Annotated in this window: 50 protein-coding genes (2 of these 50 running past the window's edge); 25 read left to right on the top strand and 25 right to left on the bottom strand. The window is 44.4% G+C overall.

Going from position 1 to position 57,671, the window contains the following annotated elements; translation table 11 throughout:
• Both B7360_RS07370 and B7360_RS07375 read right to left on the bottom strand, forming a co-directional pair.
• A protein-coding gene (locus B7360_RS07370) for a vancomycin high temperature exclusion protein (protein WP_031780501.1) crosses the window boundary here: on the bottom strand, window positions 1–238 show its beginning. Its footprint begins 497 nt before the window's first position; the window shows 238 of its 735 coding nt (coding positions 1–238); it begins with the start codon at window positions 236–238; its stop codon lies beyond the left edge, outside the window.
• 154 nt (window positions 239–392) lie between these two features.
• Window positions 393–2,081: an NAD-dependent malic enzyme gene (locus tag B7360_RS07375; RefSeq protein WP_005395857.1), complete on the bottom strand. Its 1,689-nt coding sequence runs from the start codon at window positions 2,079–2,081 to the stop codon at window positions 393–395.
• Window positions 2,082–2,294: 213 nt separating this feature from the next.
• Between B7360_RS07375 and B7360_RS07380 the strand changes: the two genes are divergently transcribed.
• The 3 genes from B7360_RS07380 to B7360_RS07390 all read left to right on the top strand — a co-directional run bounded on the left by B7360_RS07380 (window position 2,295) and on the right by B7360_RS07390 (window position 7,318).
• Window positions 2,295–4,649: a helicase-related protein gene (locus tag B7360_RS07380; protein ID WP_085343221.1), complete on the top strand. Its 2,355-nt coding sequence runs from the start codon at window positions 2,295–2,297 to the stop codon at window positions 4,647–4,649.
• Between the two features lie 288 nt (window positions 4,650–4,937).
• Entirely contained in the window at window positions 4,938–5,315 is a 378-nt protein-coding gene (locus B7360_RS07385; RefSeq protein WP_005377965.1) for a hypothetical protein, read from the top strand.
• A 329-nt stretch (window positions 5,316–5,644) separates the two neighbouring features.
• Window positions 5,645–7,318 (top strand): alkaline phosphatase, encoded by a 1,674-nt coding sequence (locus tag B7360_RS07390; protein ID WP_085343149.1) that lies wholly within the window; start codon window positions 5,645–5,647, stop codon window positions 7,316–7,318.
• 79 nt (window positions 7,319–7,397) lie between these two features.
• Here B7360_RS07390 and B7360_RS07395 read toward each other — a convergent pair whose 3' ends face one another.
• The 7 genes from B7360_RS07395 to B7360_RS07425 form a co-directional block, all read right to left on the bottom strand.
• Window positions 7,398–8,501: a phosphoribosylaminoimidazolesuccinocarboxamide synthase gene (locus B7360_RS07395; RefSeq protein WP_085343152.1), complete on the bottom strand. Its 1,104-nt coding sequence runs from the start codon at window positions 8,499–8,501 to the stop codon at window positions 7,398–7,400.
• A 203-nt stretch (window positions 8,502–8,704) separates the two neighbouring features.
• Complete coding sequence (locus B7360_RS07400) at window positions 8,705–9,097, bottom strand: SulA-like leucine-rich domain-containing protein (protein WP_012841914.1); 393 nt, start codon at window positions 9,095–9,097, stop codon at window positions 8,705–8,707.
• A gap of 413 nt (window positions 9,098–9,510) precedes the next feature.
• Complete coding sequence (locus tag B7360_RS07405) at window positions 9,511–9,693, bottom strand: hypothetical protein (protein WP_005377960.1); 183 nt, start codon at window positions 9,691–9,693, stop codon at window positions 9,511–9,513.
• 177 nt (window positions 9,694–9,870) lie between these two features.
• On the bottom strand, window positions 9,871–10,845 hold the full coding sequence (locus B7360_RS07410; RefSeq protein ID WP_085343154.1) for a J domain-containing protein: 975 nt from the start codon (window positions 10,843–10,845) through the stop codon (window positions 9,871–9,873).
• A 76-nt stretch (window positions 10,846–10,921) separates the two neighbouring features.
• Window positions 10,922–11,581, bottom strand: coding sequence for an OmpA family protein (locus tag B7360_RS07415; protein ID WP_005377956.1), 660 nt, complete (start codon window positions 11,579–11,581; stop codon window positions 10,922–10,924).
• Between the two features lie 217 nt (window positions 11,582–11,798).
• Window positions 11,799–12,494, bottom strand: a complete 696-nt coding sequence (locus tag B7360_RS07420; protein ID WP_005395879.1) for a DUF2786 domain-containing protein — start codon at window positions 12,492–12,494, stop codon at window positions 11,799–11,801.
• A gap of 209 nt (window positions 12,495–12,703) precedes the next feature.
• On the bottom strand, window positions 12,704–13,384 hold the full coding sequence (locus tag B7360_RS07425; RefSeq protein WP_006742601.1) for a DUF3334 family protein: 681 nt from the start codon (window positions 13,382–13,384) through the stop codon (window positions 12,704–12,706).
• 264 nt (window positions 13,385–13,648) lie between these two features.
• Between B7360_RS07425 and B7360_RS07430 the strand changes: the two genes are divergently transcribed.
• Together B7360_RS07430 and B7360_RS07435 are read left to right on the top strand one after the other, a co-directional pair.
• Entirely contained in the window at window positions 13,649–16,684 is a 3,036-nt protein-coding gene (locus B7360_RS07430; RefSeq protein ID WP_085343155.1) for an FAD-binding and (Fe-S)-binding domain-containing protein, read from the top strand.
• A gap of 73 nt (window positions 16,685–16,757) precedes the next feature.
• Complete coding sequence (locus B7360_RS07435; protein WP_085343157.1) at window positions 16,758–17,219, top strand: isoprenylcysteine carboxylmethyltransferase family protein; 462 nt, start codon at window positions 16,758–16,760, stop codon at window positions 17,217–17,219.
• A 110-nt stretch (window positions 17,220–17,329) separates the two neighbouring features.
• Here the strand turns inward: B7360_RS07435 and B7360_RS07440 are convergent, their stop codons facing one another.
• From B7360_RS07440 to hutC, 6 genes are all read right to left on the bottom strand, one after another.
• Window positions 17,330–18,055: a DUF3581 domain-containing protein gene (locus B7360_RS07440; protein WP_005395883.1), complete on the bottom strand. Its 726-nt coding sequence runs from the start codon at window positions 18,053–18,055 to the stop codon at window positions 17,330–17,332.
• Between the two features lie 337 nt (window positions 18,056–18,392).
• The gene (gene hutH / locus B7360_RS07445) at window positions 18,393–19,928 is read right to left on the bottom strand and encodes a histidine ammonia-lyase (protein ID WP_012841910.1); all 1,536 of its coding nucleotides are present in this window, start codon (window positions 19,926–19,928) and stop codon (window positions 18,393–18,395) included.
• An 11-nt stretch (window positions 19,929–19,939) separates the two neighbouring features.
• Window positions 19,940–21,637 carry a urocanate hydratase gene (gene hutU / locus B7360_RS07450; RefSeq protein WP_005395885.1) on the bottom strand — a complete coding sequence of 566 codons (1,698 nt, stop codon included), beginning with the start codon at window positions 21,635–21,637 and terminating at the stop codon, window positions 19,940–19,942.
• Window positions 21,638–21,710: 73 nt separating this feature from the next.
• A complete protein-coding gene (hutG, locus tag B7360_RS07455) occupies window positions 21,711–22,721 on the bottom strand; it encodes a formimidoylglutamase (RefSeq protein WP_085343159.1) in 1,011 nt (336 codons plus the stop codon).
• Between the two features lies 1 nt (window position 22,722).
• Window positions 22,723–23,973 (bottom strand): imidazolonepropionase, encoded by a 1,251-nt coding sequence (gene hutI / locus B7360_RS07460; protein WP_085343161.1) that lies wholly within the window; start codon window positions 23,971–23,973, stop codon window positions 22,723–22,725.
• Between the two features lie 129 nt (window positions 23,974–24,102).
• Window positions 24,103–24,810 carry a histidine utilization repressor gene (hutC, locus tag B7360_RS07465; RefSeq protein ID WP_085343163.1) on the bottom strand — a complete coding sequence of 236 codons (708 nt, stop codon included), beginning with the start codon at window positions 24,808–24,810 and terminating at the stop codon, window positions 24,103–24,105.
• A 247-nt stretch (window positions 24,811–25,057) separates the two neighbouring features.
• On the opposite strand from hutC, the gene B7360_RS07470 reads away from it, so the two are divergent.
• Entirely contained in the window at window positions 25,058–25,801 is a 744-nt protein-coding gene (locus tag B7360_RS07470; protein ID WP_005385491.1) for a sporulation protein, read from the top strand.
• Window positions 25,802–25,807: 6 nt separating this feature from the next.
• Here the strand turns inward: B7360_RS07470 and B7360_RS07475 are convergent, their stop codons facing one another.
• Complete coding sequence (locus B7360_RS07475) at window positions 25,808–26,785, bottom strand: DUF3187 family protein (protein WP_085343165.1); 978 nt, start codon at window positions 26,783–26,785, stop codon at window positions 25,808–25,810.
• A gap of 410 nt (window positions 26,786–27,195) precedes the next feature.
• On the opposite strand from B7360_RS07475, the gene thrS reads away from it, so the two are divergent.
• The 12 genes from thrS (at window position 27,196) to pheT (ending at window position 41,586) form a co-directional block, all read left to right on the top strand.
• Window positions 27,196–29,124, top strand: coding sequence for a threonine--tRNA ligase (gene thrS, locus B7360_RS07480; RefSeq protein ID WP_005395892.1), 1,929 nt, complete (start codon window positions 27,196–27,198; stop codon window positions 29,122–29,124).
• 3 nt (window positions 29,125–29,127) lie between these two features.
• Entirely contained in the window at window positions 29,128–29,679 is a 552-nt protein-coding gene (infC, locus tag B7360_RS07485) for a translation initiation factor IF-3 (protein ID WP_074191168.1), read from the top strand.
• A 121-nt stretch (window positions 29,680–29,800) separates the two neighbouring features.
• Window positions 29,801–29,995, top strand: a complete 195-nt coding sequence (gene rpmI, locus B7360_RS07490) for a 50S ribosomal protein L35 (protein WP_005377932.1) — start codon at window positions 29,801–29,803, stop codon at window positions 29,993–29,995.
• A 40-nt stretch (window positions 29,996–30,035) separates the two neighbouring features.
• Window positions 30,036–30,389: a 50S ribosomal protein L20 gene (rplT, locus tag B7360_RS07495; protein ID WP_004727974.1), complete on the top strand. Its 354-nt coding sequence runs from the start codon at window positions 30,036–30,038 to the stop codon at window positions 30,387–30,389.
• Window positions 30,390–30,579: 190 nt separating this feature from the next.
• Entirely contained in the window at window positions 30,580–30,897 is a 318-nt protein-coding gene (locus tag B7360_RS07500; protein ID WP_005377919.1) for a heavy metal-binding domain-containing protein, read from the top strand.
• Window positions 30,898–31,263: 366 nt separating this feature from the next.
• Window positions 31,264–32,073 carry a helix-turn-helix domain-containing protein gene (locus B7360_RS07505; RefSeq protein ID WP_046874836.1) on the top strand — a complete coding sequence of 270 codons (810 nt, stop codon included), beginning with the start codon at window positions 31,264–31,266 and terminating at the stop codon, window positions 32,071–32,073.
• A gap of 488 nt (window positions 32,074–32,561) precedes the next feature.
• Window positions 32,562–33,350 (top strand): TetR/AcrR family transcriptional regulator, encoded by a 789-nt coding sequence (locus tag B7360_RS07510; RefSeq protein ID WP_005395898.1) that lies wholly within the window; start codon window positions 32,562–32,564, stop codon window positions 33,348–33,350.
• Between the two features lie 246 nt (window positions 33,351–33,596).
• The gene (locus tag B7360_RS07515; protein WP_085343166.1) at window positions 33,597–35,975 is read left to right on the top strand and encodes an RND family transporter; all 2,379 of its coding nucleotides are present in this window, start codon (window positions 33,597–33,599) and stop codon (window positions 35,973–35,975) included.
• 18 nt (window positions 35,976–35,993) lie between these two features.
• Window positions 35,994–36,785 (top strand): outer membrane lipoprotein-sorting protein, encoded by a 792-nt coding sequence (locus tag B7360_RS07520; RefSeq protein WP_048626274.1) that lies wholly within the window; start codon window positions 35,994–35,996, stop codon window positions 36,783–36,785.
• A gap of 10 nt (window positions 36,786–36,795) precedes the next feature.
• Window positions 36,796–37,971 (top strand): hypothetical protein, encoded by a 1,176-nt coding sequence (locus tag B7360_RS07525; protein WP_085343168.1) that lies wholly within the window; start codon window positions 36,796–36,798, stop codon window positions 37,969–37,971.
• 192 nt (window positions 37,972–38,163) lie between these two features.
• Window positions 38,164–39,147 (top strand): phenylalanine--tRNA ligase subunit alpha, encoded by a 984-nt coding sequence (gene pheS / locus B7360_RS07530; RefSeq protein WP_005385470.1) that lies wholly within the window; start codon window positions 38,164–38,166, stop codon window positions 39,145–39,147.
• 18 nt (window positions 39,148–39,165) lie between these two features.
• On the top strand, window positions 39,166–41,586 hold the full coding sequence (gene pheT, locus B7360_RS07535; RefSeq protein ID WP_085343170.1) for a phenylalanine--tRNA ligase subunit beta: 2,421 nt from the start codon (window positions 39,166–39,168) through the stop codon (window positions 41,584–41,586).
• Between the two features lie 213 nt (window positions 41,587–41,799).
• On the opposite strand, the gene B7360_RS07540 is transcribed toward pheT, so the two are convergent.
• Complete coding sequence (locus tag B7360_RS07540; protein WP_085343172.1) at window positions 41,800–42,681, bottom strand: AEC family transporter; 882 nt, start codon at window positions 42,679–42,681, stop codon at window positions 41,800–41,802.
• A gap of 533 nt (window positions 42,682–43,214) precedes the next feature.
• On the opposite strand from B7360_RS07540, the gene ihfA reads away from it, so the two are divergent.
• Window positions 43,215–43,511, top strand: a complete 297-nt coding sequence (gene ihfA, locus B7360_RS07545; RefSeq protein ID WP_005377899.1) for an integration host factor subunit alpha — start codon at window positions 43,215–43,217, stop codon at window positions 43,509–43,511.
• A gap of 123 nt (window positions 43,512–43,634) precedes the next feature.
• On the opposite strand, the gene B7360_RS07550 is transcribed toward ihfA, so the two are convergent.
• Window positions 43,635–44,414: a RelA/SpoT domain-containing protein gene (locus B7360_RS07550; protein ID WP_085343174.1), complete on the bottom strand. Its 780-nt coding sequence runs from the start codon at window positions 44,412–44,414 to the stop codon at window positions 43,635–43,637.
• Between the two features lie 316 nt (window positions 44,415–44,730).
• Between B7360_RS07550 and B7360_RS07555 the strand changes: the two genes are divergently transcribed.
• Complete coding sequence (locus B7360_RS07555) at window positions 44,731–45,381, top strand: thiopurine S-methyltransferase (RefSeq protein WP_085343222.1); 651 nt, start codon at window positions 44,731–44,733, stop codon at window positions 45,379–45,381.
• A 71-nt stretch (window positions 45,382–45,452) separates the two neighbouring features.
• On the opposite strand, the gene purT is transcribed toward B7360_RS07555, so the two are convergent.
• The 7 genes from purT to B7360_RS07590 all read right to left on the bottom strand — a co-directional run bounded on the left by purT (window position 45,453) and on the right by B7360_RS07590 (window position 53,055).
• Complete coding sequence (purT, locus tag B7360_RS07560) at window positions 45,453–46,628, bottom strand: formate-dependent phosphoribosylglycinamide formyltransferase (protein ID WP_006741653.1); 1,176 nt, start codon at window positions 46,626–46,628, stop codon at window positions 45,453–45,455.
• A gap of 145 nt (window positions 46,629–46,773) precedes the next feature.
• Window positions 46,774–47,661 (bottom strand): cytidine deaminase, encoded by an 888-nt coding sequence (gene cdd / locus B7360_RS07565; protein WP_085343176.1) that lies wholly within the window; start codon window positions 47,659–47,661, stop codon window positions 46,774–46,776.
• 443 nt (window positions 47,662–48,104) lie between these two features.
• On the bottom strand, window positions 48,105–48,782 hold the full coding sequence (locus tag B7360_RS07570) for an LrgB family protein (RefSeq protein WP_005377888.1): 678 nt from the start codon (window positions 48,780–48,782) through the stop codon (window positions 48,105–48,107).
• 1 nt (window position 48,783) lies between these two features.
• On the bottom strand, window positions 48,784–49,158 hold the full coding sequence (locus tag B7360_RS07575; protein WP_005397786.1) for a CidA/LrgA family protein: 375 nt from the start codon (window positions 49,156–49,158) through the stop codon (window positions 48,784–48,786).
• 55 nt (window positions 49,159–49,213) lie between these two features.
• Window positions 49,214–50,635 carry an exodeoxyribonuclease I gene (gene sbcB, locus B7360_RS07580; protein ID WP_085343178.1) on the bottom strand — a complete coding sequence of 474 codons (1,422 nt, stop codon included), beginning with the start codon at window positions 50,633–50,635 and terminating at the stop codon, window positions 49,214–49,216.
• A gap of 156 nt (window positions 50,636–50,791) precedes the next feature.
• Window positions 50,792–52,165, bottom strand: coding sequence for an L-cystine transporter (locus B7360_RS07585; RefSeq protein ID WP_085343180.1), 1,374 nt, complete (start codon window positions 52,163–52,165; stop codon window positions 50,792–50,794).
• A 200-nt stretch (window positions 52,166–52,365) separates the two neighbouring features.
• Window positions 52,366–53,055 carry an NAD(P)H-binding protein gene (locus B7360_RS07590; protein ID WP_005397784.1) on the bottom strand — a complete coding sequence of 230 codons (690 nt, stop codon included), beginning with the start codon at window positions 53,053–53,055 and terminating at the stop codon, window positions 52,366–52,368.
• Window positions 53,056–53,302: 247 nt separating this feature from the next.
• Between B7360_RS07590 and cobT the strand changes: the two genes are divergently transcribed.
• The 5 genes from cobT to B7360_RS07615 form a co-directional block, all read left to right on the top strand.
• Window positions 53,303–54,346, top strand: a complete 1,044-nt coding sequence (cobT, locus tag B7360_RS07595; protein WP_085343182.1) for a nicotinate-nucleotide--dimethylbenzimidazole phosphoribosyltransferase — start codon at window positions 53,303–53,305, stop codon at window positions 54,344–54,346.
• Window positions 54,346–55,152, top strand: a complete 807-nt coding sequence (locus B7360_RS07600; protein WP_085343183.1) for an adenosylcobinamide-GDP ribazoletransferase — start codon at window positions 54,346–54,348, stop codon at window positions 55,150–55,152. The genes cobT and B7360_RS07600 overlap by 1 nt, the downstream gene beginning before the upstream one ends.
• Window positions 55,149–55,682 (top strand): bifunctional adenosylcobinamide kinase/adenosylcobinamide-phosphate guanylyltransferase, encoded by a 534-nt coding sequence (gene cobU / locus B7360_RS07605; protein WP_085343185.1) that lies wholly within the window; start codon window positions 55,149–55,151, stop codon window positions 55,680–55,682. Before B7360_RS07600 ends, cobU begins: the two co-directional genes overlap by 4 nt.
• A gap of 11 nt (window positions 55,683–55,693) precedes the next feature.
• Window positions 55,694–56,308 (top strand): alpha-ribazole phosphatase, encoded by a 615-nt coding sequence (gene cobC / locus B7360_RS07610; protein WP_085343187.1) that lies wholly within the window; start codon window positions 55,694–55,696, stop codon window positions 56,306–56,308.
• A 128-nt stretch (window positions 56,309–56,436) separates the two neighbouring features.
• Window positions 56,437–57,671 carry the 5' portion of a M3 family oligoendopeptidase gene (locus tag B7360_RS07615; protein ID WP_085343188.1) on the top strand. 562 nt of this gene lie beyond the right edge of the window, so the window shows 1,235 of its 1,797 coding nt (coding positions 1–1,235); its start codon is at window positions 56,437–56,439; its stop codon lies off the right edge, out of view.

The raw sequence follows: 57,671 nt of genomic DNA on the forward strand, positions 1-57,671 counted from the left end.
TGTAGTAAGTGTTGAGGATCTTACCGATGTATTTACTGGTACCGAGAACCACAGCAACCTCATGTTGAGGTATTTGTTCGTATTCAGTGAAAATGCTTTCTTTGGCTTGTAAAACCACCCACCGGTCGATGGCAATAACAGAAACAAGCAGACTAAGTACAGAGATCGACAAAATCAAAGCAAGTCGCTTCCAGGAAAATTTCAGCTTCCACTTTGATCTTATGCGAGAAAACAACAAAACGTTTTATATCCTTAACTAAAAATGTAGTTCTCATCATATCTGATAGAAACAAAAAGAGAGAAGCCCATTTATGCCAAAATCTGGTTAGGATGATAAAAAAATAAAAGCCCCTACATGGTAGGGGCTAATTATTAAACGAAATGTCTCAAGCTTAAAACGCAGTGCGTTTGTAGCGACGGTAAACCGGCTGCCAGAACGATTGTTCAATCGCCACGTTCAATGCTTCATCAGTAATTTCTAATGCCACACCTTGTTCGATTGCCTTCTTACCAACAGCAAACGCGATCTTTTTCGATACCGAGTGGATCTCTTCCAACGGTGGAAGTAGCGCACCACGACCGTTGATTGCTAGAGGAGAGCATGTTGCGAGCGCACGGCTTGATTCCATTAGCATCTCGTCGGTGACACGTTTTGCGTTTACAGCAAGTACACCAAGGCCAATGCCAGGGAAGATGTAGCTGTTGTTACATTGGGCAATAGGGTAAGTGCGACCTTCATGAACCACAGGCTCAAATGGGCTACCTGTTGCAACCAGTGCTTCACCATTTGTCCAACGAATGATGTCGTTCGGTGTTGCTTCTACGCGGCTTGTTGGGTTCGACAGTGGGAAGACAATCGGACGCTTACAGTGTTTATGCATTTCTTCGATGACTTCTTGGCTAAATAGGCCAGGAGCACCAGAAACACCAATTAGTACCGTTGGCTTGGCGTTACGCATAACATCGAGTAGTGAGAAGCCATTTCCTTCATTTTCCCACTCTTTCGTATTGGTATGTTTCTGCACCAAGCGTTGTTGGAAATCAAGAAGGTTAGGCATACCTTCTTGTAACAGACCCCAACGGTCAACCATGTAAACTTGTGAGCGAGCTTGCTCGTCAGAAATCCCTTCCGATACCATTTGTGCGATGATCGCTTCTGCGATACCGCAACCAGCAGAGCCAGCGCCCAAGAAGGTGATACGCTGTTTAGACAGCTGAGTGCCTGCTGCTTTACAGGCTGCAAGTAGAGAGCCAACAGTAACGGCCGCCGTGCCTTGAATATCATCATTGAAGCAGCACACGCGATCTTTGTAACGCTCAAGAAGAGGCATCGCATTTTTCTGAGCAAAGTCTTCGAACTGGATCAAGGCATCAGGCCAACGGCGCTGTACTGCTTGAATAAACTCTTCTACAAATGCATCGTATTCTGCACCCGTAATACGAGGGTGACGCCAACCCATGTACATCGGATCAGCTAAACGTTGCGGGTTATTGGTACCCACATCAAGCACGATTGGTAGCGTGTAAGCAGGGCTGATACCACCACACGCGGTATAAAGTGACAGTTTACCAATAGGAATACCCATGCCGCCGATACCTTGGTCACCCAAGCCAAGGATACGTTCACCATCTGTCACAACAATCACTTTAACGTTGTGGTTTGCTGCATTATTCAGCAAGTCGTCAATACGGTCACGGTTCGGATATGAAATGAATAGACCACGACCACGGCGGTAAATGTTAGAGAAGTTTTCACATGCTGCGCCGACAGTTGGCGTGTAGATGATAGGCATCATCTCAGAAATGTGGTTTTGCACTAGGCGGTAATACAGTGTTTCGTTGGTGTCTTGGATATTACGCAGATAAATGTGCTTATCCATATCGCTTTCGAAACTCTTGTATTGCTGGTAGGCACGTTCCACCTGCTCTTGGATTGTTTCGGTAGACTCTGGAAGCAAGCCTTCTAAGTTGAATGAACTACGTTCTTCAGCAGAGAATGCACTGCCTTTGTTCAAAAGAGGGGTTGCTAAAAGAGCCGGACCCGCATATGGAATATATAGTGGGCGTTTATCGTTGTTCATTGGGTGCCTTATGTAGGGTTGAAGGATGCGCACCAAATTTTAACGGGTTCACCATTTAGTTGTAAACATGCGTTGATGCACATCAATGTAATGTCGCAAAAAAACTCAGATACCGCCGAAAATATCGGCAATATTGGTTGTTTAGAGATACCTAAAGCAGGATTTTTTTACTTGGGTATAATGTTCTGCATCATCAAATCAAATCCAATTTCTATGTTTCAACTACCTATCGACAGCCTGCAAGCTGAGTTTGACCAACATGTGAACCAAAACCATCTCGTGGTGGAAGCCGAAACCGGGTCAGGTAAATCTACCCGTTTGCCTATGTGGGCGGCAAAACACGGACGCGTGCTGGTTATTGAACCACGTCGAATTGCTTGTACCTCGCTGGCTGAATATCTTGCGGAGCAATCTGGTGAGCCAATAGGTCGCAAAGTCGGTTACGCGATCAAGCTTCATGCCTACTTTGATGAAAAAACCGAAGTTGTATTTGTGACTCCGGGAGTCGCACTGCGTTGGTTTGCGGAAAACAAGCTAGCAGGCTTCGATATCGTGATAGTGGACGAATTTCACGAGCGACGCTGGGATATTGATCTATTAACCGCAATTTTGAAGCAAGAAAATCAACATCGGTTGATCGTCACTTCCGCTACGCTGGAGGGCGAAAAGCTAGCGCGTTACCTGAATGCGAAGCGTCTGCGATCTGAAGGGCGTTGCTTTCCAGTCACGGTGACACATCGTTCCACAGACAGCCGCTATTTACCGAACAAAAAGGGATGTGAACAGGAGGTTGTCGGAGCGGTAAAAGAGGCACTGAAAGATGAAGATGGCGATATTCTTGTTTTTCTCCCAGGACGTAAAGAGATCACCCAATGTGCGCAGATGCTACAAAGTTGCGGCGATGTCATGGTGGTCAAACTTCATGCCTCGGTTAGTGATGAAGAACGGCACTGCGCGTTAACTACGCAAAAACAACGAAAAGTCGTATTGGCAACCAATGTTGCGGAAACCTCCTTAACGATACCTAACATCCGAGTTGTCATTGATAGCGGCTTAGAGCGTCGAACCATTCAACGTAACGGTCGCACAGCGTTAACGCTGACCCACATTTCTAAGGCCAGCGCCGCGCAGCGAATGGGGCGGGCGGGCCGTGTTGCTGAAGGGGCTTGTATTCGTCTATATGGTGAACACGCGCCTTTAGAATTAGTGACGCCTCCAGAATTGCACAGAGAAGAGCTCGTCGAGCCCATGCTGGCAGCGGCTTGTTGTGGATACCGTCTTTCAACACTCGATTTTCTCGACTCAATTCCAGAAAAGTCGCTTAAGGCATCTCATTTAACCTTGCTGTCCATGGAAGCGATTGATGAAGGCGGCAATGTCACGAAGCACGGTAGAAAAGTATACCCACTACCTATTGATGCACTGTTTGCCGATCTCGTTACCAGAATTCAAGCTAAGACAGAGAAGGAAGCAATGATTGACTTGGCAGCAGCATTATCTGTGCCTGCGCAACTCTATCAGCGACAAAGTGGCGAAGTCGCTGAGCTTCTATCTCAAGAGGAGCCATACGGATGTGATGCCTCTTTGCTTATCCGTTTGGTCCGGGGGGAGCGACTTCCGGGCATTGTCATTGATGCCAGCGCACTCGAAGAGGCACAAGGTTTAGCGAAACAAATGCGAGAAGTATTTGAATTACCGGAACTTGACGTTGCCTCTCGATATAAACGTGAAGCGCTCTTTTTCTCCATCGCCTCATTGCACCCTGAGCTTGTGTTTGTCCGACGAGCTCGTCGAAGAGATGCTCTAGGAAATGGCGTAGTCGAGATGCTGGTTGGGCGTAACAGCCGCTTTCCTGATAAAGAAGAAGCGGCCATTGTGCTAGATAGCCATAGCGTGCCAGGACGAGGTGTTAAGCAAACACTAAACCTCGCATCGGTCATGATGCCTATCCCGCTGACATTATTACGCGAACTTGAATTTGGGGAGTGGCAACAAGGTGAGACGAATTATGAAGAAGAGACGCCAAGAGCAACGATGCATTTGGTCTACGCCGGGCGAACAGTCTGTTCTGAACACCAAGCGTTACAAGGTGATGTTGCTGTTCAGTCTATTGTCGAAATGATAGAAGACGAGACCCTGTTACCAGGTTTTGCTTCTCAAAGAAAACAACAAATCCAACACTGGAAACTCTACAACGCATTGGGCCTTAATGTCGAAGGAGAAGAGGTTAACGACTTGGCCTCCTTGACATTTTCTAGCTGGTTAAAGGAGCAGTTGGAAACATTGGGCGTTGAAAATGTCGATGATATGGCGTTGTTTGAACCGGAAGACTTAACATTTAACGGTGTTCCAGAATGGGAATACGACGATTTCACGGAGCAGTACCCTTTAGAACTTGCGCTGCCAGAACTCCAACTGGATGTTGAGTATTACGCGTCTCGCAAGCTGGTACAGGTCATTTATCGAGAGGGAAACCGTAAGGGAGACCCGAAGCGCTGGGAGCTGCCACGCTGGGCTGGTTGGAAGATACAGTATAAAAAGGCCAGTCGAGTGATTGATGTGAAGTAGGTAGGCGGATGACGCTGTGACAAGAATTGATATTTTCTTGGTGAATCTATAATGATTTCATATTGATAGCGTTACTTACGTGTTGTTTTTAGTTTCTTAATTGAAATATTAATCAATTGAATGCTTATATATGGCGAAGCTGTACATCAGTTGTTACAAAGCTGGTTTTAATATTTCCTTTTGCATGTAAATTAGTGCATAAAAGACGAATGTTTTATATCCCATTGCTATATCAAAACAGTTGAACGATATTTGGTATATCTCATTTTCGAGTGTCGGGGGCATAGAATGGATCAACAAGGAAAGACGTGCATTGAATTCGACTACACTAGCTTTTTAGGGGCGACAGGTAGTAAAAAATGGACCTTTTTAGAGGCATTTGCCACCATCGCGCCTATTTTCGGTTTGATGTGGAAACAGAACATTGCGGAATTGAGCAAGCCTGAAGATCGGTTGTGGGATGCCGCATTAAAATCGATGTCTTCTCGTAAAAGTGATGAATCCAATTTGGTCCGCTTAACCCAGTTAGCTAAACATGAAGGGATCAATGAATTGCGAGTCGTTATGCCATATTCGCTCGATGTTCAGCAAATCGAGTACATAGAATCTCGCAGTCAGTTGAAAGTGGACACGTCAGAACAAGATGTTCTTAACATCAAGTTTTAAGCTGAGTATTTCCACTTCATAAATGTACCACTTAACAATAGTGCAATGAAAAGCGACCTCAAAGTAGGTCGCTTTTTTATTTTGAGGTTTTTGTCACAGGTCTTGGAAGTGTGATGAATATAGAGTATTTGCACTTAAATTAACAAAAATGTAACGTTTGGAAATGCAATTGTCATAACTAGCTTCTAACTTTGTGTTTTTAGGACAAATTACCGACTAAGTGGTTGGTACTGTAAGTTCGAATTAACGTCCCTTATTGGCACACAAGGATGATTGAGTCACCACGTCATTTGGGCATAAAAACAAACACAATAAGAAAGGAAGTCAATATGTCTTTGTCTCGTCGAGACTTTATGAAAGCTGCCTCTTCAACGGCTATTGTTACCGGGCTGGTGGGCTGTGGTAGCGATGCTAGTGAGTCTGTTGCGGTTACCTTTGAGCACGGAGTGGCGAGTGGAGATCCTACTCATACACAAGTAATCATTTGGACTCGTGTTACAACATCAGCGAGCTACGCAGATGTAAGCTGGCAAGTTTCATCTAACGAAAATTTTACTGATATCGTGCAAAGTGGCACTTTTGCCACAGACACGAGCCGAGATTTCACGGTAAAAGTCGATGTTCAAAATCTCAACGCAAATTCTCGCTACTACTATCGATTCATGGTTGGAGATGTCACTAGCGAAGTCGGGCAAACTCAAACATTACCAGAGGATGGTGTAGAAAAGGCATCCATGGCGGTTATATCTTGTGCAAACTATCCTGCAGGCTATTTCCATGTGTATCGAGAGATTTTAAATCAACATGAGCAAGACCCGTTTGATGTGGTGCTTCATCTCGGTGATTACATTTATGAGTATGGTGCTGGTGGCTACGCTAGTGAAGATGCTGAGGCACTAGGGCGAGAGCCAAGCAAAGGCACTGAATGTATTACCTTAGATGATTACCGAAAACGGTATGCGCAATATCGCCAAGATGCTGATCTGCAAGCGTTACATGCGAGCCTACCAATGATTGCTGTCTGGGATGACCATGAGCTTGCAAATGATACTTGGAAAAATGGTGCGGAAAACCATCAAGAAGAGGAAGGCAGTTTTAATGATCGTCGTGCAGCTGCGGCTGCCGCGTGGACAGAATGGTTGCCCGTTCGTGAAAACACTTTCTCAAACATGCTGATTTACCGTCAGTTTTCGTTTGGAAGTTTAGTCAATTTGATGATGCTCGATACGCGACTTGTGGGGCGTGATAAACCGTTGGATTACTTCTCGCTCAGCTCTCCAACGATGGAAGCGATTGGCGGTTTAGTTACTCAGTCGCGCAGTGAAGACCGAGAGCTGTTAGGCGCTGACCAACTCGCTTGGCTGATGGATGCGTTCAGTACGCACGACGCAACTTGGAATGTGCTAGGGCAACAAGTGTTAATGTCTCGTATGGAGCTGCCAAGTTCGGTGATGACCGCTATGTTTCAATTGTTTACTGCCACTGAAGACCAAAAAACAGAGGCGTTATTAGCGGTAAACTCTGCGATTACGGGTTATCTCTCTGACCCAAGTTCAGATACCATTTCTCTCCCGTATAACCTAGATGCATGGGATGGTTACTACGTTGAGCGAGAGAAAGTTTATCAACTGGCCAAAGCCAACAGTGGTAAATTTGTCTGCTTGGCAGGAGATACGCACAACGCATGGGCAAGTGAGCTTAAAGACGTATCTAAGCATCCTATCGGGATAGAGTTTGCAACTAGCTCGGTGAGTTCCCCTGGGCTAGAGGCCTACCTAGCGTTAGATCCTGTTGCGATCGCTCAAATGGAATACACGTTGCCGCACTTAGTGTCAGAATTACAGTGGGCAGATATCAAGCAGCGTGGCTTTATGCGCGTTACTTTTACGCCCGACAAAGCAGAGTCGACCTGGTATTTCGTATCAACGATTAAAGACAAAACATATCAGGTGACGACCAAGTCAGCCTCCACAACAGATGGCACTACGTTAAATATCGGCTAAACTGAGCTTAATACGAAAAAAGTCCGCAGGCTAGTGCGGACTTTTTATTGAAAAGCGTTTAGCTAATCTAGCGACAGTGCTAGTCAATCAATCCGTATTCTTTGCTCAGAACTTCGATGATTTCCGCTTTCGGATTCTCACTCAAATGAATCGGCTTGCCTGTAATCTTCTCGGCAATACCAATGTAGGTGCTCGAAATCGCCATCAAAGATTCGACGGGTAAAGCATTATCACGAGCGAGTGCTTCGCGCTCTGGCATACGTTCTTTGTTTAGCAAGATATCTGGGTCAGGGAAGTGGTTAAGTAGGAACTGGCGGAAACCTTCTTTTGAGTTCTCTACGATGTGACCTGCTTGGTACTCTTTAGCATCCCATATACGAGACGAGTCTGGTGTACCCACTTCATCCATGTAAATCAGCTTTTCATTGCCAGCGGCATCATGAACATAACCAAATTCGAATTTGGTATCGACAAAGATTTGGTCGATTTCTTCTAACGCTTGGCTGATAACGTTAAAGCCTTCTTTCAGCAGTTTTTCGTAGAGTGCGATATCGTCGGCACTTGAGAAGTTAAATGCTTCGTAGTTGTCTACGATGTTTTGACGAGTAATATTCACGTCATCCGCTTCTGGCACACAGGGAATACCTTTTAGAATGCCTTTTGTGGATGGGGTCATGAGCAACTCTGGCAGTGCTTTGTCTTTTCCTAACCCTTCAGGAAGTTGGATTCCACAAAACTCGCGCTCGCCATTTGCGTAAGCGCGCCACATCGAACCCGTGATGTATTTGCGGCAGATGGCTTCGATTTTTACCGGTTTGGCTTTTTGTACAATCCAAACAAAAGGGTGAGGAATGTCTAGAATATGGCTATCTGCTAAGCCATTTTCTTTGAACAGTTTGAACCAGTGATTAGAAATCGCATTAAGCGCAGCCCCTTTACCCGGGACACCATTAAGACCACCTTCAGCATGCCAAATACAATCGAATGCAGAGATTCGGTCGCTAATCACCATGATAGCCAAAGGCGCATCTGGAGCGACATCGTATCCTTTTTCTTTGATCAGTCGGGCACTGTCTTCTTCAGTTAACCAGTAAACTGAACGAACTTTTCCGCTGTGAACGGGTTTATGGGTGCGAATTGGCAGGTCGTCATTGACGGCAAGTACTTGATTAGCAAGGCTCATTGCGATATTCCTATCATCTTAATCAAACGTCAGAAAGAGAAGATATTCAGCAAAATGTGGGCGCTGAATAAATCGAATGTGGGCATCATACCAGAACTATTTTAACTCGCCAGAGAAAAAGCAAACGTTTGCTTATTTTCTTTAATACAAAAAAAGCCCCCTTAAAAAGGAGGCGAGATGCAGGATGGATAACGTCGAACTTATTAGTGGTACTTATTAACTCTGCCTTCGACGAAAAAAACCTCACACTGATAGCGCTGCGCCATGTCGCGCAACATAGATTGATTCATAAGTGCAATTTTATTTGATGCGACAACAGCACTGGCATTACCTGATCGGATGGCTTTGATCACGATCTCGACTTCTGAAAGCTGTTGAGAAGGCTTCATTTGAATCACGTTTTTACAGCAAATATTAGAAGCAGTGAGTTGTTCAAAGTCTGGACGAGGGCAGTCTGCTGTAAACAAAATCCATTGTTTCTGCTGCGATAAAACAGCCAGCTTAGATAGAAGCTGATCCGAAACGGCCATGGGCTGAGTTGCTTGTGCCAATACGTTGTAACGAGAGTATGTATGAGATTGACTTTGTAACTGCATCTTACTGTTCCTTTATACATGCTGTATGTGTATACAGTAGTTTGTTTTGACGACCTGATCAACCCGTTTCTCAAAAGTTATTTGCGTTTTTTTGAGAAGGAAACAAAAGGATTTTATTTTAAGTATCTGAATTTATTTGGTTATTTTTCATTTTTGATATGTCTAACATCAATTTAAAAATGTGAGATGAGTAGAAAATTGGACGAGATACATACAGGGGGTCACTACTGTATATACAGGTGTTTTTTCACGGGCAGTGGTTTGTATACAGTAGGAGAGGGGCTGATAACCGATGCGACATGCTATGTAGGATAGGAGGGAATACGAGATAGAGATTGGAAATAGGGCTTGGCCGATCAAAAAAGCGCCTTAAAAGGCGCTTTTGAAAATCAGTTCCGTTGATTCCGTCTTGCTTAGCTCGCTCGTTGCAAGCGTTCGCGCATTTGTAATTCGCCTTGGTTAAATAGGCGCACGTCGATTTTTGCCATGTCGTAACAAGCTTTACATGAGTAATGGTGCTTGCCATCTAAATAATCGTGACGAGTTACAAGACTAGGTTTTTTACACCAATCACAGGTGCCTTCTTCAGTGAACATTGATTTTCTCCCCACCTAGATTAATTTGAGTCGTTAGGTGTTATTTTGCGCTGAGCATTATGGCATAAAAGCGAGACTTAAGTTAAATGTCTGTTAATTTGTTTGAGAGGGAGATCGATTGCGGCGCTTGATTATATGGGTCTAAAAGCATGCTAGCCAAAGTGTCTCGACCTGTTTTTACTGTTTTGTAACATTTTGTGAGACAAGCTTAAAGGCATGATTGAGTCGCTTCATTTCTTCTTCACTGCCTCTTGTGTCCGGATGATAAAGCTTTGATAGCTGTCTATAGCGTAGCTTTATTGCTTGTAAATCAGGGATGTGTTGTGGTGTGTAGCCAAACATGGCGCATGCGACGCTTAGCTTATGGTTCTCTGCCTGGGTTTTGGATTTCTTAAATTCTTTGAATACTTTCTCTAGCTGGCGTTTCAGTTGCTTGTTCGTAAACTCTAGCTCTTTAACTTTTGCCGCCATTCGCTGATTTTGGCTTTCCTCTTTGGCTTCACGCGCTTTTCTATTCTGCTTATGTTTCTTGATTACGAAGAAGCTTAAGCCGCTGATGATGAGTATCGCCGCTAGCCAGATCAGCCATAAAAACTGCGAGTATTCTACCTTGGGGTTTGCAACTGTGCTTTTCTCTTCTTGTGTTTGTTCAGCCTTTTTATCGAGCGACTTTATTTGCGAGACTTGTTTAGCTCGCAGTTGGTTGAAGCGCTGCTCTAACAGTTGATTATATGCTTGTTCTGCTGCTGGATTATGCTGAGAAGCCATTTGATACAAGGCTTCAGTCAATTGAGAAGTTGTGACCTTATCTTGATTGCGCTGAATAAAGTTAGCGAGAAGAAAACCTCGATCGGTTGGGTCATTGAGTGCGATAGAGGTTAGCCAATATAACGCTTGTGTTTCATTTTTTTCGCCATTTATCCCTTTAGCAAAGTCGTTCGCGAGCTGTTTTTGCGCAGGGAGGTAACCTTGGTTGGCGGATTGCTCTAGCCAGTAGCGTGTTTCTGTTGAGGCTTCAGCTTTGTTTGATGCCAATAATTGTTGTGCGTACTCGTATTGTTCTATGGGGTCATTTGGAGCTTGAGAGGCAAGCGAGTAACCAGAAAAGCAGAGGCTAAATAAGCAGAGTAGGGCAGACGTTTTGACAGACATTGATATGTCAGGCCTAACGATTATGGTTAGGCCTGCTCCGGTAATTTTTTATTATTACCGCTATGGTGCAACCAAATTACTTCAGTGGCAAGATCTGGATTTCAACACGACGGTTGCACGCACGACCTTCAGAAGTTTGGTTTGAGCAAATTGGGTTACGTTCGCCGTAGCCACGTGCAATTGCACGACCAGGTGCAACGTTTTGAGATACTAGGAATTGACGTACGGACTCTGCACGACGCTCAGACAACGTTTGGTTGTATGACTCACTGCCTGTGCTATCAGTGTAACCGTCGATAACAAGGCTGGTATCTGGGTATTCAACCAAGATGCGAGCAACACCGCGTAGAGTATTATGAATGCTAGCATCAAGCTGGTAAGAGCTTGAAGAGAAGCCGATACCATTTTCCATACGCAATAAAAGCTGGTTCTCACCAACACGCTGAACCTGTACACCAGAGTTTAGCAAAGCGCGACGCAATTCTGCTTCTTGTTGGTCAAAGTAGTAACCAACGCCAGCGCCAGTCGCACCGCCTGCGGCCGCACCAATGAGCGCATGCTGACGACGTTCTTTAGCGTCATCGCCCGTTGCTAGACCGATTGCTGCACCAGCGATAGCACCAATAAGCGCGCCTTGCGTGGTTGAGTTAGTTTCGTATTCACCCGTTGTTGCATTTTGGCGTTGAGTGGCTTGACAGCCAGTAAGAGCTAGCACTAGAGCTAGTGCAATAGGCATCTTTTTCAAGGGAAAATCTCCGTATAAAACTGAGGCGAAACCATGCCTCATAATGGGATGCGAATTATGAATAAGTAAGCATTGATATTTGTTATGAGAAAGTAAGATTGATAAGAGTTTCTGTAAGAAAATTCTTATCGTTACTATCACAACTTCAAAAAGTAGGTCCCAATAACATTAGAATATTGGAATCTACGTCAATCAATTGCTGCTCTGGTTATTTCGATGGATTGCCCAACATTTTACGCGCTTGCTCGCCGCCAACACCACGGTTAACGGAGACTCTTCTACCTTTTTTCAAGCCCACTTCGTAGTCTTCGGTTAGGTTTTTCATCGCTTCTTTCAGTTGCTTCTTGAAGGTTTCGCGGTCAATGTTTTGGAATTCTTTATCAATATAATCATTGATTTTGTTGGCCGACTCTTCGTCTGGAGAAATGACTGGAAGTTTCTCTATTGCGCCCTCTACCCAGCCAGATACAAATGAGTTCACGCGGCGAGTCACCTCTTGAGAAGAGGTGCCCGTACCTGCGAAACTATTTCGGAATTGTCCGGTACTTTCGTTCATCTCGCGATAAATAATATCGAAAGCAAATGCAGCAAAAATCGCGCGATCTGCTTCACCGATAAACTCGACACGTTTGAGCCCTTTGTGATTCAACAACACCGCTTCAACACCGAATTTAGTGTTAATGCCGCGAATCACTCGCAATATGGTAGAACTGATATTCGCTGGTAGTAGGTGGGAAGATTGTGTTTTCCCCATTCTGATAAACTCAATATCGTCCTTATCCAGACCATATTTGAGCATGAGGCGATGTGCCATTTTGATAGCATTGGCAGCCTCATTAACATTAGCGGAATTGCCCAGTTCTAAGCACTTGGCGATTTTTTTCAGAGCTTTTTGTTTATCCATCGACAACCAGTAACGAAAGCAGAAAATTTATGAAGTCAGACATATTACCTTTTTTGACATAAAAACGAAATACAAGGTGGTAGTGAAGGTGGTTTACGAACATAAAAAGAAGCCCCGCGGAAGGCGAGGCTAGGCGTTTTAGTTCGTCATAATCAGTATGAAGTCGTACTTGTGTCTAAGAAGCCATTCTTCATTAAGATTAGTTGGAATTACAATCCGAGCTGGTTGAGTAAATCATCGGCGTCATCGTTTGAACTCGACGATTTAGATTCTTTCTCAGCCATATTTTTACGTGTTGCTTCTAAAATGTCGTCTGGATTTTCGTCTTCTGCGATTTCAAACTCTTCTAGTTGGATGAACTCAGTTTTGTCCATCGCCAACTCTAGGTAGAAAATGTTGTTATTTTCGGTGGAGAACGTCACTCGGCGAGCTTGAGGGCGGTCAAGGTTGGTGTCAACTTGTAAGATGACTTGCTTATTCAGCGCCATCATTTTTGGCTGGTTTTGTGTGATGTTCGTTTGCAGCTCTTTACGAATTTTATTGGTGAAATCTCCAACCAGTTGGTTCATTAGCTCACCCAGAACATCTCCCACCTCGTCAGAAGTATGAGATATTGCCAGTTCTTCTTCTGGCATACCCATATTACGCATGTAGTTGGTGTAGATCTCTAATGCGGCTTTTGCCGTAAAGTTAATTACGACCAGCCCGGTAAACCCGCCATCAAACAGAACAAAACAGCCAAAATCTGGCTTGAGGCTAGTCTTGTGGATTTTTTGCACCATTGCAGAGTAATTTACTTGAGAAGATGTCGCCGAAGTAAGGACGCCAGAAACAGACTGGCAAAGTTTGAGAAGGATATCTTCAGTGGTCACAATTTTATTTTTTTTCATTCTGAAAACTCATCTAGAAACGCGATTCGTTCCCCAATGTAAGGCATCAAGCGTGAAAAAATAAAGCATAAGTTTAATTATTGTATCGAGATTCTGATTTGCTCGTCTTTTTAAATGTTGTAAAGTGACGAAATTCAAAGAATATTACTTCACTTACTCTTTTGTGGTGTTTTGTTTCGCTGAACGCCAACTTGTATGAGAAGTGAGCAAATAATTACATAACCCGCAGCTGATCGGATTCAGCGTCGTAGGGGCAGGAAGCAAATGTTACCAAGATTACACTCGCAAACTGATGTCGATCCTCTTGTTCTTAGTTTTCTGAAAGAGCTTGAGCACGCCGGATTCACTGGTGATATCGAAAGCCAATATTCAAGCCGACTCGCGGTTGCCACTGACAACAGTGTTTACCAGCAACTTCCTCAGTCTGTCGTTCATCCCAAAACGACAGAAGATGTTTCTCTCCTCGGGAAACTGAGCAATAAAGAAAAGTACGAACGAATTACCTTTTCACCTCGTGGTGGCGGCACAGGGACCAATGGTCAGTCGCTAACCAAAGGTATTGTGGTGGATATGTCTCGCCACATGAACAAAGTGCTTGAGATTAATGAGAAAGAAGGCTGGGTTCGTGTACAAACTGGTGTAGTGAAAGACCAGTTAAATGATGCGGTTCGCCCTTACGGTTACTTCTTCTCTCCAGACTTATCTACCAGTAACCGTGCAACGATTGGCGGTATGGTCAACACTGATGCTTCTGGTCAAGGTTCTCTGAAATACGGAAAAACATCCGATCATGTATTGTCGCTACAAGCGGTGTTTGCTGATGGCTCAGTTTTAGAATCAGATCTGTCCAACGGCTACCCCAAAGAAGGCGAGTTTGCTGCCAAGGCGCTACGAGTAACGGAATCCGTATGTCGTGAAAAACGCCAGCAGATCGTGGATAAATTTCCTCCGCTCAACCGCTTTTTAACGGGGTACGATTTAAAAAATGCCTTGAATGAAGACGATGACCGTTTCGACATCACACGAGTGCTGTGTGGCGCGGAAGGTTCATTGGCATTTATTACTGAAGCGAAGCTAAACCTGACGCCAATTCCGAAAGCACGTACTTTGGTTAACGTTAAATATAACAGTTTTGACTCTGCGCTGCGTAATGCACCGTTTATGGTCGAAGCGAAAGCGCTATCTGTAGAAACCGTTGACTCGAAAGTACTTAATCTCGCGAAGCAAGATATCGTCTGGCACACCGTGAGTGATTTGCTTACCGATGTTCCAAACAAAGAGATGCTTGGCATCAATATGGTGGAATACGCAGGTCAGGACGAAGAAGAGGTTGCTGCGCAGGTTGCAGCGTTGACCGCCAAGCTCGATACCATGTTGGAAACAGAAGAAGCGGGCATCATCGGCTACCAGGTTTGTAACGATGTAGCGAGCATTGGGCGTATTTACAACATGCGTAAAAAAGCGGTGGGTTTGTTAGGCGCAGCAAAAGGTCGTGCTAAACCGGTCGCATTCGCTGAAGATACCTGTGTGCCACCAGAAAACCTGGCAGACTTCATTGTAGAGTTTCGAGAGCTGTTAGACAGCAAGTCTCTGAATTACGGCATGTTTGGCCACGTCGATGCCGGGGTGCTTCACGTACGTCCTGCGTTGGATTTGTGTGACCCGCACCAAGAAGCATTGATGCACGAAGTTTCTGATGAAGTGGTTAAGCTGGTGGCGAAATACGGCGGTTTGATGTGGGGTGAACACGGCAAAGGTTTCCGTTCAGAATATGGCCCTGAGTTTTTCGGTGATGAGTTGTTTACTGAGCTGAGACGTGTGAAGGCGGCATTCGATCCACACAACAAAATGAACCCGGGCAAAATCTGTACGCCGCTTGATAGTGATGCAGAGTTAGTAAAAGTTACCGATACCAAACGTGGTTACTTCGATCGTCAGATTGACGTTCAAGTACGTGACAGCTTTAAGCAAGCGATGGAGTGTAACGGTAACGGTTTGTGTTTTAACTACGATACCAGCTCGCCAATGTGTCCATCGATGAAAGTAACAGCCGATCGTCGTCATTCACCGAAAGGTCGTGCGGGTTTGGTTCGTGAGTGGTTGCGTCAGCTCACTGAACAAGGCATTGATATTCTTGACTTAGAAAAGCAAACGCTAGAAAACAAAACATCAATCAAAACCATGATTGACCGCGTACGTCATTCTATCAATCGTCGTCACGAATACGATTTCTCCCACGAAGTGTATGAAGCGATGAATGGTTGTTTAGCGTGTAAAGCGTGTGCGAGCCAGTGTCCGATTAAAGTCGACGTTCCGAGTTTCCGCTCACGCTTTTTAAACATTTATCACTCTCGTTACCAACGTCCAGCAAAAGATTATCTGGTTGCGAACATAGAGACTATGCTGCCGATGATGGCGAAAGCGCCAGGTGTCGTAAACGGTGTTTTGAAGCAGTCGTGGGTCAAGAGCTTAACGGCTTCAACAGTTGGGTATGTCGATGCGCCGTTGTTATCAGTACCTACATTGAAACAACGAGTAGAGTCGCTGACAACGCCTTATGATCTGCAAGCGCTCAGCGGTTTGTCTTCGTCTGAAAAGAGCAAGCATGTTTTAATTGTTCAAGACCCATTCACTAGCTACTACGACGCCGATGTTGTAGAAGACTTCGTTAAATTATTGAAAAAGCTGGGTATGCATCCGGTGCTTCTGCCATTTAAGCCGAATGGTAAAGCACAACACATTAAAGGCTTTCTACGTCAGTTTAAGGATACAGCAGCCGATACAGCGAAGTTTTTGGCGATGGTAGCGGATCTGGATATTCCATTAGTTGGTGTCGACCCTGCATTGGTGCTGTGTTATCGAGATGAATACGCTGAAGTACTTGGCAGTAAGCGAGGTGATTTCGATGTACTAACGGCCCACGAATGGCTTTACCCAAGACTAGAAGCGTTTGAAAGCGGAGAGCATAACGCGCAGGAACCTTGGTATCTGTTTGCGCACTGTACTGAAAAAACCAAAATGCCGAATGCGGAAAAAGAGTGGGGCGCTATTTTTGCTCACTTTGGTGCGGTTTTAAATACGGTACCGGTTGGTTGTTGTGGTATGGCGGGTACGTTTGGTCACGAGGTCGATAAGTTGTCGATGTCGAAAGACATTTACAATTTAAGCTGGAAGCCAAGCTTAGATAAGTTAGATAACGAGAGATGTTTGATTACTGGCTACTCTTGCCGCAGCCAAGTGAAACGCTTTGAAGGAACAAAGCCCAAACATCCCGTTCAGGCGCTGTTAACTTTGATATAATCACATCAAATTAAGCCCAGTTTTACTGGGCTTTTTTAGAAGTCACATACAACAATTTCAAAGGATATGAATCTTGAGAAAACTTGAACTCAAAGTCCCACCTGTTGCGGTGTTTTTGTTGGTCATACTACTCATGTATGGACTGACAGTTCTGGTGCCGAGCCTGAATATTAGTGTGCCCTTTGTCGAGGTTGTGGTTGGCGGGTTAACTTTGCTCTCTGGTTATATGGGCATTGCTGGTGTGTATGAATTCCATAAAGTAAAAACGACGGTTAACCCTGTAAAGCCTGACACGGCCTCTTCCGTGGTGAGAACTGGCGTATTTTCTTTTTCTCGCAACCCGATGTATATGGCGCTACTGCTTCTAATCATTGCAATTGGTTTGTGGTGGCAGCACTTGAGTGTGGTGCTTTGTAGCGTTGTATTTGTCAGTTATATGAATCGATTTCAAATCAAGCCAGAGGAACGTGTTCTAGAGCGATTGTTTGGTGAAGAGTATCTGGATTACAAAAACCACGTCCGCCGCTGGATCTAAGCATTGCGTTTAGTTTTATTTGGATGAGACATAAAAAGAAAGCCCAACGATCGACGTTGGGCTTTCTTTTAGTAAACACGTTTTTTGAGCGCTTCTGATAGGGCAGTCGATTAGGCTGCCTTAACGAACTTTGCTAGGAATGCATCCTTACGTTCATTGAAACGGCGTACAAGATCGTCAACCGCTTCTTGGTCATATGGCTTCAAGCCGCTTGCAACCATGCGCTTGATGCCTTTGCCAACGACTTCACCGTCTTCTTTGAACGCAAAGTTTAAGGTGACTACCCCACGTTTACCTTCCACGTCGAATGTTGCGCCAGTGAAATCCACTTCTGGATGTGTAAGGTCTAAGCGTGAAAATTCAACTTCCATGCTTTCATAAATAACTAATGGACGTTGGCAGTTGATCATCATTTGCTTCTCTTCCATAAGAGGAACCATGATGTGAGGGAAGTTCATGCCAGAGAATTGCACGTAATTTGTTACGACATGCTCAATAAATGCGGGATCGTGGTTAGTCTCACCTTCACGGGACATGTGTAAGTATTCTTTACCTGCCTCGTCAACAACGGCGCTTTCTTTTTCACACTTATTTTCAATATGAAGTGCTACACCATCGTTTACCATGCCAGAGAAGTTAAAACGCATTTTTTGGCTGACGCCTTCTTTACTAAGAAGCACTGCGAAAAGTAAGTCCCCAGGGACACAAAAGCGTTTGTTGTCTTCATCGTGGATTGGGTTGTAGTCACCTGCGACACGTTTTGCAAAGTGGCTTGCTTGTTCGCGAGTGAACTGAAACTGGTGATTAGTGTTTGAAAAATAAGGTGTTAGAAACATAATTTTTACGTAGTAACCAAAACTGTGTGGGATTATATGCGAATATCTGCGTAGCAATGGTCCATCCAGTGAAAACTTCACCGTATCCTAACAATAAGACACTATTTCGGCGGATAAATCGTTAAAAACGCATACTTTAGCAACGCTTTTATTTGTGAAAGCAATAAACAGCGACTTTATTACGTCGGCTATTTTTAAAAGTATAGCAATAACAATATGCAAGTGTTCATAAAGATCGCTGGGAATACGTTTAATGAGGAGATAAAAAAGCTCCACGCGAAACGTGGAGCCTTCAAATTATCATCCGGTTTTTAGATTAAGTGCTGGTAATGCTGGATTACTGAACACTTGGTAACAGACTCTCTGGCATGAGCGTGTTGTGAATAGCCAGCTTAAGCAGAGTATTGGCCTGTTCAATGTCCGGCGCAAAGTAGCGATCTTTATCGTAGAACGATACTTTTTCACGCAACATTTGTTTGGCAATCTCGATACGCTCAGAGGACTTGTTTGGTGCTCTAAAGTCTAGGCCTTGTGCTGCTGATAGGTATTCGACCGCTAGAATACCGCGAGTGTTTTCTCCCATTTCTTTCAATCTGCGAGCCGCGAAGGTTGCCATTGAAACGTGATCTTCTTGGTTTGCTGATGTTGGCAAGCTGTCTACTGACGCTGGGTGAGCGAGCGTTTTGTTTTCGCTTGCTAGCGCAGCAGAGGTGACTTGGGCAATCATGAAACCAGAGTTCACACCGCCATTATCAACTAAGAACGGTGGTAATTTTGATAATGCGCTATCGATAAGCAATGCCATACGACGTTCAGACAGGCTGCCGATCTCAGCAATCGCCAGTGCTAGGTTGTCAGCTGCCATTGCAACAGGCTCAGCGTGGAAGTTACCGCCAGAGATGATGTCGTCATCTTCAGCAAACACCAACGGGTTATCTGATACGGAGTTTGCTTCTACTTGCAATACTTCTGCAGCGTTGCGGATTTGCTGCAAACACGCCCCCATTACTTGAGGCTGACAGCGCAACGAATACGGGTCTTGCACTTTTTCACAGTTAGTATGCGAATCACCAATGTCACTTGATGTATCCAATAGATGACGGTAGGCCAGTGCTGCGTCCATTTGGCTGCGATGACCACGTACACGGTGAATGCGTGGATCGAATGGACGTCGGCTGCCGAGAGCGGCTTCGACAGACATTGCGCCACATACTGTAGCCGAAGCGAAAAGATCTTCCGCGATAAACAGACCTTCTAATGCGAACGCTGTTGATGCCTGGGTACCATTTAGCAGCGCTAAGCCTTCTTTCGGCGCCAGAGTTATGGGTTCTAGACCTGCGATTTTTAACGCTTCTTGCCCAGAAATGATGTTACCGTTGTGACGAGCTTGTCCTTCACCTAGTAATACTGTGCTCATATGGGCCAGAGGAGCTAAGTCACCTGATGCGCCGACAGAGCCCTTTTTAGGTACGCAAGGGTAAACTTGTGCGTTAACTAGGTCGGTCAGCATATTAATGACTTTTAGGCGAATACCAGAAAAACCACGAGACAGACTATTGATTTTCAATACCATCATCAGACGAACCGTTTCGTCTGACATAAACTCACCGATACCTGCTGCATGAGAAAGAACGATACTGCGTTGCAGAGTTTCTAAATCTTCTGGTGCTATTCGTGTGTTAGCCAATAGACCAAAACCAGTGTTAATTCCGTAAACCGTTCTATCTTCCGCGATGACACGATCCACTACTTGCGTGCTTTCTTCAATGGCCGGAATGGCTTCAGGATCCAAAGTAAGGTTGACTGGTGAACGGCTCACTTGGCGTAGTTCGTTTAAGCTAATATGACCTGGCTTTAGCGTTAAATTTAACATCTCTTTCATCCTTACTTGAGCTTCTTCAGTTCTTCGTTGAGCATTGGCAAATCTAGCCCTTGCTCTGCTGCACATTGTTTAGCAATATCGTATCCCGCATCAGCATGACGCATCACGCCTGTTGCTGGGTCGTTATGCAGCACGCGGGCAATACGTTTTGAGGCATCTTCACTGCCGTCACAGCAGATAACCATACCTGAGTGTTGCGAGAAGCCCATACCTACGCCACCACCGTGGTGCAGTGAAACCCAAGTTGCGCCGCCCGCCGTATTGAGTAGTGCGTTTAATAGTGGCCAGTCTGATACGGCGTCAGAACCGTCCATCATGCCTTCTGTTTCTCGGTTCGGGCTTGCTACGGAGCCAGAGTCTAAGTGGTCACGACCAATGACAACAGGCGCCTTAAGTTCGCCATTTTTCACCATTTCGTTGAATGCTTGACCAAGACGCTCACGATCTTTAAGACCAACCCAGCAAATACGCGCAGGTAAACCTTGGAACTGGATGCGCTCGCGAGCCATATCTAGCCAGTTATGTAAGTGCGGATTATCTGGAATTAGCTCTTTTACTTTTTGGTCGGTTTTATAGATGTCCTCAGGATCGCCAGAGAGAGCAGCCCAACGGAAAGGACCGATACCTTCGCAGAATAGAGGGCGAATGTAGGCTGGAACAAAGCCAGGGAAATCAAATGCGTTTTCTACGCCTTCTTCCAAGGCCATCTGGCGGATGTTGTTACCGTAGTCGAGTGTTGCGGCGCCGCGATTTTGTAGCTCTAACATGGCTTGAACTTGCACTGCCATGGATTTTTTGGCTGCTTTAACAACCATTGCTTCATCTTGCAAACGCATTTCTGCCGCGTGAGACATGCTCCAGCCTTGTGGTAAGTAGCCATTGAGCGGGTCGTGTGCAGATGTTTGGTCTGTTACTACATCAGGCGTGATATTACGTTCTACCAACTCAGAGAAAACGTCTGCTGCATTACCTAGTAGACCAACTGATACTGGTGTGTCTGATTCTTTGATGATAGCAAGCGCTTCATCTAAAGATGTCGCTTTCTTATCGACATAGCCTGTACGTAGGCGGTAATCGATACGCGATTCATCACACTCTACCGCAATCATGGAGAAGCCCGCCATCGTACCAGCTAGAGGTTGAGCACCACCCATACCACCAAGACCGCCAGTTAGAATCCATCGGCCTTTTGCTTCGCCGTCAAAGTGCTTTTTCGCAACAGATACGAATGTTTCGTATGTGCCTTGTACGATACCTTGCGAGCCAATGTATATCCAGCTGCCAGCGGTCATTTGGCCGTACATCATCAAGCCTTGTTTATCGAGCTCGTTGAAGTGTTCCCAGTTTGCCCAATGAGGAACGAGGTTTGAGTTTGCGATAAGCACGCGTGGGGCGTTTTTATGGGTAGGGAAAACACCAACAGGCTTGCCTGATTGAACTAAAAGCGTTTGGTCATCTTCGAGTCTTTCAAGTACTTCAACAATCTTGTCGTAACATTCCCAGTTTCGTGCTGCACGGCCAATGCCTCCATATACAACCAGCGAGTGTGGATGTTCTGCAACATCAGGATCAAGGTTGTTCATCAGCATACGAAGAGGGGCTTCGGTTAGCCAAGATTTTGCGCGCAGTTTATCTCCGTGAGGTGCACGAATTGTTCTGCTTGTATCAAGTCGTGGATCTTGTCCCTGGCGCTGTGTCATTTCAGACTCCTTTAGTTTCTCGTGATGACCAAGTACTTGCTTGGTCGTAATAATAAGCGGCATCTAGGATGCGTTATGGTTTGTGTTGCTTTTCCGCCATCGCGTTGGCGATATCCCAACACAAACGGGCAGCTAAGCGTGCAGTTTGACTATCGACGTCATAATTAGGGTTGTATTCGGCGATATCAGCCAGCATGAGCTTATTTTTGTAATGAAGAATTCGATCTAAAAATGGTGCAATTGTGTCGTAACTTACTCCTCGAGCCGCAGGGGCGCTGACCCCTGGTGCGGTTGCGGCGGGAAATACATCCAGATCAATGGTCAAATAGAGGTAATCACAGTCGTCAATAAAATGTTGAAGCTGGGTTAAGTGATAACTGTGGTTTAGGTAGCAAAGCTGATTATCTTCTACATACCAAACATTTAACGCATCTGCTTTTTCAAATAGCGCTTTAGTGTTGCTACTGCGGCTTACGCCAATGCAAGCGTAATGAAAGTCCCAATCGTTACGTTGGCAAAAATGATGAATTTGGTTGAAGGGAGTGCCAGAGCTTGGTTTGATGTCGGCGATGCTGCTCTCGAATGCGCGTAAATCGAAATGCGCATCGAAATTTATGATACCGATTTTAGGCTTCTTCTCTGGATAGTGCGCTTTAAAATACTCCGCTAAGCCGGAAAACGAGGCCCACGCAATCTCATGCCCGCCACCTAACACGATGACAGGCGTATGAGGTAGTGCGCTTGAAATGGTTGCCGCACATAGAGATTGGCTCTCTTCCAGTAAGTCGTCTTCGCACACCACGGTGCCTAAGTCATATAGTGGGACGTCTTGGTGCCATGCTAAATTAGCGAGTGCTCGTCGGATTAAGTCTGGCGCTTTTTTCGCGCCAATGCGTCCTTTGTTTCTCGCTACGCCAGCATCCGTAGCAAAACCCAGTAATGAGACGCCATGCGCAACTGCCCCTAACTCATCTGCTTTCTGGCGTTGAACCACGTGATGAATTCGCTGACCAAGCTTGCCGTCCTCGGCATCATGACGGCCTTGCCAATGAAATAGGGGGGAGTGTAGGTCGAATTGAGACATATTATTGGCCTCCGTGTGAAATGTATTCACCATTTACTATACGACCTACTAGACGTTTTGTTCCGACTTGATAGCTTAAATCTGCAGGACTTTCGATATCCCAGATAGAGAAGTCCGCATCAAACCCTACTTTGATGGTGCCACGTGAGTTTTGATAACCCAGAGCTTTGGCTGCATGTTGCGTTACACCACGCAGAGCTTCTTGCGGCGTAAGGCGAAATAGTGTGCACGCCATATTCAGCATGAGTGTGAGATCAGAAAACGGTGATGTACCTGGGTTGACATCCGTAGCAATTGCCATCGGCACGTTATGCTCTCTCAACAACTCAATCGGTGGTAACTGAGTTTCTCTTAGAAAATAAAAAGCGCCAGGCAGTAGAGTGGCGACAGTGTTTGAGCGAGCAAGTGTTTTAACACCTTGCTCATCTAAAAACTCGATGTGATCCGCTGACAGACCGTTGTATTGCGCAGTGAGGGCTGTACCACCGAGATTCGAAAGTTGCTCTGTATGCCCTTTAACCTTTAAGCCGTGGCGTTTTGCAGCTACAAACACTTTTTCTGTTTGTTCAAGATTGAAACCAATCGATTCACAAAAAACATCGACACTCGTGGCTAATTCTTCCTTTGCGACAACAGGGATTATGTCCTGACAAATGTGCTCAATATAGTCATCTGCACGGCCTTGGAACTCAGGCGGAATGGCGTGAGCGGCAAGAAGTGTAGTGGTGATTTTAACTTTGCGCTCTTGTTCAAGCATTTTGGCTGCACGGAGCATTTTTACTTCGTCATTCAGTGTCAATCCGTAGCCTGATTTCACTTCGACAGAAGTGACGCCGCTCGCGAGTAGCCCGTCTAAACGTGGCAACGCTAACTCAACTAATTGCGCTTCGGTTGCTGAACGCGTCGCATGCACCGTTGAAAGTATCCCACCGCCTTGTTTGGAAATTTCTTGATATGGCACGCCGTTTAAGCGCATTTCAAATTCGTTGGCACGATTGCCCGCATAAATAAGATGAGTGTGGCAGTCGATCAAACCTGGCAGAACTAACTTGCCTTGAAGGTCGATACTCTGAGCGTAATGTTGGGCAGACAGCAGAGACTCGGTTTGCGGTTCGTCTTCACCAATTGCACAGGTGCTGATCGCAACGATTTTTCCAGATTGAATGCCAATACGAGCAGGAGACGTTGGCAGATAACCGCGCTCTCCCGACTGCATGGTGACCAGACGTGCGTTTTCAATCAGCAAATCCATGTTTGTGTCCCTGTGTTTATTTGTATCATTAAATGTATATACAAATAAATAGAGCAAAATAAGAACACTGACAAGATTGATGTTGCTAAAATGTGATCAAAACGTAGATCTATAGGACCAATCTTGTCATTAAATGAGCACTTTTGAGCTCAGCTTATATTTGTTACCAGGGTGATAAAGTAGGGCGGTACTGACTAACTTATCTTGGCTCCACGTTCTGCGATTCAAGAGAAGGCAAGGCTCATTGGCTTGCATTTTTAAGTCTTGCTTAATACGGCCGTCAGGCACAATTGCCTCTACGGTATGCTCAATAGCGCTGAGTGGGCAATTATCTGACAGGTATTGATTCGGAGTGATTTGTGTGAAGTCTTGATTTAAATAACTCGGGGCATATTGGCTGTTCACCCAGCGGAGTTCCAATTGAATAGGCGTTTGGTCTTCATAGTGAATGATTTCACTGTAAAACACCGTTGTGCCAAGCATGACGCCGAGTTTTGTCGCAATGCTGTCATCTGCTTTTATGGCAACTTGTTTGAGCACTTTACTGCTATATTGTCGCCCTCGGTCGCTGACTTCTTCGGCAATGTTTCGAATGTCTAACAGAGGAGATTCTGACTTTTCACCAGGATTACACACAAACGTACCTAAGCGTGGGCGACGTTGTAATCGGCCCTCATTAACTAAGTCCCGAATTGCTTTGTTCACTGTCATTCTACTGACACCAAATTGCTCGGTAAGCTCAATCTCTGTGGCGATACGATGACCAACTATCCACTCTCCAGCATCAATTTTATCGAGGATAAATTGTTTGATTTGAATGTAGAGTGGTGCAGACATAATGATTCCCTTTTATTTGACTATACAAATACTGCTTAATTTAGGTACAAATTGCAAACATTTCTCGACGAATGCACCACTTAGTGACAGAACAATCCTATTGTGGGGCTGAATGATTCTTGCTGTTGAGCATTATTTGGATTGATGATGGAATTCGAACATTTTCTTGTGGTCTATTGCTTGCAGAGTATAAAACAATTGTGTAAACAAACGATTATGAGAAGAAAAGTCGCTAAAAAGGAAAAACATGTTTAAAAAATTGAAAGCATCACTGGGGATCGGTTCTGCAAAAGTAGATACGATTTTAGACGAAATGAGCGTGTTTCAAGGAGCGACGCTGAAAGGGCATGTTCATATCAAAGGCGGAGACGTCGAACAACAAATTGATGCTATTACTATTAAATTGAACACAGAGATGAAAGTCGAAGTGGATGATAGCGTAAGTTACCAAACGTTCACTATTGATCAGCTGAAGGCGGTAGACCCCTTTGTGATTCAACCGAATGAAGAGAAGCAGGTTCCGTTTGAGCTAAAACTGCATGATGAAACGCCAATTACTGCGGTTAGCGCACTTAAGAATCAATGCCATGTTTGGGTTGAAACGACGTTAGATATTGATTTTGCGATTGACCCGCGTGACCGTGACTATATTGAAGTGAAACCACTACCAGTAGCATCTCGCGTTATTCAAGCGATCGAGCAAGCTGGTTTCACTATGGTTAAAGCCGATGTTGAAAAAGGCTTTTTGCGCGGTGGCTCGTTTGCTTCTCGCTCTGGAATTTATCAAGAGCTAGAGTTCCGAAATAACGGCTTTATCTCATCAAAAGAAATTGAGCTTTCTTTTATTCTGGAAGGGCAGGTCATGCATTGTTTGGCGGAGATTGACCGTTCGCTCAGCTTGGCTGGTGACCAATATCGCTCGTTTACGTTGCCGATCAATGCAACTGATGCTCAAGTCGCTGCCGCGGTTGCACCAACGCTAAATCTATAGTTCTCATCAACTTGATGAGAATATGTACCGATATCCTATTGTGAAAGCGATATCGGTACTGTTATCCATGTTTCGTGCGTTCTCTACGGCTAAAAACTCAAGCGCGGAGTTTTCCATTAGATATCGATAGCCTAATACCAGTTCATTAGAGGCATCAGCAAACTCTGCGGGTCCTTCTGTCGAGCCTTGATACCAATGGTATTCAAACATCAGGTGGTGGTTATCTTCCAATGCATAACGGTACCCAGCTGCAGCTGCAATCGTATTATGCCGATAGGGTAGATCCAGCAAGGCGCGATCATCTGAGCGAAAAGTCATGCCAACCATCGAGTAAAATGCATGGGCGTCACTCAAATAACTGTAATTTATTTGGAAGCCTTGCTCGAAATTACTGCCTTGAAAAGTCCCGTGAGCAACATCATTAAAATATAAGCTGCCACCAATAGATAGGCCGTGATGTTCATTCTGAAACACTTGATATTGCAAATAAGTAGATAAGTTGTTGGCAAGCGTTTGTCCTTCGAAATCATCTTCTAGCACATCATATTGCGGCATTGAAATGTAAAAACGATCTCTGTCTACTTTGTCTCGGCCATTCTGTCCGATACCGAAAAGGTTATGGAAGCTTTTAGTCAGTCCATCTAAATGGTTATCAGCGGCAAAAACCCACCGATAATTGAGTTCCCATTGCCAACTGCTATTGATTTGCCACTTGCTGCCAATTTCGATTTGGTTGTGGTAATAATCCAGTGCGTATTCATCAGTATGAGCCCAAACACTGGCCACGGTTCCTGAGCCATAGGTTTCGACAAAATCAGAGGGAAGGCTATGCCCTGAGCGCAGTATATTGGTATGGCTAACCACTTGCATCGGAGATTGTGCGTAAGAACGTAGCGGCCCATACAGGTCATTTGATGCCATGGCTGGTACACAGCATATCGAAGTGCTTAGAAGCCCCATAAAGCGAGATTTGAAATAGATCATGATGAACACCTACATGCAAACTACTCAATAAAACAACTATATACCTAAATTGCACTTTGAGGTGGAACTAGGTGTGCTGGGTCCTGTGTTGGTTAATATGTATCAGGAACTATTATACCAGTTGTGTATTCAAGTTCTATTGGGAGGGGGGAACTCCGTTTACAAATGATGTGAGCCCTTAAGAATAATCATCAGATTGTCGCAACGAGGCCTGAGGTTAAGTTCTTATGATAAAACAAAATCGCGCTTTGCAATCTAAATGTGAGCTAGGTACAATCCCATTTTCGATAACGGTCCGGTATTCGTGTTACCGAGAGGCCTTTATTGACTCTCAACTATTTTCAACAAATAGCTTCTAATTTGAATAACATGTGTTGCTTGGTGTGCAACACCACTGTAAAGGACATAGCATGCCTATTATTACTCTTCCTGACGGCAGTCAGCGTCAATTTGACAACCCAGTTTCTACTATGGAAGTTGCGCAATCGATCGGTCCTGGTCTTGCAAAAGCAACGATCGCTGGTCGTGTAAACGGTAACCGCGTTGATGCGTGTGACCTAATTGAAGAAGACGCAAGCCTTGAAATCATCACCGTAAAAGATGAAGTAGACGGTCTAGAAATCGTTCGTCACTCTTGTGCTCACCTTCTTGGTCACGCTCTTAAGCAGCTTTACCCACAAGCTAAAATGGCGATTGGTCCAACCATCGACAACGGCTTCTACTACGATATCGACCTAGATGAGTCTCTAACGCAAGAAGATCTTGAAAAGATTGAAAAGCGTATGAAAGAGCTAGCGAAAACCAAGTACGAAGTTGTTAAGAAAAAAGTAAGCTGGCAGGAAGCGCGTGATACGTTTGAATCACGTGGCGAACCATACAAAGTGGAAATCCTAGACGAAAACGTATCTCGTGATGATCGTCCAGGTCTTTACCACCATGAAGAATACATCGACATGTGTCGTGGTCCTCACGTTCCTAACATGAGCTTCTGTCAACACTTCACCCTATTGAATGTGGCAGGTGCTTACTGGCGTGGTAACAGCGACAATAAAATGCTTCAACGTATCTACGGTACGGCTTTCCACGATAAGAAAGCACTGAAAGCGCATCTAACTCGCCTAGAAGAAGCGGCGAAGCGTGACCACCGTAAGATTGGTAAGCAACTAGACCTATTCCACATGCAGCAAGAAGCACCGGGTATGGTGTTCTGGCATCACAATGGTTGGTCTATTTTCCGTGATCTGGAAGTATTCATCCGCGCTAAGCTAGATGAGTACGGTTACCAAGAAGTAAAAGGTCCGCTAATGATGGACCGTGTTCTTTGGGAACGCTCAGGTCACTGGGATAAATACGCTGATGCAATGTTCACAACTTCTTCTGAGAACCGTGAATACGCAATTAAGCCAATGAACTGTCCAGGTCACGTACAGATCTTCAACCAAGGTCTAAAATCGTACCGCGACCTACCGCTACGTATGGCTGAGTTCGGCTCATGTCACCGTAACGAACCATCTGGTGCACTACACGGCATTATGCGTGTACGTGGCTTTACTCAGGATGATGCTCACATTTTCTGTACTGAGAGCCAAATCCAAGAAGAAGTAACAAACTGCATCAAGATGGTGTACGATACGTACCAAACATTTGGTTTCGACAACATCGTAGTGAAACTGTCTACTCGTCCAGAGAAACGTGTAGGTTCAGATGAAATCTGGGATCAATCTGAAGAAGCATTGAAGCAGTCTCTTGAATCGATGGATATCCCATACGAAATTCAAGAAGGTGAGGGTGCGTTCTACGGTCCTAAGATTGAATTCACACTATACGATTGTCTAGACCGTGCTTGGCAGTGTGGTACTGTCCAGCTAGACTTCAACCTACCAGGTCGCCTAGGCGCTACTTATGTAGGTGAAAATAACGAACGTCTTGTACCGGTAATGATTCACCGTGCGATTCTAGGTTCACTAGAGCGCTTCATCGGTATCCTTATCGAAGAATATGCTGGTTTCTTCCCAACTTGGTTGGCGCCAGAACAAGCAGTTCTTATGAACATTACTGATAAACAGTCAGGTTATGTTCAAGAAATAGTACAAAAACTACAAAAAAGTGGAATTAGAGCTAAAGCGGACTTGAGAAATGAGAAGATTGGCTTTAAAATCCGCGAACATACTTTGAAGCGTGTACCGTATATGCTTGTTGTTGGTGACCAAGAAATGGAAGCTGGCGAAATTGCAGTACGTACTCGTAAAGGTAAAGATCTTGGTAAATTTAAAGTGGATGATTTTATTGCATACATCCAAGACGAGATCTCTAGCCGTAAGCTCAATCTGGAGGAATAAGCTATTAAAGGCGGAAGACGTGGCCAACAGCCGGTAAAACAAAACCCGCACCGTATCAACGGTGAAATTCGTGGTATTCGTGAAGTTCGACTAACAGGCGCTGACGGTGAATCAGTTGGTGTTGTATCGATTCAAGAAGCCATTGCAGCTGCTGAAGAAGCTGGTATGGATCTCGTTGAGATCAGTCCTAACGCCGAGCCACCTGTTTGTCGTGTGATGGACTATGGTAAGTTCCTCTTCGAGAAGAGCAAAACTGCTAAAGAGCAGAAGAAGAAGCAAAAGCAGGTCCAGATCAAGGAAGTAAAATTCCGTCCTGGAACTGATATTGGAGACTATCAGGTAAAACTACGCAACCTGACGCGTTTCCTTGAAGAAGGCAACAAAGTGAAGGTAACAATTCGCTTCCGTGGCCGAGAGATGGCACACCAAGACATCGGTGTTGACGTTCTAAATCGTCTTAAGGAAGATACTGCAGAACTTGCTGTAGTTGAATCTTTCCCTAAGAAGATTGAAGGTCGCCAGATGATCATGGTGCTAGCCCCTAAAAAGAAGTAATTAACGGCTCATCAAGTAATTAAAACCTAGCCGCTTTCCTTTCGATAAAGGCATAACGGCTGGGTTTTGTTCGCCCTAATTACGTTGTTTATTAAACCTACTCAATGCGGAGTTATTCATCATGCCTAAGATGAAAACCAACAAAGGTGCTGCTAAGCGTTTTAAGAAAACTGCTGGTGGTATTAAGTACAAGCACGCTACAAAACGTCACATCCTGACTAAGCGTACTACTAAGAACAAGCGTCAACTACGTCCGAATGCAATCCTTCCAAAATGTGAAGTGGCTGCAGTAATCCGTATGTTGCCATACGCTTAATTCTTTTTAGTTATCAATCGTTTAGTTTAGGAGAAGCATAATGCCTCGCGTAAAACGTGGTGTACAAGCTCGTGCACGTCATAAGAAAGTTCTAAAACAAGCTAAAGGTTACTACGGTGCGCGTTCACGTGTTTACCGCGTAGCTTTCCAAGCAGTTACTAAAGCTGGTCAATACGCTTACCGTGACCGTCGCGCTAAGAAACGTCAATTCCGTCAACTATGGATTGCACGTATCAATGCGGCATCTCGTCAAAATGGTCTATCTTACAGCCGTTTCATCAACGGTCTTAAGAAAGCATCTATCGAGATCGACCGTAAGATCCTTGCGGACATCGCAGTATTCGACAAAGCTGCATTTGCAGTTCTAGTTGAAAAAGCGAAAGCTGCTCTTTAATTAGCAGTTTAGGATTAAGAGAAGGAGAGCATTAGCTCTCCTTTTTTATTGCTAAAATATATACCCAAATATTTTTCAGTTTTTCCATTCAGAATCTTGTCTATCAGTCTTCCCGATTTGATTAGTGATCGCTGCTCTATTGGTAATAAAATGGCTTGGGTATATATTTTACGTTTATAAGGGACTAAAAATGATCTACACAACGACAGAAAGCATTCCGGGCAAGCAGATCTCTGAAATAAGAGGGGTTGTAACTGGCAATGTTGTTCAATCAAAACACATCGGTCGTGACCTCATGGCGGGTATCAAAAGCATTGTTGGCGGCGAAATTCGCGGTTACACGGAAATGATGACCGACGCGCGTGATATAGCTATACAGCGCATGGTAGCAGACGCTGAATCTAAAGGTGCCGATGCAATTGTAGGGATTCGATTTACCACAAGCTCAATCGTAGATGGTTCTTCGGAAATTTTGGCATTTGGTACTGCAGTGAAACTGGCGGACTAGTCTACTTGAATAGCAGTGCAAAAATGCTAATAGAGAGCGGTGAATTATTATGCATTTACCGTTCTGTTCCTTTTAGGTTAATTATTCTAGATTTTTGCAGAGCGAATAGGTTTATATTCTCAACTCTACGTTACTATTAAAATTAATTGCGATGATTTAGAGTAATTGCTTCACTTTTGTTTTGTGTATTATTTTATATTCATAATGAAATTGAATTCATATTGAATTTTCCATTTATCGTGTGAATTTTGATTTCGATATATTAATTCATATTTTTCTTATAAAAATATGAACTTATACCTTGCCAAGCGGTTCTAAATTGTTACAAATACTATACAGCTGTAACATTGCCAAAAGGAATTGTAGATGAGAGATCTGACTCCCGAATACTTGCTAGCCGCATTACGCCAAGCGATTAAAACAAAAGGGCTAACATATCGAGAGCTATCTGAGAAAATGGGCATGCCGCTGTCCACTTTTAAGAGACACTTAACAAGCACAAATCTCGCTTTGGATAAACTGCTTGAATATTGTAGAGCTGTTGATTGCACGTTAGATGAACTACAAAAGCTTGCGAATCAATTACAAGGCGAAGACGAGGATTACTTTAGCCGTACGCAAGATGAAGTCTTTTTTCAATTTCCCCATCTTTACGATTTTTATCGTGAATTGAGAATGCTGCGAGGCAAAGATGGATATTCCATTTTAAAGAAAAAGTATGATTTGTCTGAGCAGAGCATGTCTGATTACCTAAAAGCTTTGGAGTTATTGGATCTTGTTTACGTTGATGAAGATAAAAATATAACGTTGCACGGGCCGTTATATTACAGCTATGCAGAAAACTCCAAGCTCAATGATAAATATACGGAAATCATAAAAGAACAGACAACAACCCACGATAAATGCGTTCGTGTGGCTTTGGCACGCATGAAAATTACCGAAGAGCAGCTTTTGCAACTGGAAGATCAAGTCGCAAAAACGGTTATTGATTTTCATTCCCAAAATGTTGTGGCAGAGAACTTCAATGTCTCTGATTTTACTAATATTGTTCTACTTGCAGGGCCACATCAACCAGTCACATTCTCTGATGGAATTATCGAGACAGAAGGGCGATTTATTGACGATATTCGTTATGCCATTGCATCTGCAGGTGATAAACCAAGCCTCTCGATTTAGAAATTCAGTCTTTTACTTAAAGAGAATCGCTTTCTCACTATGTTATTGAGTTTTGCAGCTCTAATATTGAAAGGAAGCAGTAAAAGAAAAGCCCAAGACAGAGCACACTTTGTAAATAGAGCATCTATCAGTTGCTGTTTTGAATCCAAACTTTAAGTGTTTTGGGCTTTTTTGAATAACATCATTTCAATATCACTCGTTGTCCAATTTTTAAGGTTCTGATTTTTGGGGTTATGTCCCCGCACTCCACTCTAGCCTTTCCTTACAATCAAATCATTCTCGCTGAACCAAGCATCTTGATGTTACTTGGTTATATATAATTAAAGCTTATTTTTCGGTTAGCTATAAATTCATACTTGCAATGTTTGTTTTTTGAACTATTATGACGAAGTGTCATTTATGACGGTTCGTCAAATTTAGTGGCGTTCCTGTATTCAAGAATCGTGTTACAATTATTGGGAGTGTGTTGGTATACGGATCAAAGGATTATGTTTAACTTTCGCTGTAAAAAAGATAGCAAGCAAGACGGATGTCGTACGTCTTCAGGGCTAACTAAAAAACAACAGGCGATTGCTGATCGTGAAATAGAGCTTATTCAATTGGCTAAGTCTCTGGTTCAAGAGCAAGGTTTTGCCAACTTAACGATGGACAAGCTCACAGCGGCAAGCCCTTACTCGAAGGGAACGATCTACAATCATTTTTGCAGCAAAGAAGATGTAATTCTTGCGCTTTGTATTCACTCGCTGAGAAGCGAAGCAATATTTTTCGAACGTACCGCTAAGTTCAATGGCAATACCAGAGAAAAAATCATTGCTATGCATGTAGGTTATCGTATTTACGCTCGTATGGAGCCTGTACTATCAACCTGTGCGATTGTTGCAAAGACGCCTTGGGTCCTAGAGAAAGCTTCGCCTAAGCGTGTGAATGAATTGAACAACTTAGAAGAACAAGTAATAGATGGTGCTGATGCGTTGGTGAATAATGCGGTGGAATGTGGAGACCTTAAGTTCTCTCCCGCAATTGGTTCTGATGCCATCGTATTTGCTAACTGGTCTATTGCCTTCGGTTCAAACGCTCTAGCGCAAAATGCATCGAACAGTCGATGTATTCAGCGAATTCAAGATCCATTCTCAGTACTGCATAACGCGAATATGTTACTTGATGGTTTAGGGTGGTCACCTTTATCGACAGAGTGGGATTACCGTAAAACGTGGCGTCGAGTGGAACAGGAATTGTTCAGCGAAGAGCTTGCTTATTTAGAGTCTGTGAATCGCTAATCGTTATAGAGGCCATCTAATATTTTAGTTGGCTTTTTTATTACACCATTGTGACGAATCGTCAAAAAATTAGAAATTGGTACTCAAGTTACCGATCTCGAGAAGTATAGGAAGTTACTCAAAAACTAACTTATATAACCAAATAAATTCGATCTGATTTTTATATGTTGAAGTTATCTGGTTATCACAGCATTCGCTGTTTTTTTAGTTTTTAAATTTGACGAAACGTCACAAAAGGAGAGTGTGATGCCATATCACAACGTTCAACAACAAGCCCGAATGAGCTGGGTCAAGCTACCAACGAATTACAGTGTGTTGGTTGTGCTTGCTACCGTTTTATTGATTGTTATAGCAACTATTGGAGGAAAAAATCTTTACTTTAGAGGGGATTACGACATCTTTTTTGATGGAACAAATGAGCAGTTACTTGCGTTTGATGAAATTCAGACTACCTTTGCAAAATCTGACAGTCTTGCTTTGGTCATAGCGCCAAAAAGTGGCACTGTTTTTACTCCTAACACCTTATCTCTTATTCAGCAGATCACTGACGAGGCGTGGCAAGTCCCATACTCCACCCGTGTTGATTCCCTTGCCAACTACCAGCATACCGAAGCGTTTGAAGATGATCTTCTTGTCGAAGATTTACTGTATAGCGAATATGAATTGACGCCTCAGCGAATCGAGAAAGTCAAAAGTATTGCGTTGAGTGAGCCGGTTTTGAAAAGTTCACTGATTTCCGAAAAAGGGGATGTCACGGTCGTGAATATTACGGTCCAACTCCCTGAGGTCGATAAAACCGCTGAAGTACAAGAAGTGGTTGCCTACATAAACGGAATGATTGAGCGTTATCAGCAAGTGTACCCGGATACTGAGTTCCACAAAGCCGGTATTATTGCAATGAACTACGCGTTTATGACCGCAGCTCAAGATGACAGCGCGACGCTAGTGCCGACCATGCTACTAGTGATATTGGTTTTCCTGACTCTCATGTTGCGCTCATTGCTTAGCGTCATCGCGACACTCATCGTTATTATCGGCTCAGTTATGGTGACAATGGGATTATCAGGATGGGCTGGTATGTTCTTAAGCACGGCGACAGTTAATGTGCCTACCTTGGTGATGACGCTTGCCGTCGCCGACTGTGTACACATTATAGCGACGATGCGTCAGTCTATGCAAAACGGCTTTAGTAAAGCCCATTCTATTGAACGAAGTATTGCGCTCAATTTCATGCCCATCCTGATTACCTCCATTACCACCGCGATCGGCTTTTTAATGATGAATATGTCGGATTCTCCAATCCTGAGAGATTTCGGCAACCTATCAGCCCTTGGCGTCATGATTGCTTGTTTCCTTTCCATCACATTACTTCCGGCGTTACTTCATATCCTTCCTGTTAGGGTGAAGTCAGACACTGCTGATGAAAGAAAGCACTTTATGGATCACTTAGGGGATTTCGTGGTGTCAAAGCGACATGCGTTATTGCCGTTGTCGGTGCTTGTTATTGTCGCGAGTGCGAGTTTGATTCCGCTGAACAAAGTCAACGATGAATCCGTCGAGTACTTTGGTCATAGCAATGAATTTCGTCGAGCGGCTGATTTTATGGAAGAGCGAATCAGTGGCATGGCGAACATCAGTATCGCGATAAAAACTAACGAATCGCAGGGTATTGCGGATCCTAATTTTCTCAATACCGTGGGTAAATTTACTGACTGGCTAAGGTTGCAGCCAGAAACGGACCATGTTGCGACCTTGAGCGATGTTTATAAGCGTCTAAACAAGAACATGCATGGAGATGATCAGGCTTATTACTCGCTCCCTCAAGACAGAGAATTAGCGGCTCAATATCTGCTGCTTTATGAAATGTCACTACCGTATGGCTTAGATTTGAACAACCAAATCAATGTTGATAAGTCGTCGATCAAGATGGTTCTCACTGTGGAGAACTTGGGCAGCGTCGAGCTTGTTGATTTGGAAAATCGTATTTACCAATGGTTTAACGAAAACGCGCCTCAGTATGATGTTGTTGCTTCTAGTCCATCACTGATGTTTGCGCATATTGGCGAAACGAATATGGCTAGCATGCTGTCAACCTTGCCTATCACTCTGGTCTTAATTTCGGCATTACTGATCTTTGCCTTACGCTCGTTCAAGCTCGGTTTAATCAGCCTGGTCCCGAATATCGCCCCTGCGCTTATTGGTTTTGGTATTTGGGCGCTGGTTTCTGGTGAAATTAATTTGGGGTTGTCTGTTGTTGTGACGTTGACGCTTGGCGTTGTGGTTGATGATGCCGTTCATTTTCTCTCTAAATACCAACACGCTCGTAAAGATGGCCATAGCGCGGAACAAGCGGTTCGTTACGCTTTTCGCACCGTGGGGCGCGCGCTTTGGATTACGACTGTCGTGCTTGTTGCTGGTTTCTCCGTTCTGGCGATGTCGAGCTTCCGCTTAAATGCCGATATGGGGCAGTTGAGTGCCATTGTTATCTTCATTGCTCTTGTTGTGGATTTCATCTTTCTACCGACTCTACTGATGTTGTTTGACAAAGGCGTCTACGACGAGGTGGACCGCCGAAACAAGCTTAAATCAACTGACTCTCAAACCACGGCTGTTATTCAGTCATAACGAATCAAAGGATTGAACATGAATTTACTAAAAAATGCCTTAAAAGTATCTGCACTTTCTGTCTCGCTTTTTATGAGTCATGCGGTGTTAGCGGATGAAGCGAAAGGATTAGAAATTGCTCAAGAGCGCAAAGCCCGTGATGAAGGGTGGGGGGATTCTGTTGCTACCATGAAAATGATTCTGCGGAACGCACAAGGAGAAAGCAGCACACGTTTAATGCGCCTCCAATCACTCGAAGTTGAGGACGATGGTGACAAAGGACTCACAATATTTGATGAACCAAGAGATGTGAAAGGCACCGCGTTTCTCAACCACTCTCATACAGTGGGTGCCGATGACCAGTGGCTTTACCTTCCAGCATTGAAGCGTGTGAAACGTATTTCCTCGCGTAACAAATCAGGCCCTTTCATGGGCAGTGAATTTGCGTATGAGGATCTCAGTTCCTTTGAGATTGAAAAATACCGTTTCAACTACCTAAAAGATGACAGCATAAACGGGCAAGATGTTTTCGTCGTAGAGCAAATTCCGACCGATAAGAACTCAGGTTATACCAAGCAAACGGTGTGGTTAGATAAAGCGCATTACCGCCCACTGAAAGTTGAGTTTTACGATCGCAAAGGGTCGTTGTTAAAAACGCTTTCTTTTTCCGATTACAAGCAGTACCTCAACCAATATTGGCGAGCGCACACTATGGCGATGACAAATCATCAAACAGGAAAAAGCACTGAGCTAACAACAAGTGAAATGCGCTTTAACACTGGTCTCGAAGACAATGATTTTCATAAGAATGTGTTAAAACGAGTGAGGTAGTGGAGGAGAAATGAACCGATCAAATGTTGGGTTGTTGCTTAGCGCAGCAACCTCTCTTTACTCGATGCCTCTTGCCGCCGTTGAGCTTGCAGGACAAGTCAATATTGAGCATCGTCAGTTTTTTGATTCTGGCTCTCAGGGTCAGAGCAAAGCGCAAACGTCATTGGTTTTGCAGCCAGAATTTTACTGGGAGATGCAAAATGGTGATGCGAGCTTTACCCTCACACCTTTCTATCGTTTGGATAGTCTAGACGATGAGCGAAGTCACGGAGACATAAGAGAGGCGCTTTATCTGACTTATTGGGATGATTATGAGCTTCGAGTTGGGATTAGTAAGGTCTTTTGGGGAGTGACGGAATCCGCCCATTTGGTTGATGTAGTAAACCAGACAGACGCCATTGAAGCCGTCGATGGTGAAGATAAACTCGGTCAGCCAATGTTGCATTTCACCTCATTCAAAGACTGGGGCACCGTCCATGCAATGTTATTACCTTACTTTAGGGAACGAACGTTTGCGGGTACTGACGGTCGTTTACGAACCGAACCTGTTGTCTCAGATGATGCTATCTATGAATCAAGCAGAGAAGAAAAGCAGGTAGATGTGGCTTTTCGATATTCGAAAATGCTTGGCGATTGGGACGTAGGCCTGAGCTATTTATATGGAACAAACCGGGATCCTTACTTTCGTTTTGAGTACGGGGAATTAAAGCCTTACTACGCTCTGATGAGTCATGTCGGTCTCGATGTACAAGGAATCGTTGGCGATTGGTTATGGAAGCTGGAAAGTGTTTATCGAGATAGTGCTGATAATCATGTCGGTCTTGTGACGGGATTTGAGTACACCTTCGTTGGCGCATTTGACACGGTTTGGGATGTGGGTGTGATTGGTGAGTACCTCTACGACAGTCGTGGGAATAACGCACAAACTATCGGTCAAAATGATGTGTTTGCAGGCATTCGTTGGGCGCTCAACGACGAGGACGGAACGGAAGTGTTGACGGGAATCACAAAGGATTTAGATAACGCCGATGTTTACAATGCCAAGTTAGAAGCCTCGAGCCGAATATCGAATAACTTTAAGTGGCAAATTGATGCTTGGTTGTTCCAAAATGAAACGCCAAACGATTTGCTCTATTTCGCCCGAGATGACGATTTTATCGAGCTATCTATTCAATACTATTTCTAAAACACAAAGGGCACAACTTAACGGCAGATTAATGAAAGATGACATTTTTGACGTTTTTGTGCTCTTTTTATTCAATAACCTCTTCTTTTCGTAATTCAATTTGGCATTGGTGCCCGGTTTGGCTACTATGTACAGCTATCAAAAAACCAATCACTCCCTTATGGACACTACCAACAGGTAGATGAGGAAACGATGCAACATCTAGAAGAGATCATTGCTAGCGCGAGCACTGCAATTGAAGCTGCCGAATCGCTAGTCGCACTTGATGAAGTGCGTGTTCAGTATCTGGGTAAAAAAGGTGAGCTAACTGCTCAACTTCAAAGCCTAGGTAAACTACCACCAGAAGAACGCCGTGAAGCTGGTCAAGAAATCAACAAAGCGAAAGGCGTAGTTCAGCAAGCTATCGCAGCTCGTAAAGACGCGCTACAACGTGCAGAGCTTGAAGCGAAACTAGCAGCAGAAACAATCGACGTAACACTACCAGGTCGTCGTATTGAAAACGGTGGTTTACACCCAGTAACTCGTACTGTAGAGCGTATTGAGAAGTTCTTTGGCGAACTTGGTTTTAACACCGAGGCTGGTCCAGAGATCGAAGATGCATTCCACAACTTCGATGCGCTAAATATTGCCGCTGATCACCCAGCGCGTACTGACCACGATACTTTCTTCTTCAATCCAGATTTGATGCTTCGTACTCATACGTCAGGCGTACAGATCCGTACGATGGAAAATGGTAAACCACCATTCCGTTTCATCGCACCAGGCCGTGTATACCGTAACGACTACGACCAAACGCACACGCCAATGTTCCACCAAGTGGAAGGCATGCTGGTTGATGAGAACGTAAACTTTGCTCAGCTGAAAGGCATCCTGCACGATTTCCTATGTAACTTCTTCGAAGAAGAAGTAGAAGTACGTTTCCGTCCATCTTACTTCCCATTCACTGAGCCTTCAGCTGAAGTAGACGTGAAAGGCAAAAACGGTAAATGGTTAGAAGTACTAGGCTGCGGTATGGTTCACCCGAACGTGCTACGCAGCGTAGGTATCGATCCTGAAAAATACTCTGGTTTCGCATTCGGTATGGGTGTTGAGCGTCTAACAATGCTTCGTTACGGCGTGAACGACCTACGTGCGTTCTTCGAGAACGATCTTCGTTTCCTAAAACAGTTCAAGTAATCCAGAGGGTTCATCAACATGAAATTCAGCGAATCATGGCTTCGTGAGTGGGTAAACCCTGCGGTTACTACTGACGAGCTAACTCACCAAATTACAATGGCCGGCCTAGAGGTAGACGACGTTCTTCCTGTAGCGGGTTCTTTCACTGGCGTTAAAGTGGGTCACGTTGTTGAATGTGGTCAACACCCAGATGCAGACAAACTTCGCGTTACTAAAGTTGACGTGGGTGAAGAAGAGCTTCTAGACATCGTTTGTGGCGCACCTAACTGTCGCCAAGGTCTGAAAGTAGCGGTAGCAACAGTTGGTGCTGTTCTTCCAGGCGATTTCAAAATCAAAAAAGCGAAACTACGTGGCCAGCCATCTCACGGCATGCTTTGTTCGTTCACTGAACTAGGCATTGATGTTGAGTCAGACGGCATCATGGAACTAGCAGAAGACGCAGTAATCGGTACTGATTTCCGTGAATTCCTAGGTCTAGATGACGTAACGGTAGACGTAGATCTAACAGCAAACCGCGCTGACTGTTTCAGCATTCGTGGTCTAGCTCGTGAAGTTGGCGTACTAAACCGTGCTGACGTGACTGAGCCATCAGTAGAAGCAGTTGCGCCTTCAATCGACGATAAAGTGTCTATTGAAGTGAAAGCGCCAGCAGCGTGTCCACGTTACCTGGGTCGTGTGGTTAAGAACGTAAACGTTCAAGCTGAAACGCCACTATGGATGCAAGAGAAATTGCGTCGTTGTGGTATTCGCTCTATCGACCCTGTAGTAGACATCACTAACTACGTGCTTCTAGAGCAAGGTCAACCAATGCACGCATTCGATCTAGCGAAGATCGAAGGTGGCATCGTAGTTCGTATGGCTGAGCAAGGTGAGAAGCTAACACTTCTTGACGGCAGCGAAGCAGAACTAAACGCAGATACATTAGTTGTTGCTGACCACAACAAAGCACTTGCAATCGCAGGTATCTTTGGTGGTGAAGAGTCTGGTGTAACAACTGAGACTAAAGACGTTCTACTAGAGTGTGCATTCTTTGCACCTGACCACATCCGTGGTCGCGCTCGTAGCTACGGTCTTCACACTGATTCTTCAATGCGTTTCGAGCGTGGTGTGGATTACGCCCTTCAAGCAAGCGCAATGGAGCGTGCAACAGCACTTCTTGTTGAAATCTGTGGTGGTGAAGTAGCGCCTGTTGTTACGGTTGAGTCTGAAGCAGACTTGCCTAAGCCAAACAAAGTAGCACTGCGTCGTACGAAACTAGACAACCTACTAGGTCACCACATCGCAGATAGCGATGTTGTAGAAATCCTAGAGCGTCTTGGTCTAACGGTTGAAGCTTCTATTCTTGAAAACGGTGAAGCAGGTTGGGTTGCTATTGCCCCAACATGGCGTTTCGATATCGCTATCGAGCAAGACCTGATTGAAGAAGTTGGCCGTATCTACGGTTACGACAATATTCCTAACCAACACCCAGCTGCAGCACTTAAGATGCACAACCACGTTGAAGCGGATCTTCCACTGAAACGCGTTCGTGATCTTCTTGTTGACCGTGGTTACCACGAAGCAATTACATACAGCTTCGTTGAGCCTGAGCAACAAAAATTAGTTGTACCTGGTGTTGAGCCTCTAGTGCTTCCAAACCCAATTTCTGCAGATATGTCAGCAATGCGTCTTGGTCTTATCCAAGGTCTGCTGAACACGGTTGTTCACAACCAGAAGCGTCAACAGCCACGCGTTCGTCTATTCGAATACGGCCTACGTTTCATCCCATGTGAATCTGCAGAAAACGGCATGCGCCAAGAGCCTATGCTTGCAGGTGTTATTGCTGGTACTCGTGGTGAAGAGCACTGGGATATCGAAACTAACACCGTTGATTTCTTCGACCTTAAAGGCGACCTAGAAGCAGTTCTAGAACTGTCAGCTAACGAAAAAGCGTACTCTTTCGCTGCACTGTCACCTGAAAGCAAAAAAGCTAACCCAGCACTTCACCCAGGTCAATCTGCGGCAATCATCGTAGATGGTAAAGAAGTGGGGGTGATCGGTACCGTTCACCCTGAGCTTGAGCGTAAGTTCGGTCTAAACGGTCGTACTATCGTATTCGAAATCGAATGGTCTGCAATCAACAGTAAAGTGATTCCAGAAGCGGTTCAGCTTTCTAAATTCCCATCAAACCGTCGTGACATCGCAGTAGTTGTGGACGAAGCGGTAGCATCTGGTGACATCGTTAATGCTTGTTTAGAGCAAGGTGGCGAGTTCCTTAAAGATGCGAAACTGTTCGACGTGTACGTAGGTAAAGGCGTTGAAGACGGTAAGAAGAGCTTAGCAATCGCTCTGACTCTACAATCAGTTGAGCGCACGCTTGAAGATGCAGATATCGCTGGTGCGGTTGACGCTATCGTTGCTCACGTTTCTGAGAAGTTTGGTGCGTCTCTGCGTGACTAATCTCGCGTAACGTATCTTCTTAAGAAATGAAAACCCTGCCAGTTTGGCAGGGTTTTTTATTTTTAGGATTACCTTATCGATGTTCAAGTTCCTTACTGCTCGCACCACCCCTCATTACTTTAAAATACTAGACCAAACTAGGGATAACCCTTACCCGAGATTAGGAACGTATTGTTTTTCAGCTAATACACGCTAACGATAGCTTATTGGCGGTTAGGCAGCGAGTGAGAGGGTATAGCTAAGCAGAAGTGGGAGCGTAAGAATACTGAAAAAGTTGCCAAATAGTACCATTGACGCCACTTTCATGGGCTCTATATTCAGCCTTTCCGCAAATAGGTAATTCATGACGGCTGGTGGCAGCATTGTGAAGAGTACCATCATTTGCAATTGCATCGTTGGAAGGGGAATTAACCAATAAATAAGTGCAAATGCAACCGCCCCAGTTGCAAGCGACTGCACGGTACACAATACACCAACCTTTAAACCGTCCACTCTTAAATGACACATTTGTGCCCCCAGGGATAAAAGCATCACGGGTACTGCCGCTTGGCCAAGTAGAGCAGTCGCTTCGTATAAAGGTGCCCATACACCCACATTTGACACGTTGAGAAACAGAGCCAACGACGCAGCTAAAAAGATTGGCATCTTGACTATTTGCTTAAAAGGGTTGCCATGACTAAGTAGCATTACACCTAAACTAATGTGCAAGCATGCTGACACGACAAATAGCAGTACTGCTGAGGATAGCGCAATTTCTCCAAACGTATAGGTAAACAAAGGAATAGCAAGGTTTCCGCTATTGCGAAACATATGTGGTGGTGCCCAGGTTTTAAACGACAGTGACGTTAATCGACATACTGGGATCATGAGTAGTGCGGGAACCAAAACCGCGACAATTGCTGCAAAAAGGAGTGGTCCCTGATTCGAGTCTAACGGCATGCTAACGAGCGAAGAAAACACCAGCGCAGGTGTGAAAACCTCAATGTTAATGCGGTTGATTGGACGAAAGTCAGGCTTGATGTAACGACCTACCAAATAGCCGACGCCGACAAGAGCAAAAACAGGGAAAAGAATATTTATGATTTGATTAATCATGGTCGCCTAGATGAAGTGTAAGGAGCTAATGTGGAGATACACGAAGAACCACATTATCAACCTTTATATATTGCGTCATCGCTGAACAGTGAGAAGCGTGGGTTTAATCAAGCTTTCTAAGCACAGTTGCAAAGCCAGGTGGTCATACCATTTAGTTCAATTGTTACGTATCGAGTTACATACAAATCACTGAATTTACGACAAGTTCTATGTCAAGTGTCTGTTAAATAACCAATCTCTGATATTTTTATTAAATAGTGATTAATGTTGATATTTAAACTACTTTTAGTTTTATCAGCTGGATGTTTTTCCTATTAAAGAGAAAACAAAAACAAAAATATCAAAATGTTGGCGTTTAACAATAATTTACATAGTGCTATTCCTTTTGTTCGCCAAGAAAAAAGTTGGCGAAAATCATAAGCTTGTCATACACTTCCTGATGTAACCCCGATATGTTGTTGAATTGGTAGGGTAAAACTGCTCTGGCGCTACACTAACGTAGCATTGTTTAACATAGCTTTGAGGAAAGTTTTATGGCGCTCACAAAAGCCGAACTGGCAGAAAACCTGTTTGATAAATTAGGATTTAGTAAGCGGGACGCCAAGGAAACGGTGGAAGTGTTCTTTGAAGAGATTCGTAAGGCACTGGAAAGTGGCGAACAGGTAAAACTGTCAGGTTTTGGTAACTTTGATCTTCGTGACAAGAATGAACGACCTGGTCGTAACCCGAAAACCGGTGAAGATATTCCAATTACTGCTCGACGTGTAGTGACTTTTCGCCCGGGTCAGAAGTTAAAAGCTCGTGTAGAAAACCTGAAGAAAGTACAGTAAGCCGAATAAATGGATCACGCTAAGGCGTGGTCTTTTTTTTGCGTAAAACTTGTGTCGCATATAAACGAAAACCACCGCAATGCGGTGGTTTTTCTGTTTTTGAGTATATCTTAATGATATGGATTACGCTGCTTCTAGGTGCGTTGTTAAGTATGGTTGCCATGCTTGTTGGTACAAGTTTTTAGACTGTGCACGCATGTTGCGAATAGAAGTGAGTTCTAGTTCGCTTAGTTCGCGTTTCTCCATCATCGCTTGGCGTTCTAGTTTCTGGATTTTTTCGTATAGGTCGTGTTCAGGACCGCTTTTCACATCTGCGATGGCTTTTAAGTGCAGTTGAACTTCGGCAACTAGATTTGTCTTTGGTAAACGAACGAGTAAGTTCAAGTCTCTATAGCCTGAAGGACCTGGTTTTTTGAAGCGATTTTTTACTTTAACAATTGTTGTTTCACGCTCTAAGGTTTCATAAATGGAGACTAAGCTCGCGACGTCTTCAGCAACAATCGTGGCACGGGCTAGGTCAGTAATGCGTTCGACTTTGCCATCTAACTCCAAAGCTATTTTTTCTTCTGCTCGTTGTTTGGACTTTACGCCTGCGAAGTATGGCTGAGCATCATTAAGAAGTGCGGTACTTTTACAAATAGTTTCAAGCTCAAATTGTGCTTGGTGAGCTTTGCTGTAAAGAATGTCGAAGTCAGTGTATGGCTGAGTTGGAGTTGCGTCGATTGACTGAATACCATACAAGCCGCTAAGGCTATGTTTAAAGAGTTTCGAACAAACTTCGTTTTGACTTGTTGAACGATTTTGATCGCCACTCGGCGCAGGGGTAATTGGAAGTGCGGCAAATGCCGGTGCACGGCTAAGTACCAAAAGCATCAATGCTGTAGTACGAAGAAATAAGCTCATTCACTCTCCTTAACTTGCTTGTACTTAGAAAATAGGGAACATAAAGGTCGCTAAGTTCGGCAAATCAGGTACTAACTTATTAATGGGGTCATTACGAAAGATTCCAAGGTTTCAGTTTTGTCTTGAAGTGGAATCGTGTGTTAGATCACCATTTCTCTTTTCTTTATTCTGTTTATCAGATAAAGGCGTGGTTCCTATAAGAACGTTTATATCCTACCACCACTGTATTAACCAAAGATGAACGGCATAGACAAATTGAAAAAAATCGTTAGTCTTACTTCTCAAAATGAAAATCAGCCGACAAGTAGAAAGTAAAATGAGAGACCAAGAGTTTTGGCATAATAAATGGGCCAGTAATCAAATCGGATTTCACTTGGAAGATGTAAACCCGCTATTACCTGCATATTGGCAACACACAAACCCAAAGCGTGAAGACAAAGTGTTAGTGCCTTTGTGTGGAAAGTCAGAAGACTTGATTTGGTTAGCGATGAAGCATGATTCAGTTGAAGGTGTTGAGCTGAGCCATATCGCTGTTCGTGCCTTTTTTGCTGAACATTTTTATACGCCAACCGTGACGCCTGTTAATGGTATGCACGAGCTTTATCAATTTGATGAGCTCTCTATTTATACTGGGGACTTTTTCACTGCACCAGTATCTCAAGCCGATATCATTTATGATCGCGCCGCGTTGGTTGCTTTACCGCAAGATATGCGAGAGGAGTATGTAGAGCGTCTCAAGCAACTTTTGAATCCAGGCGGTCGTATTTTGCTTGTTACACTCAACTATCCTCAAGAAGAGATGGCGGGGCCTCCATTTAGCGTGCCAGTCGAAGAGATTGAGCAGTTATTTTCAGGTTACAAAGTTACCTGTTTGAACGTAGATGAAGCTGATGAAAACCATCCTAAAATTGCGAAAAAAGGCTTAAGTCGCTTCTCTGAAGAAGTGTACCTAATCGAGAGTAAATAGGTTTTTTTGGTTTGTAAAACGAAATAGCGCAGCAATTTGAGCTGCGCTATTTTTGTATAAGTGGTTCGTATTTAATAAGTGATATTAACTTTTGAAGCACTTTCAACAGCATCTTGAACGGCTTCTTCGGTGGTTTTTCGTCGCGTAAGGACAACACCTAAACGACGGCGACCATCGATTTCTGGCTTGCCGAATAGACGAACTTGCGTTTGAGGTTGAGCTAAGGCTTTGGTTAGGTTGTCAAAGCGAATGTTTGTAGAAGTCCCTTGACCAAGAATAACGGCCGACGCAGATGGACCATATTGTACGATATTATTAATCGGCATTCCGGTAAATGCACGTACGTGGAGAGCAAACTCTGACATTTCCTGAGAAATCATAGTGACCATGCCTGTATCGTGTGGGCGAGGAGAGACCTCATTGAAAATGACCTTATCGCCTTTAACAAATAACTCTACACCAAAGATGCCGTAGCCACCGAGTGCGTTGACTACTTTCTCAGCCGTGTATTCAGCTGCTTTTACTGCGTTTTCTGACATAGCTTGCGGTTGCCATGATTCGCGGTAGTCGCCATCTTCCTGACGATGGCCAATTGGAGCACAGAAATGCACACCGTCAACGGCTCTTACAGTCAATAAAGTGATTTCGTAATCGAAGTCGATAAAACCCTCCACGATCACGCGACCTGCCCCCGTACGTCCGCCTTCCTGTGCGTAATCCCATGCCTTTGCAACGTCGTCTTCGGTCTTGATGACACTTTGCCCTTTACCTGAAGAGCTCATAACTGGCTTTACTACGCACGGGATGCCTACATGCTCAACCGCGGCTTTGAAGTCTTCAAAAGTATCTGCAAAACGATAAGGTGATGTCGTCAGTTCTAGTTCTTCTGCAGCCAAACGTCGGATACCTTCACGATTCATTGTTAGCTTGGTTGCCTTAGCGGTTGGAACAACATTCAGCCCTTTTTCTTCAAGCTCTACCAGTTTGTCGGTTGCGATAGCTTCGATTTCAGGTACGACGTAAGTAGGTTGTTCCTTCGTAATAACTTCTTCTAAGGCGCTTCCATCTAACATATCGATGACGTAACTACGGTGAGCAACTTGCATCGCTGGAGCATTAGCATAGCGATCACAAGCAATCACTTCTAAACCAAGTCTCTGACATTCAATTGCGACTTCTTTACCGAGTTCGCCAGAGCCTAAAAGTAATACACGGGTAGCATTTGCGCTGGTTGCAGTGCCAAACATAGTGTTCCCTTACAAAATAGAGTGGTGAGACAGAAATTGCAGGAGATCATACTGAAGTTTTATGACAAAGCAAACGTTTGCTTTTGGTTTTTAGGCAATAAAAAAGCTCTACATGCCGTAGAGCTTTTTATACTGAAATTGTCGCTTATACGTTGACAAAACTAAGTGGAATATCTGGATTCAACGCTTCTAACGTTGATTGCGTATCAGCCAAATGACTGATCTTGCCTTCTGAGTTTTCTACCAGAGCAGCGGCTTTGATATTGTCAAAAGTTTCACCCGCAAGTAGTACTTGGATCAGCGCAACTTGTAACGGCGGCAAGCTAGGGTTAAACGCCGCATTTTCCGCATAAGCACCTTGGAATACACGGCCGCTAGCCATTTCTAATGCTAAGCCACTCAGGTTGTTGGTATATGGTGAGTGGCTCATGTTCATCGCTTCAACAGCGCTTTGAATTAGAGTGTCTTCATCATCGCATGAGAACTGATGCTTTACTTCTGCCATTAAGCCGGATTCGATACCGAGATCGTTTGGGCCAAAGGCTTCAGGTAGGTATTCATGCAGCGACTTTTCTTCGCGTTCTGGGAGCTGAATTTTAAGCTCGTTTGCGGTAGATAACTCGTTCATGAACTGACGGCAGTGACCACATGGGCTGAAGTTAATAGTGATATCCTTAATACCATGTTCACCTTTCATCCAAGCATGGCTAATTGCAGACTGCTCAGCGTGAACTGTTTGACCTAACTGAACACCAAAGAATTCCATGTTGGCACCGAAGTAAAGGCGACCTGAGAGACCACGAACGATAGCACCGACATAAAATTCAGAAAGAGGAGCATAGGAATATGCTGCGGCAAAAGGAAGTAGAGCAACACGAAGCTCTTTATCTGATAGACCGGTAGCTGAAAGCAACTGCTCAAACTGTTGAACTGAAAGCGTAGCATCAAAATCATCAGCTTGGATGATAGGAGCAAGTTGTTTGGAAAGTGCTTCTGGAGCGCCTGCTAGCGCCTGTTCAATGCGACTTTTCATGTTGAATCCTTGTTATTGCATGGACAGTTATTCTATGTGAAGGATAGAAATGTTCCGTGCGTTAGATCACGATAAATAATGCAATTGATAATTCTGTTACATAATTAGAGTGAGCTCACACATGTATTCGATTGCACTGACGTGAAGCGTTATCTCCGTCTCACAATTAACCATATCAGTATATATTCATATGACCAAGACGCTGGGATATGTTAATTACGATGCCTACATGTCCACACAACGTTATTCCTAGATATCTAAGCAACGTTGAGTCAGTAATATTGCACTGAATGTTGAAGTTATTAGTGTGTATCTCGTCAGAGTGCCTTAACGATCTTACTAGAACGGGTTGTTAGATGAGGTAATACAGAATTTTGGAAGGGATAAGGAAGAAACGGGAAGGCCACGGCCTGCCGGAAGGAGGGCAGACCGAGAGCGCTTAACTATTGATATAGCCAGACAGCCAAAGCAAAAAAGCTTGGAGCCAAAATAGAAGTGATGATGCCGCATAAAACCAATGCGAGTGATGAGAACGCGGCATCAATGGGCTGTTTCTCTGCACATGTCGCGGTGCCTAAGGCATGAGACACGGTACCCATTGTTAGGCCACGTGCAATCGGGTGTTTAATTCCAATTAAGTTGTAAATTGGGTATGCCAAAATCGCGCCCAATAAACCAACAATCAGAACCAAGATCGCCGCAACGGCAGCTTCACCACCAAGGTGACTCGAAATTTCCATTGCTATTGGCGTAGTGACGGATTTACCCACTAGACTTGCGATTAAACTGATATCTGCTTTGAAAGCGACTGCGATCAAGGTGGTTGTCATCATCGACATCACACTGCCTACTGTGCAAGCAAAAGTGATGATTCGCCAGTTTGCTTTAATCTGTGGTAGTTGTTCATATAGCGGGTAAGCCAGAGCAACTACGGCTGGTTGAAGTAAAAAACTGATCCCTTCGTTATCCGCATAATACGTTTCAAACGGTACATTTAAGTATGTAAGCAAAGGAATGAGTACTGCAATACTGATCAGCAAAGGATTTGCTAGAGGATTATTCACTTTGATTGCGATTTGGCGCGCGACAAGAAAAACCGCAATGGTAACAACTAACCACATATCAGTGCTTCTCCTTTAGCAAGTAGTCCAGCAGCCAAGCGAGGCTGACTAGTACAATGAGTGAGCCTCCAACTGCGCTAGCAATGATAGGGAGGGCATTAGCGAGTAGCATATCGAAATGTTGCATTAATCCCACGCTAATAGGAACGAACAACAAAATCATGTAGCGGATAAATAGCGTGGCGCCCGGTTTGACCCAATCGACCTTTACAAGCCCAAGAGTCATAGAGAAAAACAGTACGAGCATACCGATGACACTTCCTGGGACGGAAACGCCAGTGAACTTTTGAATGGTAATTCCGATGCCAAGTGCCCCCATGATGAGGAAGATTGAAATGAGCAGTTGGATCAGTTGTAAGAATCGTTCTTTAATCATTTTGACAGTATATAAACAACAAGCACACCATAAGGTGCGCTTGTATTAGGAGGAGTTAAGAAGCTAAGCTCTCTACATAACGGTACACGGATTTTAATATCGCAATCTTCTTTTCGTCACTTTCATGTTCGTGAACTAAGTTTTCTAAATTCAGCATGTACTCTTCAATTTGGCTTTCAAACACTTCTCGACAGTGTAATGCCCAGCGTCTCTGTTCTTGCTCGTCTAATGTGCCTGGGAAGTTACGCGCACGATAGCGGAACAATAGAGGTTTAATGCGCTTGTCATCAAATTCAATGTCCAATGCGGCAAGATTGTTCGGGTCGGTTTCTCGAATGATATCCATGGCTGCGCGATCGGCCGGAGAGAAGAATCCGTCGTAAAGTTGCGTATCGACGTCATCACTTTTATCGAATTTACGCTCGACTGAAAAGAGGCTAATCAGCTTTTCTCTAATTTCAGGATGTTGGCGCAACAAAGCGAGATTAGCGAGACATTGCTGGCGATCAATGCCAATAGACTCCGCATTTTCAGCCGTTAACGTTTTTGCAGGGGCGAGAATAGGGCATTTGTTTAAATGAACCAACTTAACTGGTACTGGTAGCAAGTCACCAAGATCTTCTCGCTTAGTGTAGAGTCTTTCGTGTAGCTCTTCTGCGGATAGCTCTAGAATAGGTTGAGGGTCTTTCGCTAAATCGATAGTGATAACGGCGTTATTATTGGTTGGATGCCAAGCAACAGGCACAATCCAGCTGGTGTATTGGCATTCGCGCCCTAGCATGCCTGAAACGTGCATCAAAGGCGTCATGTTGACGATGTCGACTAATTCATTGAGCTTACGCTTTTGGCGCATAGAAAAGAAGTAGTCAAACAATTTTGGTTGCGCTGCTTTTACTTTCTTCGCCATTTCGATAGTCGCAACCACGTCTGCCATCGCATCGTGCGCGTTACTATGTTCTATGCCGTTAGCAACAGACAAGTGCTCTAATTTAAAACTAGTGAAGCCATCTTCGTTTTCTGGCCATTCTACGCCTTCTGGGCGAAGGGCGTGGCACGCGCGTAATACATCGAGTAAATCCCAACGCGAGTTACCGTTTTGCCAACTCCATGCGTATGGGTCGATAAAGTTACGATAACAAGTATAACGGGTCACTTCGTCATCAAAGCGAATGCTGTTGTAGCCTAAACTGGTGGTATTTGGTTTCGCGAGTTCAGCGTGAATCTTAGCGATAAACTCAGGCTCAGAAAGGCCTTCTTGAACCGTTTTTTGCGGAGTAATACCAGTAATAAGCGCAGCTTCAGGAGACGGAAGATAATCAGCAGGTGGCTGGCAGTACATGACTAAAGGCTCGCCGATGATATTAAAGTTTTCATCTGTACGAACACCAGCAAACTGGCTTGGGCGATCTTTCGCGGGGTTGGTTCCCCATGTCTCATAATCAAAGAAGAAAAAAGTGGGCTGATTATCTTGGTGCATTCTGCTTACCGTTTACAAAACCGATAACAGTATTAGACCATTCAACGCCTTGACTAGCAACGAAAGATGCAAGTTGAATTTTTGAAAATGAAAAAGCCGATGGCGAACCATCGGCTTGATATTTTACGTTTTATTGCTTGGGAAGTAGTTTGAGCTTTACGCTCGTCTTTCTTCCAATGCTGTTTCGCTTTCTGGTGACTTCAGCACTCGGCTAGCAATCGTACCCGCAGTCATTGATCCTGAAACGTTCAGTGCGGTACGTGCCATGTCAATCAATGGTTCAATAGAGATAAGTAGCGCCGCGATGGTGACAGGTAAGCCCATTGCAGGGAGAACAATCAATGCTGCAAACGTTGCACCTCCGCCGACTCCAGCAATACCAAATGAGCTGATAGTGATAATCGCAATCAATGACAGGATAAAGTGCAGATCCAGTGGGTTGATGCCCATTGTCGGAGCTACCATCACTGCCAGCATTGCAGGATAGATACCTGCACATCCGTTTTGGCCGATAGTGGCACCAAACGATGCTGATAGGTTTGCAATCGCTGGTGGAACGTTAAGCTTGGTGATTTGCGCTTCTACGTTTAGTGGGATCGTTGCTGCTGAGCTACGAGATGTAAACGCGAAGGTCAGTACAGGCCAGATTTTCTTAAAGTATTCCGCAGGGCTAACGCCGACAAACGAGACTAATACGCCGTGAACAACAAACATCAGAGCGATAGCAACATAAGACGCCACAATAAAGCCAAGTAGGTTTAGGATGTCGCCTGCGCTTGATGTCGCTACCACTTTTGCCATCAGTGCTGCGATGCCGTATGGCGTTAACGCCATGATCATCTTCACTAATCGCATAACGATTGATTGAGCTGCTTCTACGAAAGTACGAATCGGAGATTCTAACTCTGCTTTTTCCATCATCACTTTGCGAGCGGCGATACCGGTTAATACACCGAAGATAACGACAGCGATAATTGAGGTCGAGCGAGCACCTGTTAGATCAGCAAATGGGTTGGTTGGAATGAAGCTAACTAGCATTTGAGGAATAGTCAGGTCACTTACTGTACCAGCACGGCTTTCTAAAACGGCGATACGAGCGGTTTCACGAGCACCTTCAGTTAACCCTTCTGCTGACAGGCCAAATGTTGTTGTCACCAAGATACCGATAAGTGCAGCAATTGCAGTCGTTACTAGAAGAACAGAGATGGTCAGGCCAGAAATTTTACCTAATGATCCACCTTTCTCCAATTTAACAACTGCAGAGATCATCGATACCAATACTAGTGGCATGATGACCATTTTCAGTAGACCAACGTAGCCACTGCCTACAATGCCTACCCATTCAAGTGTTTGAGCAATTGCGCTGTTGCCTTCACCGTGAATGAGTTGCAAAGCAAGACCAAAAAGAGAACCAGTAACAAGACCGATTAAAACGAGACGAGAAAGTGTGTGTTTCTTTTGTTGTTGGTTAAAAAGAAAGAACAATATGCCAACAAAGACGGCTAGAGAGGCTATCACTGCAAAATTCATAATCTGACCTTATCAACCTGCCGAAATGGCGGTTGTTTTTTATACGGGGTTTTATACGGATTTGTTTATGGGGCGTAAGATAACGCTCGCGATATAACTTTAAAAATGACAAACGGGTATTAGCTAGATCCAAAATGAATATAAAAACGAGATCTAAGTCGCGTGAGAGTGTGAATTAGCACGTTAAATGTACAAAATGGTTATTCGTAGTGATGCAGTAAGTCACGCATTTCTTGCCTTTGTAAGTAAACCACCGAGTCTTCTTGATAACTGAAAAGTTGATAAATCATCGCTTTGGCGACATCTTCCGCTCGAATAGGTAAAAAGTTGGACAGTTTGCCAAGCATGAATGGGCGAATTACCTTAAACAGAGTTTGCACTAACTTCTCGTCCGTTCTTGGGCTTTGACGTTGACCAACAAGCGGGCCTGGGCGAACAAACACGATTTCCTCAAAACCCATAGCTTCGATTCTTTGTTCCATTTGTCCTTTACAGGCTAAGTAATGGGATGGTGATTTACTATTTGCACCAAGGCTAGAAACAACCGCAAGGCGTTTGACTCCGATCGTTTTCATCTGTTGGGCGACTTTACACACCAGATCAACATCTACTCTACGTAAATTATCCTTACTGCCTGCTTGCTTAAGAGTTGTGCCTAAACAGATAAAGCCGATGGTCGGTGTTGGTTGGTTATCATCCCATTGGTGGATAGAGAGGTCGGCATCAATGAGAGGAACAAGCTTATTGTCCGCATCTAGGACGCCATCGAGTGGGCGGCGAGAAAGATAATATAAGGTACCAACACCTGATTGATTTATGAGGTTTGTAATGACTTTTGAACCGACTAAGCCAGTCGCCCCAGCGATGATGGCGCAGGTGTTGTTATCCATGTCCTTTCTCCTATATGGGAATATAGCCTAAGCTATTGTAGCGGATTTCAAGGAGTTACTTATAATCGAATGCTCGAAAGGTGAGACGCTCTGCGAACTCAGTAGACGTTCCTAACAGAAATCTGATTAGCGCTGCCCCAAGCGGATGCAAGGGTATACAATAGTGGACGCTCAAAACTGGGGCTGAGCAAGATTTCTTAATCAATGGAACACCTCTCACCCAGACAACATCAAAGGAACGTAAAAAATGGATGACTCTTTTGCAGCGGAGATACAAGCGCGCATAGATAACAAAACCAAACCCGTCGGTTCTTTAGGCTTATTGGAAAAGGTGGCACTACAGCTAGCTCTTATTCAAAGTCAGGATAAACCTCAGCCAGTTGATTCCATCGCTATCTGTAAACCGAGCATGCTGGTATTTGCTGGAGATCACGGCGTTGCAGAGGAAGGCGTAAGCATTGCGCCAAGCGAAGTCACTCAGCAAATGGTGGCTAACTTTCTCGCCGGCGGCGCAGCCATCAACTGCTTTTGCGTCATCAATGGCATCCAACTCAAAGTAATAGATTGCGGCATGTTGGCACCTATTGATGTGCTGGTTCCAGAATTTAAGTTTCATCCAAACTTGGTTGAACAACGGTTGGGTAACGGTACGGCTAATTTTTCTAAACAATCAGCGATGTCCCCAGAACAAGTGGCGCTAGGTTTAGAGTATGGTGCGAAGATTGCTGAGCAAACCATTTTGTCTGGCTCAAATCTATTGATGTTCGGTGAGATGGGCATTGGTAACACCAGTTCGTCTTCCGCACTGTTATCGGCGCTGAGTTCACTAGATATTGACTATTGTGTTGGCGTTGGCACCGGAATCAATCAACAGCAGTTGAGCCGCAAATATAAACTGGTTGCACAGGGAGTAAACCGATGTCGAGGTCTTGATACTAAAGCGATTCTCGCACAGGTTGGAGGCTTTGAAATCGTACAAATGGTAGGCGCTTTTTTAGAAGCCAAGCGGCTTAAAACCCCAGTTTTAGTGGATGGATTTATCGTATCGGTTGCTGCGTATATTGCAACGTTGCTAGACGAAGAAGCACGCGAATACATGTTGTTTGCCCACCGCTCCGAAGAAAATGGACATAAGTTTGTATTAGAGTACCTAAAAGCAGAACCTCTACTCGATCTTGGTTTACGATTAGGGGAGGGAACCGGAGCCGCTCTTGCCTTACCCTTGTTAAAAGCTGCTGCCCAGTTTTACAACAAGATGGCGAGCTTTGAGAGTGCAGGAGTTACAGTATAGTGTCAGTCCCTGATAATTCTGAGAACGTCACGCCGTCATCGTTAAGATACCAGTGGGAGTTGTTTCTATTAGCTATCAGTTTTTTTAGTCGCTTACCCGTACCCCAAGCGTTGCCATACAGTGAAGAACGCATGAATCAGGCCGGACGTTATTTCGCGTTAGTTGGTCTCGTACTTGGAGCGCTTTGTGCTCTGGTATTTTCGCTCACCTCAATTCTTTTCCCAGAATCGGTTGCCATAGTATTAACAATGGTGTTTAGCTTATTGTTAACAGGGGCATTTCACGAAGACGGCTTGACTGATATGGCGGATGGCATTGGCGGTGGCATGACTGTCGAGCGACGCCTCTCTATTATGAAGGACAGCCGCATTGGCACTTATGGTGCAGCCACTCTCATTATGGCGTTATTGGCTAAGTATGTTTTTTGGAGTGAACTGGCTAACTTGCCGCAGTTTTGGTTGGTCATTGTCGTCGCTTATATCGCAAGCCGAGCACTAGCCGCGACGCTTATTTATGACATGCCTTATGTCAGTGACAGTGATACGTCGAAAAGTAAACCGCTGGCAAATAGCCAGTCTTCTTTAGAAGTCTCCATTTTGTTGTTTACTGGTGGCATAACATTGCTTGTGCTTGGTATCACGCAGGCGATCTTTATATCGCTTGTTCTCGTGGTATTTCGTTTGATGTTCAAACGTTGGTTAACCAAGCGAATTGGCGGCTTTACGGGGGATTGTCTTGGCGCAGCGCAGCAGCTATCGGAACTGCTTATTTATCTCACTATGATTGGGTTTTATCACATCTTATGAAGCAATTGATACTCGGTGGCGCGCGCTCTGGGAAGTCGCATTTGGCGGAAAAAACAGCCAAGCAATTATCGACCACTTCTCAACACTCATTACATTATGTTGCAACCGCGCTGCCATTTGACCAAGAAATGCGAGAGCGAATAGCGCATCATCAAAAGCAACGAGGGGGCGAGTGGCAAGAGCATGAATGCCCCCTTCATTTATCTGAGTTACTGACAAGTTTCGCGACCACCGATGTTGTATTGGTCGATTGTTTAACCTTGTGGCTCAACAATTGGATATTTGAGTTAGGTGATGAATGTTCCAATGAGAGGCTAGAAGCAGAAATTGAAAAGTTTATACAGGTGGTACGTGGTTCAGATGCGACGTTAATATTCGTCTCTAACGAGGTTGGAATGGGCATTGTGCCTTTGGGGGCGGTTAGTCGTTACTTTGTGGATAATGCAGGACGGATGAATCAAAAACTAGCCAGTGTTTGCCATCGTGTTACCTTTGTTGCTGCTGGTTTGCCGTTGGTTCTTAAAGAGTAGGATGGAACAAAATGAAAACACTCAATATCTATCTTGTGCGTCATGGAAAAGTAGACGCTCCACCAGGACTCCATGGCCAAACGGATGTAAAAGTTAGGCCTGCTGACCAAGAGAGCATTGCTCGGGCTTGGATCGAGAGTGGACGAAGTGTGGGTGGAGTGATTTGTTCTCCGCTTTCACGTTGTCAAGAACTAGCAAACATCATTGCTGAACAGCAATTATTACCAGTAATGACGGATGAATCTTTACAAGAGATGGCATTTGGTGATTTTGATGGTATGCCTTTTGATATGCTCACTGAGCAGTGGAAAAAGCTAGATGCTTTTTGGCAATCGCCAGCACAACATACGTTGCCGAACGCTGAGAGCTTAAGCACATTTTCTGAGCGCATATGTCGCGTTTGGTCTCAAATCATCAACGATATCAATGACAATCTACTTATCGTCACGCATGGTGGCGTCATTCGTATGATTCTTGCTCATGTATTGGAGTTAGATTGGCGTAACCCAAAGTGGTATTCGACGTTGTCGATAGGAAACGCTTCTGTCACGCATATAACAATTACCATAGATGAGCAAATTTACGCCTCGGTGCGTTTGATTGGCGTACCTCTTTTAACTCGTTAATTTATAAATATTAAAATGCCCAAAGCGATACTGCTTATGGGCATAGTCACGGAAGATGTCAGTGGAAGCCCATCTGCTAGGTGCAGGAAGCGAAAATTGACTCAGTTACATAAAAAGGAAATATAGAAATGACAACGCCGAGTTGGGATTTGTCCATCGTTTATAACGATCTCTCTGACCCACGAATTCAAGACGATATTGCTCTTGTGGAACAATGTATTGATCTTTTGAATAAACAATCAGCAGATTGCGGCAACGTAGAGATCATGCAAAATGCGATTTTGACCAATGAAGCCGCGAGTCGTTTAGCGGGCACAGTTGCAAATTTTGCGAGTTGTTATGCTTCTGTTGATGCAACAAACGCCGAAGCGAAATCGTTACTTGGTAAAATGACCCGCATCTTTTCGGAGCTTTCCCAAGCGTTCAGTCCCTTTGATTTGACGCTAACGCATGCCGACGAAGAGTTTATCTTGCGCGTGTTAGATCATGAGAATCCTGATATCAGTGGGCAAGCTTTTTCTATCTTGAATTCCAGAAAGTTGGCGGATACTCGTCTTAGCAACGCAGAAGAACAGTTACTGGCTGCGATGAGTGTGGATGGTAAATCGGCTTGGGGTAACCTATACGATAACCTGACTGGCTCATTGAAAGTGAAGCTTGAATACACAGATGGTAAGAGTGAAGAGCTTGGGTTTTCTCAAGCGGCGAGCATTCTTTATGGTTCTGAATTCGAGCGTCAAGAAGCCGCGTGGCGAGGCGTACAAGATGCAATGCAAACGCACCAAGAATCATTCGCTGCGATTTTAAATGCGTTAGCAGGATGGCGTTTAACTGAAAACAAAAAGCGTTCGGCGAAGCGTGAAGTTCACTTCCTAGAGCCGAGTTTGCATGGTAGCCGAATCCAAGCTGAAACTTTAAATGCGATGATGACCGTAGCCAAAGACAGTCGAGCTATTGGTCAGAAAGCGGGTTTATTGATGGCGCAAGTACATGGTCTGGATGAGATGAAACCTTGGAATCATCTGGCGGCTATGCCTGCTTTGAGCGGTGAAGCGAAGGTCTACGACTTTGATGAAGCGATTGATGTTATTTGTGAAGCATTTGAAACAGTAAACCCTGAGATGTCGGAGTTTGTCCGTTTGATGGTACAAAACGGATGGATTGATGCCGCGCCAAATGCCAGCAAGCGCCTTGGTGCATACTGCACCAAACTGCCAGCAACGCGAACACCACTTGTGTTTATGACTTGGAGTGGCAGTCGTTCAGACCTTATGACTCTGGCACATGAACTTGGCCATGCGTTCCATAACTGGGTTATTCGTGATTTGCCACTTTGCCAAACTTACTATCCAATGACGTTAGC

It is taken from the genome of Vibrio sp. ArtGut-C1, from assembly GCF_002105475.1.
GTDB classification, from domain to species: Bacteria; Pseudomonadota; Gammaproteobacteria; order Enterobacterales; family Vibrionaceae; genus Vibrio; species Vibrio diabolicus.

Bases quoted from the DNA above. Each gene is read 5' to 3' on its own strand.
- B7360_RS07375 (WP_005395857.1), bottom strand. From the start codon at position 2,081: ATGAACAACGATAAACGCCCACTATATATTCCATATGCGGGTCCGGCT.
- B7360_RS07380 (WP_085343221.1), top strand. From the start codon at position 2,295: ATGTTTCAACTACCTATCGACAGCCTGCAAGCTGAGTTTGACCAACAT.
- B7360_RS07385 (WP_005377965.1), top strand. From the start codon at position 4,938: ATGGATCAACAAGGAAAGACGTGCATTGAATTCGACTACACTAGCTTT.
- B7360_RS07390 (WP_085343149.1), top strand. From the start codon at position 5,645: ATGTCTTTGTCTCGTCGAGACTTTATGAAAGCTGCCTCTTCAACGGCT.
- B7360_RS07395 (WP_085343152.1), bottom strand. From the start codon at position 8,501: ATGAGCCTTGCTAATCAAGTACTTGCCGTCAATGACGACCTGCCAATT.
- B7360_RS07400 (WP_012841914.1), bottom strand. From the start codon at position 9,097: ATGCAGTTACAAAGTCAATCTCATACATACTCTCGTTACAACGTATTG.
- B7360_RS07405 (WP_005377960.1), bottom strand. From the start codon at position 9,693: ATGTTCACTGAAGAAGGCACCTGTGATTGGTGTAAAAAACCTAGTCTT.
- B7360_RS07410 (WP_085343154.1), bottom strand. From the start codon at position 10,845: ATGTCTGTCAAAACGTCTGCCCTACTCTGCTTATTTAGCCTCTGCTTT.
- B7360_RS07415 (WP_005377956.1), bottom strand. From the start codon at position 11,581: ATGCCTATTGCACTAGCTCTAGTGCTAGCTCTTACTGGCTGTCAAGCC.
- B7360_RS07420 (WP_005395879.1), bottom strand. From the start codon at position 12,494: ATGGATAAACAAAAAGCTCTGAAAAAAATCGCCAAGTGCTTAGAACTG.
- B7360_RS07425 (WP_006742601.1), bottom strand. From the start codon at position 13,384: ATGAAAAAAAATAAAATTGTGACCACTGAAGATATCCTTCTCAAACTT.
- B7360_RS07430 (WP_085343155.1), top strand. From the start codon at position 13,649: ATGTTACCAAGATTACACTCGCAAACTGATGTCGATCCTCTTGTTCTT.
- B7360_RS07440 (WP_005395883.1), bottom strand. From the start codon at position 18,055: ATGTTTCTAACACCTTATTTTTCAAACACTAATCACCAGTTTCAGTTC.
- hutH (WP_012841910.1), bottom strand. From the start codon at position 19,928: ATGTTAAATTTAACGCTAAAGCCAGGTCATATTAGCTTAAACGAACTA.
- hutU (WP_005395885.1), bottom strand. From the start codon at position 21,637: ATGACACAGCGCCAGGGACAAGATCCACGACTTGATACAAGCAGAACA.
- hutG (WP_085343159.1), bottom strand. From the start codon at position 22,721: ATGTCTCAATTCGACCTACACTCCCCCCTATTTCATTGGCAAGGCCGT.
- hutI (WP_085343161.1), bottom strand. From the start codon at position 23,973: ATGGATTTGCTGATTGAAAACGCACGTCTGGTCACCATGCAGTCGGGA.
- hutC (WP_085343163.1), bottom strand. From the start codon at position 24,810: ATGTCTGCACCACTCTACATTCAAATCAAACAATTTATCCTCGATAAA.
- B7360_RS07470 (WP_005385491.1), top strand. From the start codon at position 25,058: ATGTTTAAAAAATTGAAAGCATCACTGGGGATCGGTTCTGCAAAAGTA.
- B7360_RS07475 (WP_085343165.1), bottom strand. From the start codon at position 26,785: ATGATCTATTTCAAATCTCGCTTTATGGGGCTTCTAAGCACTTCGATA.
- thrS (WP_005395892.1), top strand. From the start codon at position 27,196: ATGCCTATTATTACTCTTCCTGACGGCAGTCAGCGTCAATTTGACAAC.
- rpmI (WP_005377932.1), top strand. From the start codon at position 29,801: ATGCCTAAGATGAAAACCAACAAAGGTGCTGCTAAGCGTTTTAAGAAA.
- rplT (WP_004727974.1), top strand. From the start codon at position 30,036: ATGCCTCGCGTAAAACGTGGTGTACAAGCTCGTGCACGTCATAAGAAA.
- B7360_RS07500 (WP_005377919.1), top strand. From the start codon at position 30,580: ATGATCTACACAACGACAGAAAGCATTCCGGGCAAGCAGATCTCTGAA.
- B7360_RS07505 (WP_046874836.1), top strand. From the start codon at position 31,264: ATGAGAGATCTGACTCCCGAATACTTGCTAGCCGCATTACGCCAAGCG.
- B7360_RS07510 (WP_005395898.1), top strand. From the start codon at position 32,562: ATGTTTAACTTTCGCTGTAAAAAAGATAGCAAGCAAGACGGATGTCGT.
- B7360_RS07515 (WP_085343166.1), top strand. From the start codon at position 33,597: ATGCCATATCACAACGTTCAACAACAAGCCCGAATGAGCTGGGTCAAG.
- B7360_RS07520 (WP_048626274.1), top strand. From the start codon at position 35,994: ATGAATTTACTAAAAAATGCCTTAAAAGTATCTGCACTTTCTGTCTCG.
- B7360_RS07525 (WP_085343168.1), top strand. From the start codon at position 36,796: ATGAACCGATCAAATGTTGGGTTGTTGCTTAGCGCAGCAACCTCTCTT.
- pheS (WP_005385470.1), top strand. From the start codon at position 38,164: ATGCAACATCTAGAAGAGATCATTGCTAGCGCGAGCACTGCAATTGAA.
- pheT (WP_085343170.1), top strand. From the start codon at position 39,166: ATGAAATTCAGCGAATCATGGCTTCGTGAGTGGGTAAACCCTGCGGTT.
- B7360_RS07540 (WP_085343172.1), bottom strand. From the start codon at position 42,681: ATGATTAATCAAATCATAAATATTCTTTTCCCTGTTTTTGCTCTTGTC.
- ihfA (WP_005377899.1), top strand. From the start codon at position 43,215: ATGGCGCTCACAAAAGCCGAACTGGCAGAAAACCTGTTTGATAAATTA.
- B7360_RS07550 (WP_085343174.1), bottom strand. From the start codon at position 44,414: ATGAGCTTATTTCTTCGTACTACAGCATTGATGCTTTTGGTACTTAGC.
- B7360_RS07555 (WP_085343222.1), top strand. From the start codon at position 44,731: ATGAGAGACCAAGAGTTTTGGCATAATAAATGGGCCAGTAATCAAATC.
- purT (WP_006741653.1), bottom strand. From the start codon at position 46,628: ATGTTTGGCACTGCAACCAGCGCAAATGCTACCCGTGTATTACTTTTA.
- cdd (WP_085343176.1), bottom strand. From the start codon at position 47,661: ATGAAAAGTCGCATTGAACAGGCGCTAGCAGGCGCTCCAGAAGCACTT.
- B7360_RS07570 (WP_005377888.1), bottom strand. From the start codon at position 48,782: ATGTGGTTAGTTGTTACCATTGCGGTTTTTCTTGTCGCGCGCCAAATC.
- B7360_RS07575 (WP_005397786.1), bottom strand. From the start codon at position 49,158: ATGATTAAAGAACGATTCTTACAACTGATCCAACTGCTCATTTCAATC.
- sbcB (WP_085343178.1), bottom strand. From the start codon at position 50,635: ATGCACCAAGATAATCAGCCCACTTTTTTCTTCTTTGATTATGAGACA.
- B7360_RS07585 (WP_085343180.1), bottom strand. From the start codon at position 52,165: ATGAATTTTGCAGTGATAGCCTCTCTAGCCGTCTTTGTTGGCATATTG.
- B7360_RS07590 (WP_005397784.1), bottom strand. From the start codon at position 53,055: ATGGATAACAACACCTGCGCCATCATCGCTGGGGCGACTGGCTTAGTC.
- cobT (WP_085343182.1), top strand. From the start codon at position 53,303: ATGGATGACTCTTTTGCAGCGGAGATACAAGCGCGCATAGATAACAAA.
- cobU (WP_085343185.1), top strand. From the start codon at position 55,149: ATGAAGCAATTGATACTCGGTGGCGCGCGCTCTGGGAAGTCGCATTTG.
- cobC (WP_085343187.1), top strand. From the start codon at position 55,694: ATGAAAACACTCAATATCTATCTTGTGCGTCATGGAAAAGTAGACGCT.